This is a genomic window from Ornithinimicrobium cerasi (genome assembly GCF_003702705.1).
Taxonomy (GTDB): Bacteria; Actinomycetota; Actinomycetes; order Actinomycetales; family Dermatophilaceae; genus Ornithinicoccus; species Ornithinicoccus cerasi.
This window is the reverse complement of sequence record NZ_QZMN01000012.1, coordinates 56,638-113,349: the sequence shown is the minus strand read 5'-3', so window position 1 is coordinate 113,349 and position 56,712 is coordinate 56,638. Positions and strand designations below refer to the sequence as shown.

At 73.2% G+C, this 56,712-nt stretch carries 52 protein-coding genes and 1 pseudogene (2 of these 53 cut by a window edge); 29 read left to right on the top strand and 24 right to left on the bottom strand.

Going from position 1 to position 56,712, the window contains the following annotated elements; genetic code table 11:
* Together D4B81_RS14195 and nudC are read right to left on the bottom strand one after the other, a co-directional pair.
* A protein-coding gene (locus D4B81_RS14195) for an ATP-dependent DNA helicase UvrD2 (protein WP_272914073.1) crosses the window boundary here: on the bottom strand, positions 1-1,242 show its 5' portion. It extends 897 nt beyond the left edge of the window; 1,242 of the gene's 2,139 nt are visible here — the first part of the coding sequence; its start codon is at positions 1,240-1,242; its stop codon lies off the left edge, out of view.
* The gene (nudC, locus tag D4B81_RS14190) at positions 1,239-2,201 is read right to left on the bottom strand and encodes an NAD(+) diphosphatase (RefSeq protein WP_237566011.1); all 963 of its coding nucleotides are present in this window, start codon (positions 2,199-2,201) and stop codon (positions 1,239-1,241) included. Before nudC ends, D4B81_RS14195 begins: the two co-directional genes overlap by 4 nt.
* A 94-nt stretch (positions 2,202-2,295) precedes the next feature.
* Between nudC and D4B81_RS14185 the strand changes: the two genes are divergently transcribed.
* Positions 2,296-3,846 (top strand): phosphotransferase, encoded by a 1,551-nt coding sequence (locus D4B81_RS14185; RefSeq protein ID WP_237566016.1) that lies wholly within the window; start codon positions 2,296-2,298, stop codon positions 3,844-3,846.
* Here D4B81_RS14185 and D4B81_RS14180 read toward each other — a convergent pair.
* The gene (locus D4B81_RS14180) at positions 3,771-7,097 is read right to left on the bottom strand and encodes an ATP-dependent helicase (RefSeq protein ID WP_122263250.1); all 3,327 of its coding nucleotides are present in this window, start codon (positions 7,095-7,097) and stop codon (positions 3,771-3,773) included. The two genes, D4B81_RS14185 and D4B81_RS14180, sit on opposite strands and share 76 nt — an antisense overlap.
* A complete protein-coding gene (locus D4B81_RS14175) occupies positions 7,094-10,249 on the bottom strand; it encodes an ATP-dependent helicase (protein ID WP_122263249.1) in 3,156 nt (1,051 codons plus the stop codon). Before D4B81_RS14175 ends, D4B81_RS14180 begins: the two co-directional genes overlap by 4 nt.
* Positions 10,250-10,357: 108 nt before the next feature.
* On the opposite strand from D4B81_RS14175, the gene D4B81_RS14170 reads away from it, so the two are divergent.
* From D4B81_RS14170 to D4B81_RS14155, 4 genes are all read left to right on the top strand, one after another.
* Positions 10,358-11,029 carry a TetR/AcrR family transcriptional regulator gene (locus tag D4B81_RS14170; RefSeq protein WP_161965175.1) on the top strand — a complete coding sequence of 224 codons (672 nt, stop codon included), beginning with the start codon at positions 10,358-10,360 and terminating at the stop codon, positions 11,027-11,029.
* Between the two features lie 40 nt (positions 11,030-11,069).
* Positions 11,070-11,297, top strand: a complete 228-nt coding sequence (locus tag D4B81_RS14165) for a DUF3107 domain-containing protein (RefSeq protein ID WP_122263247.1) — start codon at positions 11,070-11,072, stop codon at positions 11,295-11,297.
* Between the two features lie 148 nt (positions 11,298-11,445).
* Positions 11,446-11,727 (top strand): GlsB/YeaQ/YmgE family stress response membrane protein, encoded by a 282-nt coding sequence (locus D4B81_RS14160; RefSeq protein WP_122263245.1) that lies wholly within the window; start codon positions 11,446-11,448, stop codon positions 11,725-11,727.
* A 269-nt stretch (positions 11,728-11,996) separates the two neighbouring features.
* Positions 11,997-13,499: a DEAD/DEAH box helicase gene (locus tag D4B81_RS14155; RefSeq protein ID WP_122263244.1), complete on the top strand. Its 1,503-nt coding sequence runs from the start codon at positions 11,997-11,999 to the stop codon at positions 13,497-13,499.
* Here D4B81_RS14155 and D4B81_RS14150 read toward each other — a convergent pair whose 3' ends face one another.
* Positions 13,500-14,384 (bottom strand): PHP domain-containing protein, encoded by an 885-nt coding sequence (locus D4B81_RS14150; protein WP_122263241.1) that lies wholly within the window; start codon positions 14,382-14,384, stop codon positions 13,500-13,502.
* An 85-nt stretch (positions 14,385-14,469) separates the two neighbouring features.
* Here D4B81_RS14150 and D4B81_RS14145 point away from each other — a divergent pair, with 85 nt between their 5' ends.
* On the top strand, positions 14,470-15,156 hold the full coding sequence (locus D4B81_RS14145) for a hypothetical protein (protein ID WP_122263240.1): 687 nt from the start codon (positions 14,470-14,472) through the stop codon (positions 15,154-15,156).
* Between the two features lie 21 nt (positions 15,157-15,177).
* On the opposite strand, the gene D4B81_RS14140 is transcribed toward D4B81_RS14145, so the two are convergent.
* A complete protein-coding gene (locus tag D4B81_RS14140) occupies positions 15,178-16,689 on the bottom strand; it encodes a threonine/serine exporter family protein (RefSeq protein ID WP_161965174.1) in 1,512 nt (503 codons plus the stop codon).
* Between the two features lie 74 nt (positions 16,690-16,763).
* Between D4B81_RS14140 and D4B81_RS14135 the strand changes: the two genes are divergently transcribed.
* Positions 16,764-18,287, top strand: a complete 1,524-nt coding sequence (locus D4B81_RS14135; protein WP_237566010.1) for an aminopeptidase P family protein — start codon at positions 16,764-16,766, stop codon at positions 18,285-18,287.
* On the opposite strand, the gene D4B81_RS14130 is transcribed toward D4B81_RS14135, so the two are convergent.
* On the bottom strand, positions 18,284-18,799 hold the full coding sequence (locus tag D4B81_RS14130) for a YflT domain-containing protein (RefSeq protein ID WP_122263327.1): 516 nt from the start codon (positions 18,797-18,799) through the stop codon (positions 18,284-18,286). The two genes, D4B81_RS14135 and D4B81_RS14130, sit on opposite strands and share 4 nt — an antisense overlap.
* A gap of 134 nt (positions 18,800-18,933) precedes the next feature.
* Between D4B81_RS14130 and D4B81_RS14125 the strand changes: the two genes are divergently transcribed.
* Genes D4B81_RS14125 through D4B81_RS14115 form a run of 3 tightly spaced genes read left to right on the top strand, consistent with a single transcriptional unit; the run spans position 18,934 to position 22,022 of the window.
* Complete coding sequence (locus D4B81_RS14125) at positions 18,934-20,232, top strand: magnesium transporter MgtE N-terminal domain-containing protein (RefSeq protein WP_097188090.1); 1,299 nt, start codon at positions 18,934-18,936, stop codon at positions 20,230-20,232.
* On the top strand, positions 20,225-20,851 hold the full coding sequence (locus D4B81_RS14120) for a DUF1003 domain-containing protein (RefSeq protein WP_122263234.1): 627 nt from the start codon (positions 20,225-20,227) through the stop codon (positions 20,849-20,851). Before D4B81_RS14125 ends, D4B81_RS14120 begins: the two co-directional genes overlap by 8 nt.
* Before the next feature lie 31 nt (positions 20,852-20,882).
* Complete coding sequence (locus tag D4B81_RS14115) at positions 20,883-22,022, top strand: Mrp/NBP35 family ATP-binding protein (RefSeq protein ID WP_097188163.1); 1,140 nt, start codon at positions 20,883-20,885, stop codon at positions 22,020-22,022.
* A 21-nt stretch (positions 22,023-22,043) separates the two neighbouring features.
* Here D4B81_RS14115 and D4B81_RS18920 read toward each other — a convergent pair whose 3' ends face one another.
* From D4B81_RS18920 to sigE, 3 genes are all read right to left on the bottom strand, one after another.
* The gene (locus tag D4B81_RS18920) at positions 22,044-22,280 is read right to left on the bottom strand and encodes a Sec-independent protein translocase family protein (RefSeq protein WP_237566009.1); all 237 of its coding nucleotides are present in this window, start codon (positions 22,278-22,280) and stop codon (positions 22,044-22,046) included.
* Positions 22,281-22,493: 213 nt separating this feature from the next.
* Positions 22,494-23,654, bottom strand: a complete 1,161-nt coding sequence (locus D4B81_RS14105; RefSeq protein ID WP_122263231.1) for a S1C family serine protease — start codon at positions 23,652-23,654, stop codon at positions 22,494-22,496.
* A 42-nt stretch (positions 23,655-23,696) separates the two neighbouring features.
* Positions 23,697-24,314: an RNA polymerase sigma factor SigE gene (gene sigE / locus D4B81_RS14100; protein WP_097188094.1), complete on the bottom strand. Its 618-nt coding sequence runs from the start codon at positions 24,312-24,314 to the stop codon at positions 23,697-23,699.
* A 60-nt stretch (positions 24,315-24,374) separates the two neighbouring features.
* Between sigE and D4B81_RS14095 the strand changes: the two genes are divergently transcribed.
* Entirely contained in the window at positions 24,375-25,007 is a 633-nt protein-coding gene (locus tag D4B81_RS14095; RefSeq protein WP_122263229.1) for an O-methyltransferase, read from the top strand.
* A gap of 61 nt (positions 25,008-25,068) precedes the next feature.
* On the opposite strand, the gene D4B81_RS14090 is transcribed toward D4B81_RS14095, so the two are convergent.
* Positions 25,069-25,236 (bottom strand): DUF3117 domain-containing protein, encoded by a 168-nt coding sequence (locus D4B81_RS14090; RefSeq protein WP_097188095.1) that lies wholly within the window; start codon positions 25,234-25,236, stop codon positions 25,069-25,071.
* Between the two features lie 139 nt (positions 25,237-25,375).
* Here D4B81_RS14090 and D4B81_RS14085 point away from each other — a divergent pair, with 139 nt between their 5' ends.
* Together D4B81_RS14085 and D4B81_RS14080 are read left to right on the top strand one after the other, a co-directional pair.
* On the top strand, positions 25,376-26,176 hold the full coding sequence (locus tag D4B81_RS14085; protein WP_161965173.1) for a PaaX family transcriptional regulator: 801 nt from the start codon (positions 25,376-25,378) through the stop codon (positions 26,174-26,176).
* Between the two features lie 10 nt (positions 26,177-26,186).
* Positions 26,187-26,993, top strand: coding sequence for an enoyl-CoA hydratase/isomerase family protein (locus D4B81_RS14080; RefSeq protein WP_122263226.1), 807 nt, complete (start codon positions 26,187-26,189; stop codon positions 26,991-26,993).
* A 28-nt stretch (positions 26,994-27,021) separates the two neighbouring features.
* Here the strand turns inward: D4B81_RS14080 and D4B81_RS14075 are convergent, their stop codons facing one another.
* From D4B81_RS14075 to D4B81_RS14060, 4 genes are read right to left on the bottom strand one after another with little or no spacing between them, the layout of a single operon-like run.
* Positions 27,022-28,245: a hypothetical protein gene (locus D4B81_RS14075; RefSeq protein WP_237566008.1), complete on the bottom strand. Its 1,224-nt coding sequence runs from the start codon at positions 28,243-28,245 to the stop codon at positions 27,022-27,024.
* Entirely contained in the window at positions 28,242-28,883 is a 642-nt protein-coding gene (locus D4B81_RS14070) for a DNA-3-methyladenine glycosylase I (protein WP_097188098.1), read from the bottom strand. The genes D4B81_RS14075 and D4B81_RS14070 overlap by 4 nt, the downstream gene beginning before the upstream one ends.
* Positions 28,880-29,218, bottom strand: a complete 339-nt coding sequence (locus D4B81_RS14065) for a DivIVA domain-containing protein (protein ID WP_097188099.1) — start codon at positions 29,216-29,218, stop codon at positions 28,880-28,882. The genes D4B81_RS14070 and D4B81_RS14065 overlap by 4 nt, the downstream gene beginning before the upstream one ends.
* A 17-nt stretch (positions 29,219-29,235) precedes the next feature.
* Positions 29,236-29,997 carry an LOG family protein gene (locus D4B81_RS14060; protein WP_122263224.1) on the bottom strand — a complete coding sequence of 254 codons (762 nt, stop codon included), beginning with the start codon at positions 29,995-29,997 and terminating at the stop codon, positions 29,236-29,238.
* Between the two features lie 53 nt (positions 29,998-30,050).
* Here D4B81_RS14060 and D4B81_RS14055 point away from each other — a divergent pair, with 53 nt between their 5' ends.
* Complete coding sequence (locus D4B81_RS14055; RefSeq protein WP_122263222.1) at positions 30,051-30,899, top strand: hypothetical protein; 849 nt, start codon at positions 30,051-30,053, stop codon at positions 30,897-30,899.
* Positions 30,900-30,962: 63 nt separating this feature from the next.
* Here the strand turns inward: D4B81_RS14055 and D4B81_RS14050 are convergent, their stop codons facing one another.
* Genes D4B81_RS14050 through D4B81_RS14020 form a run of 7 tightly spaced genes read right to left on the bottom strand, consistent with a single transcriptional unit; the run spans position 30,963 to position 38,290 of the window.
* Positions 30,963-32,261 (bottom strand): citrate synthase, encoded by a 1,299-nt coding sequence (locus tag D4B81_RS14050; RefSeq protein ID WP_122263220.1) that lies wholly within the window; start codon positions 32,259-32,261, stop codon positions 30,963-30,965.
* Between the two features lie 43 nt (positions 32,262-32,304).
* A complete protein-coding gene (gene fdxA / locus D4B81_RS14045) occupies positions 32,305-32,631 on the bottom strand; it encodes a ferredoxin (RefSeq protein WP_097188103.1) in 327 nt (108 codons plus the stop codon).
* A 43-nt stretch (positions 32,632-32,674) separates the two neighbouring features.
* Positions 32,675-34,474 carry a VanW family protein gene (locus tag D4B81_RS14040; RefSeq protein WP_122263218.1) on the bottom strand — a complete coding sequence of 600 codons (1,800 nt, stop codon included), beginning with the start codon at positions 34,472-34,474 and terminating at the stop codon, positions 32,675-32,677.
* 46 nt (positions 34,475-34,520) lie between these two features.
* On the bottom strand, positions 34,521-35,042 hold the full coding sequence (locus D4B81_RS14035) for a flavin reductase family protein (RefSeq protein ID WP_237566007.1): 522 nt from the start codon (positions 35,040-35,042) through the stop codon (positions 34,521-34,523).
* Positions 35,021-35,899 (bottom strand): N-acetyl-1-D-myo-inositol-2-amino-2-deoxy-alpha-D-glucopyranoside deacetylase, encoded by an 879-nt coding sequence (mshB, locus tag D4B81_RS14030; RefSeq protein WP_122263216.1) that lies wholly within the window; start codon positions 35,897-35,899, stop codon positions 35,021-35,023. Before mshB ends, D4B81_RS14035 begins: the two co-directional genes overlap by 22 nt.
* Positions 35,900-35,902: 3 nt before the next feature.
* Entirely contained in the window at positions 35,903-37,825 is a 1,923-nt protein-coding gene (gene typA / locus D4B81_RS14025; protein WP_122263323.1) for a translational GTPase TypA, read from the bottom strand.
* Between the two features lie 27 nt (positions 37,826-37,852).
* The gene (locus tag D4B81_RS14020) at positions 37,853-38,290 is read right to left on the bottom strand and encodes a (deoxy)nucleoside triphosphate pyrophosphohydrolase (RefSeq protein WP_122263214.1); all 438 of its coding nucleotides are present in this window, start codon (positions 38,288-38,290) and stop codon (positions 37,853-37,855) included.
* Positions 38,291-38,458: 168 nt separating this feature from the next.
* Here D4B81_RS14020 and D4B81_RS14015 point away from each other — a divergent pair, with 168 nt between their 5' ends.
* The 7 genes from D4B81_RS14015 (at position 38,459) to D4B81_RS13985 (ending at position 46,940) form a co-directional block, all read left to right on the top strand.
* Complete coding sequence (locus D4B81_RS14015; RefSeq protein ID WP_122263212.1) at positions 38,459-40,174, top strand: ABC transporter substrate-binding protein; 1,716 nt, start codon at positions 38,459-38,461, stop codon at positions 40,172-40,174.
* A 109-nt stretch (positions 40,175-40,283) separates the two neighbouring features.
* A complete protein-coding gene (locus D4B81_RS14010) occupies positions 40,284-41,294 on the top strand; it encodes an ABC transporter permease (protein WP_097188107.1) in 1,011 nt (336 codons plus the stop codon).
* Between the two features lie 88 nt (positions 41,295-41,382).
* Positions 41,383-42,315, top strand: coding sequence for an ABC transporter permease (locus D4B81_RS14005; protein ID WP_122263321.1), 933 nt, complete (start codon positions 41,383-41,385; stop codon positions 42,313-42,315).
* Positions 42,316-42,325: 10 nt separating this feature from the next.
* Complete coding sequence (locus D4B81_RS14000) at positions 42,326-43,393, top strand: ABC transporter ATP-binding protein (protein ID WP_122263210.1); 1,068 nt, start codon at positions 42,326-42,328, stop codon at positions 43,391-43,393.
* Positions 43,390-44,553, top strand: coding sequence for an ABC transporter ATP-binding protein (locus D4B81_RS13995; protein ID WP_122263209.1), 1,164 nt, complete (start codon positions 43,390-43,392; stop codon positions 44,551-44,553). The genes D4B81_RS14000 and D4B81_RS13995 overlap by 4 nt, the downstream gene beginning before the upstream one ends.
* 24 nt (positions 44,554-44,577) lie before the next feature.
* A complete protein-coding gene (locus tag D4B81_RS13990) occupies positions 44,578-45,282 on the top strand; it encodes a type 1 glutamine amidotransferase (protein WP_122263208.1) in 705 nt (234 codons plus the stop codon).
* Between the two features lie 68 nt (positions 45,283-45,350).
* Complete coding sequence (locus D4B81_RS13985; RefSeq protein ID WP_237566006.1) at positions 45,351-46,940, top strand: cation:proton antiporter domain-containing protein; 1,590 nt, start codon at positions 45,351-45,353, stop codon at positions 46,938-46,940.
* Between the two features lie 10 nt (positions 46,941-46,950).
* Here D4B81_RS13985 and D4B81_RS13980 read toward each other — a convergent pair whose 3' ends face one another.
* A complete protein-coding gene (locus D4B81_RS13980; protein WP_161965171.1) occupies positions 46,951-47,856 on the bottom strand; it encodes a universal stress protein in 906 nt (301 codons plus the stop codon).
* A 133-nt stretch (positions 47,857-47,989) separates the two neighbouring features.
* On the opposite strand from D4B81_RS13980, the gene D4B81_RS13975 reads away from it, so the two are divergent.
* The 3 genes from D4B81_RS13975 to D4B81_RS13965 all read left to right on the top strand — a co-directional run bounded on the left by D4B81_RS13975 (position 47,990) and on the right by D4B81_RS13965 (position 52,843).
* The gene (locus D4B81_RS13975) at positions 47,990-50,209 is read left to right on the top strand and encodes an NADP-dependent isocitrate dehydrogenase (RefSeq protein ID WP_122263206.1); all 2,220 of its coding nucleotides are present in this window, start codon (positions 47,990-47,992) and stop codon (positions 50,207-50,209) included.
* Positions 50,210-50,256: 47 nt separating this feature from the next.
* Entirely contained in the window at positions 50,257-51,423 is a 1,167-nt protein-coding gene (locus D4B81_RS13970; protein ID WP_237566005.1) for an MFS transporter, read from the top strand.
* A 112-nt stretch (positions 51,424-51,535) separates the two neighbouring features.
* Positions 51,536-52,843, top strand: a complete 1,308-nt coding sequence (locus D4B81_RS13965; protein WP_122263205.1) for a DUF2786 domain-containing protein — start codon at positions 51,536-51,538, stop codon at positions 52,841-52,843.
* Positions 52,844-52,941: 98 nt separating this feature from the next.
* Here D4B81_RS13965 and D4B81_RS13960 read toward each other — a convergent pair whose 3' ends face one another.
* On the bottom strand, positions 52,942-53,826 hold the full coding sequence (locus tag D4B81_RS13960; protein WP_237566004.1) for an alpha/beta fold hydrolase: 885 nt from the start codon (positions 53,824-53,826) through the stop codon (positions 52,942-52,944).
* A 200-nt stretch (positions 53,827-54,026) separates the two neighbouring features.
* On the opposite strand from D4B81_RS13960, the gene D4B81_RS13955 reads away from it, so the two are divergent.
* The 5 genes and pseudogenes from D4B81_RS13955 to D4B81_RS13935 form a co-directional block, all read left to right on the top strand.
* Positions 54,027-54,374, top strand: a complete 348-nt coding sequence (locus D4B81_RS13955; RefSeq protein ID WP_122263204.1) for a PadR family transcriptional regulator — start codon at positions 54,027-54,029, stop codon at positions 54,372-54,374.
* A gap of 2 nt (positions 54,375-54,376) precedes the next feature.
* Complete coding sequence (locus tag D4B81_RS13950) at positions 54,377-54,739, top strand: DUF1048 domain-containing protein (protein WP_122263203.1); 363 nt, start codon at positions 54,377-54,379, stop codon at positions 54,737-54,739.
* 7 nt (positions 54,740-54,746) lie between these two features.
* Positions 54,747-55,582, top strand: a pseudogene (locus tag D4B81_RS13945) (ABC transporter ATP-binding protein).
* Complete coding sequence (locus D4B81_RS13940) at positions 55,579-56,346, top strand: ABC transporter permease (protein WP_122263202.1); 768 nt, start codon at positions 55,579-55,581, stop codon at positions 56,344-56,346. The pseudogene D4B81_RS13945 and the gene D4B81_RS13940 overlap by 4 nt, the downstream one beginning before the upstream one ends.
* Before the next feature lie 62 nt (positions 56,347-56,408).
* Positions 56,409-56,712, top strand: partial view of a mycothiol transferase gene (locus D4B81_RS13935; RefSeq protein WP_122263313.1) — the 5' portion only. The gene runs 200 nt beyond the window's last position; only the first 304 of its 504 coding nucleotides appear in the window; its start codon is at positions 56,409-56,411; its stop codon lies off the right edge, out of view.

Here is a 56,712-nt window from a genome sequence, read left to right as displayed (position 1 = left end):
CACGGCGGAACGCACCTCGGGCCTGGAGAAGAACCTCTCCCCGCCGCGCACGAGGTAGGGCACGTCAGCCCGCGCGAGGGCCGACTCGAGGACCTCCGACTGGCTGTTGGTCCGGTAGAGGACGGCGATCTCGCTCGCGCGCGTGCCGGCGTCCAGCAGCTCTCTCACCTGGGCGGCGACGCCGTTGGCCTCCACGACGTCGTCGGGGTGCTGGGTGAGGGTCGGCACCGGCCCGCCGTCCCGCTGCGCCGTGAGCTGGATCGCCTCCCGCGTCCCCCCAGCCCCTTCCCCCCGGTCGCGGCCCCCGTCGAGGACCAGGTTGGCGAGCTGGACCACCTGCGGGGTGCTGCGGTAGTTGCGCACCAGGCGGACGGTGCGCGCGTCGGGATGCCGTCGGGGGAACCCCAGCAGGTGCTCCGCCGACGCCCCCGTGAAGGAGTAGATCGACTGCGCCGGATCACCCACCACGCAGACGTCGGAGCGGTCGCCGAGCCACTGGTCGAGCAGCGTCTGCTGCAGGAGGTTCACGTCCTGGTACTCGTCGACGACGAAGTGCCGGTACTGGTCCTGCACCTGGGTCCGCACCCGCGGGTGCTCGTCCAGAAGCGCGACGGTCAGGAGGAGCACGTCCTCGAAGTCGATGACGTGACGCTCGTCGCAGACCTCGCCGTAGACCTCGAGCAGACGGGCCATCGCGGTGGCGTCCAGGCCGGCCGGCGACCGCCCCAGCGACCGGGCCGTCGCGGCGTAGGTGTCGGCGGAGAGCATGCTCACCTTCGACCACTCGATCTCGCTGGCGACGTCGCGCAGACCTGCACGGTCCAGCCGCAGGCGCAGCCGCCCCGCGGCCTCGGCGACGGCCGGCACCTTCTGGGCCAGGATCTCCGGCGGAGCCCCTCCCACCGCCTGCGGCCAGAAGAACTGGAGCTGGCGGAGGGCGGCTGCGTGGAAGGTTCTGGCCTGGACCCCGGGGACACCGAGCCCACGCAACCGCGTCCGCATCTCCCCGGCGGCGCGAGCCGTGAACGTGACGGCCAGCACCCGGGAGGGGTGGTAGGCACCGGACGCCACGCCGTAGGCGATGCGGTGCGTGATGGCGCGGGTCTTGCCCGTGCCCGCCCCCGCCAGGACCACCATGGGGCCGTTCGGATGGGCCGCCACCTCCCGCTGCTCGGGGTCGAGCGCGGCAAGGACGGCGTCCGGGTCGAGGGGTTGCTGGGCGCCCGTCGCGGGAAGGGTCAAGGCTGAGGCTCCCGGCCGGCGGGATGCGGAAGGGGGCCCCCGAACCAGTCCTCGATCAGACGTCTGGCGATGGACGCGGGCGTCGGCAGGGTGAGCGTGCCCGAGCGCACCCCGTCGGCGAGCTCCTCGCGGCTGAACCACCCGGCGTAGCGCAGCTCCCCCGGGTCCGGCACGAGGTCGGTGGTCACGGCGCGAGCCCGGAAGCCCAGCATGAGCGACCCCGGGTAGGGCCAGGGCTGGTTGCCCCGGTAGACCAGCTCGGAGACCTCGATGCCGACCTCCTCGCGCACCTCGCGGACGACGGCCGCCTCCATCGTCTCCCCGGCCTCCACGAAACCGGCCAGCACCGAGACCCGGCCCTCCTGCCACGCGACCCCCGTGCCGAGGACGATCCTGTCCGCGTCGTCGACGACCGACATGATGACGGCAGGATCGGTGCGGGGATGGTGCTCCGACCCGTCCTGGGGGCAGCGCCGCACCCACCCACCGAGCACCACCAGGGTGCGGGCCCCGCACCGGGGGCAGTGCCGATGGCCGCGGTGCCACCCGGCCAGCGCCGTAGCCGTGGTGAGCAGGCCGGCGTCGGTGTCGTCGAGGTCCGCACCGACCTCGCGAAGGTCCACCCAGTCCGCATCGTCCGGGATCGGCACGGGCTGATCCTCCTCGGGAGGCAGCTGGACGGCCAGGTAGGCCACCCCCTCACGGCGTCCCAGGAACCACGGCGCCAGCCCCGCGTCCGCCTCGACCGGGCCTCGCAGCACCAGGCCCCTGGTGGCTCCGCCCGCGCGACCGAGCGCCGGGCCGACGGCAGCCGTGCCACCCCGGAGGCTGACCACCCTCGTCGCGGGGTCCGTGAGCGCGCGCGGCACGGTGCCGTCGTCCGTCCGCTCCTGGGCCGACCGGTCCACCGTCGATCTCGACAGGGCCAGGTCGAGCAACGTCTCGTCCGAACGGGTCACGCACGCCACTGTAGGTGCAGGCACCGACGCCTCCATGACCTGCCGGGGCGGCTTCCCCGACCACGGGCGGCGCACCGCATACGGTGGACCGGTGATGCGCAGCGATCTGGCCATGGCCGCCCTCGCCAGCGCCGCCGTCCCGGGCATGAAGCCGGTCGCGGTGGCCGGGATGGCGTCGGCTGACCCCGAGGACGACACGGAGGTCCAGAGGGCTCTGGTCACGGACGCCACAGGTCGCAGCTGGGTCGTGCACGCCCCGCTGCACCCGGTGGCCGGGGCCCGCATGCGACGCAACGACGAGCTGGTGCGTCAGCTCGCCCGCCACGTCCCCTTCAAGGTGCCGACCCCGGCCGGGTATGCATCGCTCGGTACCGACGGTGACGCCGCCGTGTACCCCCACGTCGAGGGTTCGCCCCTCGACCTGGGCAGGCTCCCGGGCGGTCCGGGGCTGGCCAGCGCCCTCGGGAGGGCCCTCGCCTCGGTCCACAACATCCCCCGTGGGGTCCTCGAGGAGCAGGACGTGCCCGTGTTCGACGCCGCCGGGTGCAGGCAGCGCGCCACCGCGGAGGTCGACCGCGCCTCGGAGACGGGGCGGGTGCCCACGGGCCTCCTGGCACGCTGGGAGGAGGCGTTCGACGCGCCGGCCCTCTGGCAGTTCGCCACCACCCCCGTGCACGGCTCGTTCTCCGGGCGGACCGTCCTGGTGGCCTTCGCCGACCCCGCCGACGCGGGCAGCGGCCGGGTCGTGGCGGTGACCGACTGGGGAGAGGCCATGGTGGGAGACCCCGCCACGGACCTGGCGGCGCTCTACGCGAGCGCCTCGCCGCAGGCGTGGGAGGCCGTCCTTGACGCCTACACCCTCGCGAGGGCGCAGCGACCCGACCCCTACCTGCACGCCCGTGCCCGCCTCGTCGCCGAGACCCGCGCGCTCCGCGGCCTCGCCGCGGCCGTCGCCGAGGGCCAGGAGCAGCAGGTGCGCAGGATCGTCGAGGTCCTACGCCGGATGGACCGCCTCACCGAGGACGACGACTCCCTCGTCCCCGCGACCGCCCGACCTCGCGAGGGCGCCGGGGCGGCGCCCGGACCCGGCACGGGGCCCGTGGACCGGTCGGCGCAGGACGTCGAGGTGTTCCCGGTGAGCCTGACCGAGCCTGACCACCCGGCTCCCGGGACGCCGGGTGACGAGCCGTCGACGGACGCCGACGACGTGGTCGCGGAGGCGTACGACCCGGACCAGTCGCCCGACGACGACCCGAGCGAGGCCGACGCCCTCGACGTGAGCGGCGACCCGGGCGACGCCGACGCCCTCGACCTCGCCGACGACCGGGGCGGGGCGGCCGAGGGGCGAGAGGCGGACCCGACGGTCGAGGTCCCCAGGGTCACGATCGCCCCCGACGAGATCACCGGCCCCACCGCCACGGAGGTGCCCGAGGAGACTCCCGGCCCCACCGCCACCGAGGCGCCCGGCGCCGACGAGGAGGTGCCCGACCCCTCGACCGCGGGCGCGACGCACGGGGTCGACCCGCAGGACGACGAGGGGCTCGACGACGCCCAGCGGCTGCACGAGCTCTACGGCATGCCGGACGTCCGGCCCGAACCGGGGGCCGGTGGGCCGGGCTCGAGGGACGACTCCCCCGACCGCTGAGCCGCACCGCCGTCCGCGAGCGTGAGCCGGGACAGCAGCTGCTCCAGCTCGGCCTCCCCGGGCAACGGCGGCCGCACCGTCTGGCCCGTGGCGGCGAAGAAGAACGCGGCTCGCACGAGCTGCGGCGGGAGGCCGGTGAGGCGGGCGTAGCCCAGGCGGTAGACCGCCAGCTGCAGGGCACGGCGTCGCTGGTCCTCCACCGACCCGGGTCGGCCCGTCTTCCAGTCCACGATCGTCACGCCACCGTCCTGGTCCGCGAAGACTGCGTCGATCCGGCCACGGACAGCACGTCCGGCGACGCTCGTCTCCAGGGAGACCTCGACGTCCGTGGGTGAGCGGTCGGCCCACTCGCTGGCCAGGAAGTGGCGTTGCAGGACCTCGAGGTCCTCCTCCGGATCCAGCTCGAGGTCGCCGGTGACGAGCTCGTCGAGATCGACCAGGACCGGCGTGGAGTAGTGCTGCTCCACCCAGGCGTGGAAGGCCGTGCCCAGGCGCGCGTGGGGTGCGGGCGGGGAGGGCAGGGGTCTGCGCAGCCGGGTGAGGTAGGCCTGCGGGTCCCCGGCGAGCTCCACGACGGCCGATGTCGAGAGGGAGTCGGGGGCCGCGGGCAGCCCTGCCGCGCCTCTCGCCTCGGCCCGCTCGGTGAGCAGGAGCTCCACGAGGTCGTCCCAGGGACCGGTGCCCGGCGCGGAGGCCTCCGTGCCCGCGGAGCGGGCCGCCACGAGCGCGGCCGCCACGTCCCGCACCACCTGCCGACGCGCCTGCGGCTGCACCGGCCAGGGTGCGGTGCTCTCCTCCAGCAGGCGAGGGTTCTGGTTCTGCTCCGGGTCGCCGGGGTCGGGCATCGGCGCCCAGGCACGCCGACGCACCTCGTCGCTCAGGCGCACCTCCTCGAGGAAGCGCGACGTCACCCGGGGAGTCTTACCCGTGGACCACACCGGCGCCGTCAGCAGCATCCGGCTCCGGGCGCGGGTGAGGGCGACGTAGGCCAGTCGACGCTCCTCGGACACCGCGAACTGCCCACCCTCGTCGGCCAGGCGTTCGACGGCGGAGTGCAGCTCGTGGGTGTCCGCGACGGAGAGCCACCCCAGGGTGGGGCGCCCCTCCCGGTCGCCCCGGAGCGGGGTGGGCAGCCGGCCGATGCCGGTCAGCCACCCCCGGTCCTTCGGCTCGCCGGTGCGCCACCCGGACCCGTCGTGGCTGGCACGGACCGACGTGGACGGGAAGGTGCCCTCGACCAGCCCGGGGACCGCGACCAGGTCCCACTCCAGGCCCTTGGCGGCGTGGACCGTCAGCACCTGGACCCGGGAGGCGTCGACGCTCACCTCGGCCAGCTCGGGCACCTCCACCCCCTCCAGGCCGCGCTCGTGCTCCCTCGCGGCGTCCAGCCAGTCCAGGAAGCCGCCCAGGCTCACCCGGTCGGCACCCGCCGCGTAGCCCGCCGCGACGTCGACCAGGGCGTCGAGCTGGGCGCGCCCCCAGGTGGGGTGCAGGTCCGGGTCTGCCGCCACCTCCAGGTCCAGGCCCAGCAGCCGCTCAGCCTCCATGAGCAGGTCGGGCAGAGGCAGGCCGACGAGTCGACGCACCCGTCGCACGACCCCCGCCAACCACGCCAGGCGCGCCCCCGCCTCCGGGCTCAGGCGCCGTCCGGCGGCGTCGGCCCACGAGGAGGGTGGCGGAGACTCCAGCGCCTCCGCCAGCACCGCGGCGTGCTCGCGGGGGATGGCGCGCACGACCTCCCGACCGGGTTCCCGGACCCACGCCCAGAGAGCGTCGACGTCAGCGGCGCCCAGTCGGCATACCGGACCCGTGATGAGCCGCATCACCTGGTCACCCCTCGTCGGCTCCTGGGCCACCCACAGCAGGGCCACGAGATCCAGCACCTCGGGGGTGTCGAGCAGACCACCGAGCCCGACGACCTCCACCGGAAGACCCTGGCGTCGCAGCGCGTCCACCACGGTGGGGAACTGCGCGCGGGCTCGGCACAGCACCGCCGCGGACCGTGCCCCGGGTCTGCCCCACTGCTCGCCGACCCAGGCTGCGACGTGCTCGGCCTCCGTGACGTGGTCGACCAACCGGGCGACCTCCACCTGACCCGGACCCGCACCGTCCCGCGACCGCAGCGTCCGGACGGGGATCGGCGCACCGCTCCGGAGCGGCTCGGCGACGGCGTTGGCCGCGGCGAGGACCGCGTCGTCGTTGCGCCACGAGGTGCTCAGGTGCAGCACCGGGGTAGCCCGGCCCCCCACGGCGAACTCGTGCGGGAACCGGGTCAGGGTGGTGGCGCTGGCGCCGCGCCAGCCGTAGATCGACTGGTGGGGGTCGCCGACTGCGGTGACCGGCAGGTCCTCGCCCGCGAAGAGCGCCGACATCAGCACCATCTGTGCCTCGGAGGTGTCCTGGAACTCGTCCAGGAGCACTGCCCGGTAGCGGATCCGCTCGGACTGGGCGACGTCGGGGACGTCCCGGGCGAGGCGGGCGGCGAGGGCCATCTGGTCACCGAAGTCGAGGGCCCCCCTCTCCGCCTTGGCAGCGCGGTAGGCCTGGACAAGGGGGTAGACCAGCGACTGACGGCGCAGGGTGTCCGCGAGCTGCTGACCGACGACCTTCGGCTTCCGGCCGTCGGCGCCGGGGAGGGACCGCAGGTGGCCCTCCACCCGGCCGAGCCAGTCGAGGACGTCCGCCGGGTCCACGAGGTGCTCCCCGAGCTCGCCGGCGAGGGAGACCACGGCGCGGACGACGGTGGACGGTTGGAGGTCCATCGCGCTCATGTCGCCCGGGTAGGCGGCCACCACCTCGTGGGCCAGCTGCCAGCAGGCGGCCTCCGACAGCAAGCGGGCGTCGGGCTCCACGCCCAGGCGCAGTCCGTGCTCGCTGACCAGTCGACCGGCGTAGGCGTGATAGGTCGACACGGTCGGGAGGTCGAAGGCCTCGAGGCCAGGACCGGCGTCGGCGACCGGGACCCCCGCCCGCCCGAGCCGGGCGAGCTTGTCGGCCAGCCGCGCTGACAGCTCCAACGCGGCCTTGCGCGTGAAGGTCAGGCCGAGAACCTCCTGGGGCCGGACGACCCCGTTGGCGATCAGCCAGATCACCCTGGAAGCCATGGTCTCGGTCTTGCCCGAGCCCGCCCCCGCCACGACGACCACCGGGGTCAGTGGTGCCTCGATGACGGCGCGCTGCTCCGGTGTCGGGCGGTGCGTGCCGAGCAGGTCGGCGAGCTCGTCCGCTCCGTAGCGCAGGCCGGGCGTCATCGCTGCTGCCCCTCGGGCTGGAGGGGACAGCAGAAGCGTGCGGGGCAGCGCCGGCACCGCTGCCCGAGATCCTGGGCGGGGAAGTGCTGACCCGCCATCCCCGCCGCGGCACGGCGCAGCATCGCGTGCGCCCAGCCCGGATCGTCAGCCTCCTCCACTGCGGGTTGTACCTGGGTGAGCTGCCGCTCGGGGGTGCCGAGGTTGACGAGCTGGGCGCCCCCGCTCCGCCCGGCCGCGGTCCCGTGGAAAGCCCCCTCCTCCACCGCCACCTGGTAGGCGCCGAGCTGGGCGTGGGTGCGGATCTCGTCCTTGGAGGGTTTGGTCCCGCTGGTCTTCAGGTCGAGGACCACGAGACGCCCCTCGGCGTCCTGCTCCAGCCGGTCGACCTGACCGGTGATGAGGACGTCCCGCTCCCCCTCGCCGGCGGCCGGGACCCGCACGCGCAGGTCGAGCTCGGTCCCCAGCAGGACCCGCCCCTCGCCCGCCGCCTCGGCGACGTAGGCGGCGAAGCGCTCCACCATCCGCCGTGCCCCCTGGAGCTGCTTGTCGCCGATCCAGCCCGCCGGCAGTCCCAGCTCGGGCCAGCGGCGCTCAAGCTCGGCGACCAGGGTGACCGCATCCCCCTCCGGCCGGGTCGCGACCACGTCGTGGACCAGCGTTCCGATCTCCGCCCGCGTCGCCTCACCGGTGTCCGCGCCCCGCGTGGTGAGGAACCACCTCAGCGCGCAGTCCAGGTAGGTCTGGACCTGCGAGGGAGAGACCCTGACCGGGCCGCGCGGGACGAGGTCACGATCCGCCGACACCTCCAGGGTGTCCCACCACCGCTGGGGGTCCGCCCCGGGGACCCCCGCGTCGGCCAGCCGGAGGAGGGCGTCGACGGCGGCGTCCCGCTCGGCCCGCCGTCCCTCTCGATGGGCGAGGACCGCCTCGCGACGCACCTGGCCGACCAGGCCCCGGAGAGTCAGCGCAGGAGGGACGTCCACCGGAGGACGCTCGCGGTGGCCGGGGTCGACCAGGTCGAGGAACGCCGACGGCTGGTCCTCGGTGCTGGCCACGGCCGTGACGAGCAGCTGCCGGTCGGCCCGGGTGACGGCGACGTGGAACTGACGCAGCTCGTCCGCACGCACCTGGGACTGGGACGCCCGGACCGCCTCGGGTCCACCCGTCGGTCCGCCGGCCAGCGCCGCCACCAGAGCCTCGGCACCGAGCAGCGTGTCGCGGAGGCGCAGATCCGGCCAGACCCCGTCCTGCACCCCGACGACGGCCACGTGACTCCACTCACGGCCCGCCGCTCCCTGGGGGGTCAGCACCTCGACCGCCTCTCCCGTCCGGGCGCCGACGACGAGAGTGTCCGCGGCGACCTCGGCGCTGCGGACGTGGTCGAGGAAGCCGCGCGCCCTGCTTCCGGGCAGCCGTTCGACGTACGACGCGGCCGCGCCGAACAGGACGAGCACCGCGTCGAGGTCCCGGTCGGCGCGCGCGCCGAGAGCGCCCCCCGCGAGCGCCTGGGCGGCCCAGGTGCCCGCCAGGCCGGTGGCGTCCCACAGGGCCCAGAGGATGTCCTCGGCCGACCCGGACGGGTCCGTGCCCGCCGCGGCGCGACCGGCCTCGATGACGGCGCCGACACGGACCACCGGGGCCAGGTCGGGATGGATGTCGGCGGGGGTGGTGATGCGCAGCCCGGGGTCGGAGAGCAGCTCCGCGAGGACGTCGTCGGCGGCCCGGTCTCCCCCGGCCGCCAGCTCGGAGGCGCGGAGGCGGCGGCGCAGACGCCGCAGGTGCACCGGGTCCACCTGCCCCCAGGGCCCCGTGAGGAGAGAGACCGTCTCCTCCGGGGTGGCCCGCCACGGCTGCCCCGGTCCTCTGGTCACGACGTCGAAGGCCGTGAGGAGGGGGGCCACTGCGGGGTCGTGCCCGAGCGGCGTCCCCGACCGGTCGACGCGGACGGGCACCCCGCCGTTGGCGAGTGCCCGACGGACAGCCTCCTGCTGCGCCCCCGAGCGCGCCAGGACGGCCATCCTGCCCCAGGGCACGCCGTCGCGCAGGTGCGCCGTCCGCAGCCACCGGGCGACGTAGGCGCTCTCCTGCGGGCCGCTGCGGGCGACCGCCACCTCGACAGCCTCGCCGGTGCACCCGACCGGCGACGGACGGCGGTGGCCGGTTCCGCCGGTCACCCCGATCCTCTCGGCGACGGAGGCCTGCACGACGGCCAGCGCCGGCCCGCCACGGTGCCGGGTGCGCAACGCGACGGTGACGGGTGCGTGCGGGGCGGCGAGGTGGGCGGCCAGCTCGACGAACCGACCTGCCACGGCTCCCCGGAAACCGAGCACCGAGGAGTCCGGGTCACCCACGAGCAGGGTGTCCGTCCCGGGCGCGTGGATGACCCGCAGCAGCCGGGCGGCCGAGGCGGTGAGCTCCTGGGCGTCGTCCACGACGATCACCCGGACCCGGGCACGGACGTCGGCCAGCAGCCGGGAGTCCTCCTCCAGCGCGTCCGCGGCGGCGGTGCAGATCCACGCCGGGTCGTAGCTGCCCGGCTCCGAGAGCGCGGTCACCTCGTCGTACTCCGCCAGGACCGCGGCAGCCGCCTCCCACTCCGGGCGGCCGTGCTCCACCCCGAACCGGGAGAGGTCGGCGGGTTCCAGCCCGTGCTCGACCGCGCGCATGAGGAGGTCGCGCAGCTGGGCCCGGAACCCCGCGGTCGGCAGTGCGGCGGTGAGCTGCTGCGGCCACCCCGGGCCGCCGCCGTCCTGTGCGTGCCCCGCCAGCAGCTCACGCAGGATGACGTCCTGCTCGGCGCCGGACAGGAGGCGCGGGAGCGGTTCGCCGGTCCCGGCGGCCGCCAGGCGCAGCACCGCGAACGCCAGGGAGGAGGGGGTGCGCGCGAGGGGCTGGGAGAAGGTCAGCCCGAGGCCACGCCCGATCCTGGCGCGCAGCAGCGCCGCGGCCTGACGGGTCGGACCCAGGACCAGACAGGAGTCCGGTGGCAGACCGTCCTGGAGCACCCGCGCCTGGACGTGCCGGACCACCGTGGACGTCTTGCCGCTGCCCGGCGACCCGAGGACCAGCAGCGTCCCTCCCCGATGGGTCAGGACGCGCTCCTGCGCAGGGTCGTCCGGGCGGAGCTGCTGCGCGGAGCCGGCCGAGGACATACCCCCATCTCATCACCGCGCACCGACAGGGCAGCCGCGCGGCCCGTCCCACGGGCCCCGCCGCACGCCGCGGCCTATCATTCCTCCCAGCCGAGCCTAGGAGGAGCAGTGGCCACATCGGCCGACGCGGACGTCCCGACGCCCCCGCGGGTGCGCCTGCCACGGGACGAGCGACGCGCACTCCTCCTGGAGGCCGCGCTCGCCGCCTTCTCCGAGCATGGCTACCACGCCACGGCCATGGACGACATCGCCGATCGCGCCGGCGTCTCCAAGCCGGTGCTGTACCAGCACTTCGACAGCAAGCTCGACCTCTACGTCGCCCTCGCCGAGCGGGTCCGGGACGACGTCGTCGACACCGTGCGGGTGGCCCTGGCCTCCACCACCGAGAACGAGCTGCGCATCGCCGCCAGCCTGCAGTCGTTCTTCGAGTTCGTCGACCGACCCGGCTCCGGCTACCCCCTCATCATGGCCTCCGACATGGGTGGAGAGCCCTCGGTGGCGCGGATCCTCGAGCAGGCGCAGCGGGGGTGCGCCGAGGCGATCGGTCGCGTGATCCAGGACGAGACCGACCTGGGGTGGGAGGAGGCGGCGCTGCTCGGATGGGCCATCAGCAGCCAGGTGCAGACGGTCGCGCGGCACTGGTACGAGTCGCGCTCGCCCGTGTCCCGCCGGCAGGCCATCGACCTGCTGCGCACGCTGGTCTGGCGCGGCATCGGTCACGTCCCGCAGACGGGCGGCGCGGCGGACGCGGTGTCCGGAGGCGACGACGGGGCGGGATAACCTCGGGGCGACAACCGTCCCCACCAGCCCAGGAGGAACAGTGGAGGTCCGCATCGGCGTCCGGAACGTCGCCCGCGAGGTCGCGTTCGAGTCTGACAGCACCCCGCAGCAGGTCCGCTCGGCCGTCACCGAGGCCATGAGCAACGGCAGCCCCCTCATCGAGCTCGAGGACGACAAGGGGCGCACCGTGCTCGTGCCGACCGCGGCCCTCGCGTATGTCGAGATCGGCGCCCAGGAGAAGGGCCGGGTCGGCTTCGGCACCCGCTGACGAGACCCGCCCGGGGTGGGTTGGCTTGGCGCAACTCCCCTGTTGGCACTAGCGTGACTCCTGTTGCACAACGTGGTGCCTGCGCTTCAGCGTGGGCGCCCGCCGGAGGAAACGCCCTCCGTCATCGAATACGTGAAAGGTCACGCACATGCTTTGGACCATCATTGTCGCCCTCATCGTGGGCTGCATCGTCGGCCCGCTCGCTCGTCTCATCCTGCCGGGTGACCAGAACCTGTCGATCCCCGTGACCATCCTCCTGGGTGCCGTGGGCTCGCTCGTCGGCGCCTGGGTGGGTGCCCAGTTCCTCGGCACCGAGGGGGAGCAGTTCAGCTTCTGGGGCCTCATCCTCGGCACCATCTTCGCGATCGTGGCCGTCGCGGCCTACATCGCGGTGACCCGTCGCGGCGGGAACCGCGCCGTCAACCGCTGACGCGCACCGACGCCTGACCGACGGCGCGGACTCCCTGACGGGAGGCCGCGCCGTCGTGCTGTCCTGGGCCGGGCCTGTCTCGGGCGGGGCGCGGGACCGGACTCCGGTACGCTGGAGGGGTTCACCGGTGACCGGTCGGCCGCTTTCGCTGCGGTTGCACAGGTCGGGCGCGTCGCCCGGCCACTCCACAAGGACGTTCCCGATCGGCCCGCGAGCCCGGCGCAGCCCTGACGCGCGCCCGGACCCTTCGACCCGATCGTGAGAACCCCGTGCAGGAGACCCGCACCTTCGCCGACTTCGGCATCCACCCCGACCTCGTGCGCGCCATCGCCGAGCAGGGGATCACCCACCCCTTCCCCATCCAGGCGATGACCCTCCCGGTCGCCCTGGCCCGCCACGACATCATCGGCCAGGCCAAGACCGGCACCGGCAAGACCCTCGGCTTCGGCCTCCCGCTCCTGCACAACGTGCTCGCGCCCGCGGACCCGGGGTATGCCGCACTGGAACGCCCGGGTGCTCCGCAGGCCCTGGTCGTGGCCCCCACCCGTGAGCTCGCCGTCCAGGTCTCCTCGGACCTGCAGAAGGCGGGGTCACACCGGGGCGTGCGCGTCCTGACCGTCTACGGCGGCCGCGCCTACGAGCCCCAGATCGAGACGCTGCTGCGCGGCGTCGAGGTCGTGGTCGGCACCCCGGGACGGCTCCTGGACCTCGCCGGGAAGGGGCACCTGTCCCTCGCCCACGCCCGCACGGTCGTGCTCGACGAGGCCGACGAGATGCTCGACCTCGGGTTCCTCCCGGACGTCGAGAAGCTGCTGGCACTGACCCCCGCCGGGCGTCACACCATGCTGTTCAGCGCCACGATGCCCGGCGCCGTCGTCTCGCTCGCCCGTCAGTACATGACGCAGCCGACGCACATCCGGGCGATGACGGAGGACGGCGAGGGTCACACGGTCGCCGCCGTCGAGCAGTTCGTCTACCGGGCCCACGCGATGGACAAGGTCGAGATGGTGGCCCGCCTGCTGCAGGCCGAGGGACGGGGCCGCACCATCGTCTTCACGCGGACCAAGCGCACCGCCTCCAAGGTCGCCGACGAGCTCGCCGACCGCGGCTTCGCTGCGGCCGCGATCCACGGCGACCTGGGACAGGGGGCGCGGGAACAGGCGCTCCGGGCGTTCCGCAGCGACAAGGTCGACGTCCTGGTGGCCACCGACGTCGCGGCCCGCGGCATCGACGTCGAGGCCGTGACCCACGTCGTCAACTACCAGTGCCCCGAGGACGAGAAGACCTACCTGCACCGGATCGGACGGACCGGGCGGGCCGGTGCCACCGGCGTCGCCGTCACCTTCGTCGACTGGGACGACATGCCGAGGTGGGGCCTGATCAACAAGGCGCTCGACCTGGGCTACCCCGAGCCGGAGGAGACCTACTCCTCCAGTGCGCACTTCTTCGAGCAGCTGACCATCCCGGCCGGCACCAGCGGCACGTTGCCGCGCTCCGCGCGCACGCACCAGGGCCTGGCCGCCGAGGAGCTCGAGGACCTCGGCGGTCCGCAGCGGGCCCGTGGCGACCGCGCCGGAGGTCGCGGTGGCCGTGACGGAGCGCGGGGTGACGCCAGGGGCGGTCGTCGCGCAGCAGCACCGAGGGGTGAGCGCGACCGCCCGCGAGTCGCCGACGAGGGCGCGGGATCGCCGGCCGCCGGCGAGCGTCGTCAGGCCAAGCCGCGCCGTCGTCGTCGCACCACGCGGACGGGTGACGCCTCGACCTCCGAGTGATCAGCCCGGGCGGAGCCCGGCCCCCAGGAGCCGATGTCCCGTCCCTGCGGCGATGATCTGCTCCAGCACCTGCGGCCGCGTCGTGTTCTCCGCCAACCGGTTCGGCTTGCCCGACCCGTGGTAGTCGCTCGACCCGGTGCGCAGCAGCCCGAGCCGGGACGCGAGCCGCGCGGCGTGCTCCCGCTCGTGGGGCCCGTGGTCGCGGTGGTCCACCTCCAGGCCCGCCAGACCGGCGTCAGCCATCTCCTCGACGACCCCGTCCGGCACCACCCGGCCACGGGCGCTGGCGAACGGGTGGGCCATCACCGGCACCCCGCCGGCCGCGAGCACCAGCTCGGTGGCCCGGACGGGGGACGGTGCGTAGTGCGAGACGTAGTAGGGGCCGTCCGCCGCCAGGACGCTCTCGAACGCGCGGTCCCGGACCGGGAAGACGCCGTTGCGCACCAGCACGTCTGCGATGTGCGGGCGCCCCAGGGTGGCGCCGGGGCCGGCGAGCTCGAGCACCTCCTCGGCGCTCACCGGGTACCCGTCCGCGGCGAGCAGGTCCACCATGCGCAGCAACCGCGTCTCCCGGCTCGCGCGGCTCGCCTCGAGCTCCCCCCGCAGGGCCTGGTCCTGGGGGTCGGGGAGGTAGGCCAGGAGGTGCACCGAGACCCCGCGCCAGCTGCAGGAGACCTCGACCCCGGGGACCACGCACACGCCGAGCTCCCGGCCGGCCGCGTCCGCCTCCGCCCACCCCGTGACGACGTCGTGGTCGGTGAGGGCCATGACGTCCACCCCCGCGCGGGCGGCCTCCCGCACGACGGTGGCCGGCGGCTCGCGTCCGTCGCTGCACAGCGAGTGCGTGTGCAGGTCGATGACGCTGTCGGGGCGCACCGCTGTCATGGGAGCCACCTTAGGCGGGCCCGCGAGACCGCATACTGGAGGTGAGAGCCCCGGACCATCCGGCGCCCCCGACCGGAGGAGACCCATGTCGCGCACGTCCCGCCGCCCGCTCGCCCGCGCCGGCGCCGTCGTCCTGCTGGCCGCGAGCCTGCTGGCCGGTTGCGCCCAGGAGGAGCCGACCGGTGACGCGGATCTCCCGAGCAGCGCGGCCCCCACGTCGGAGGAGGTCCAGACCACCACCGAGGCCGCCGTGACGTCGGAGCCCCCCGTCGCCGACGACGGGTCGGTCACCTCCTCGGCCCCGCCGGAGGAGGCGGAGGAGGAGGCGCCGGTCGCCGTCACCTCCGCCGACCAGAGCTTCACGGCGGACCTGCCCGCGGGGTGGGTGGACGCGATGGACCTCGTCGACGACGAGAACGTCCAGCTCGCCGGGCGGGCGCCGGAGCAGGTGGACGGGTTCTTCCCCAACATCCTGGTGACCCAGGAGGAGTACGTCAGCAACCTCACCTCAGCCGTCGAGGAGACCGCGGAGCAGCTGGCCGGCGAGGACGGCGAGTACGAGCTGCTGGAGCCGGCGGAGGTGGACGGCAACCGCGCCCCCGGCTACACCATCGTCCGCGAGGTCCAGGGCCGTTCGCTCGCCCAGACCCAGCGCTGGATCAGCCACGACGGCACGCTGTACGTCGTCACCCTCTCGGCTCCCGAGGCGGACGCGCAGGAGGCGGCCCCGTTGCTGGACTCCCTGCTGGCCTCCTGGACCTGGCAGGACTGAGCGCTCCCCGCCCGACCCCGGTCAGGCGTGCCCCGGCGCGCGGCGTCGCGCGCGCTGGGCGGCCCGGTCCAGGCTGAAACGCCGCCGGGCGAGGAACCCACCGATCGACAGTCCACCCGCGAGGGCCAGACCGGTCGCCACCGCGCTGACGAACTGGATCGTCGCGGTGCCGACCACGGCCGGGTTGTCGGACAGGATGAGGTTGATGGCGCGGTACACCGCCAGCCCGGGGAGGAGCGCCACGATGCTCGCCGTCGCGACGGCCAGCTCGGGGACGCGCAGGCGACGGTGCGCGGCATACGCCAGCGCACCGACCGGCACGGCGGCCACGGCGGTGGCGGCCGCACCGCCCAGCCCGAGCAGGAGGCCGGCCGCGAACACCAGCCATCCCAGCGCGGCGATCAGCATCGCCATGACCGTGGTCCGCAGCCCGGCGTAGGTGGTGAGGCAGAAGCCGAGCGCGATGAGCAGCGCCCCGGCGCCGTCCACGAGGGGGTTCCCTCCGAGCAGGAGCGTGTCGTCCACCTCCATGGAGATGCCCAGGGCGTTGCCGAGGGCCATGACGGTGCCGACCCCTACCGCGATGCCCAGCGTCATCATCAGCACCTCCAGGCCGCGGGCGCCGGCGGTCACGTAGTAGCCGTCGAGGGCGTCCTGGGTGGCGCCCAGCAGCCCCAGCCCGGCGAGCAGGACGACGATGCCGGAGACGACCACCAGGGACGGGTAGCGCACCCCGAGCACCGAGACGCCCTGGCTGTCGCCCCAGAAGATGAGCAGGGCGATCGAGGCGGGCACGGCCGCGCTGACCGCCTGCGTGAAGAAGGCCGCGACCCCCGCGAGCGAGAGCAGGCGCTGCGCCCGGTCGACCAGCGTGGCCGACAGCGCGGCGACGAGCCACATCAGCGGTCCCGCCCCGAAGAGCATCACCACGCCGACCCCCATGAGACCGGCTCCGAGGGTGGCGACCCAGCGCCGGTAGGGATGCGGCGCGGACAGCACCCGGACGAGCCGCACCCTCGCGGTGTCGACGTCCGGCGGCCGCCGTCCGTGCCCGGCCGCCCTCACGACGTCGTCCACCAGGTGCTGGACCGCCTCGAGGCGGGTGTAGTCGAGCGACCGGCCCGGTACGACGCGCATCACCGACAGGGGGTCCTCGAGGAGCCCGCGGTGGATGGAGACGGTGATCGAGGTGAAGGTGACGTCCACGTGCGCCGACCGGACCCCGTAGGCCTCCACGAGGCGTAGGACCGTCTCGACGCAGTCGGCTGCCGAGGCGCCCGTGGACAGCATCGCCTCGCCCACCCGCAGGGCCAGGTCGATGACGGCGCGGGCCTGCCGCTGGGAGATCTCCTCGTCCCCGCCCGTCCGCGTCCCCATGGTGACGGTCGGCGGCGCCACCCCCCTGACCACGTGGGTGGCCCGGTCGCGCCATACCCGGGCCACGCGCGGGGCGGCGCTGACCTGCGGTCCGCTGACCCGCTGCGGTCCGGTGACCTCCCCCTGGTCGGGCTGGGTGGAGATGGAGTCGCTCACCCGCACCAGGGTAGGGGCAGCGCAGCACGGACTGCCCCGCGGTGTGCATCGGGAGCGCCGCCTACGATGACCCGGTGAACGCGAGCGAGAAGCAGCACCAGGCCGAGCACCGCGAGCGCCCGAGCAACGAGGCGTTCCGCTCATTCATGGGAGGCGGGTGGGCGCCGCGGGCGACCGGGCTGCCCGAGCTGACCGAGGCGGCGAGGTATGCCGCCGCGCGCCGGGAGGCGCTCTCGACCGCCTTCCCGGGCGAGCGGCTGGTGGTCCCGGCGGGCGGGCTGAAGATCCGCAGCAACGACACCGACTACGTCTTCCGCCCGCACAGCGCGTTCGCCTACCTCACGGGGCTCGGCGCGGACCGCGAGCCCGATGCCGTGCTCGTCCTCGAGCCGCTCCGCGACGGCGGGGCCGGTGGTCACGAGGCGGTCCTCTACTTCCTGCCCCTCGCCGACCGTGACAGCGAGGAGTTCTTCGCCGACTCCCGCGTCGGGGAGTTCTGGGTGGGCGCACGACCCACGCTCCGGTCTGCTGCCGCCGAGCTCGGCCTGACGACGCGCCACCTCGGCGAGCTCGCGGACGCCGTCGGCAAGGACCTCGGAGCGGGCGGCCTCGTCGCCCGGGTCGTCCGCGACGCCGACCGGGAGGTGGCGCAGCAGGTCGACCTGGCCCGGGCCCAGGCCGGGCTGACGAGCGAGGCGCAGGTGGCCTCCGCGCTGGAGGGCGACGCGGTCCTGGCCCGGTGGCTGTCCACGCAGCGACTCGTCAAGGACACGTGGGAGGTGCGGCAGATGGAGCAGGCCGTCACCGCCACGGCGGACGCCTTCGACGCCGTCGTCGCCGAGCTGCCGGAGGCGGTCCGGCGTGGCCGCGGCGAGCGCTGGGTGGAGGGGGTCTTCGGGCTGCATGCTCGCCATGCCGGCAACGGCGTAGGGTACGACTCCATCTGCGCCGCCGGCGAGCACGCCACGACCCTGCACTGGATCCGCAACACCGGCGACGTCCGCGAGGGCGACCTGCTCCTGCTCGACGCGGGCGTCGAGACGGACACGCTCTACACCGCCGACGTCACGCGGACCGTCCCCGTCGACGGCACCTTCTCCCCCGCCCAGCGCAAGGTGTATGACGCGGTGCTGGCCGCGCAGGAGGCCGGGCTGGCCGCGGCCCGCCCGGGCAACACGTTCAAGGACGTCCACGCCGCGGCGATCCGGGTGATCGCCCAGCACCTCCTGGAGTGGGGGCTGCTCCCGGAGGGAGTCACCCTGGAGCAGACGCTCGACGCCCAGGAGGGTCAGTTCCACCGCCGCTGGATGGTGCACGGCACCAGCCACCACCTCGGGCTGGACGTCCACGACTGCGCGCTCGCGCTGCGCGAGGACTACGTCGACGGGGAGCTGCGCGAGGGGATGGTGCTCACGGTCGAGCCCGGCCTGTACTTCAAGTCCGACGACCTCCTGGTCCCGGAGGAGCTGCGGGGCATCGGCGTGCGGATCGAGGACGACGTCGTCATCACCTCCGACGGCTGCCGCAACCTCTCACGGATGCTGCCCAGGAGCGCCGCCGACGTCGAGGCCTGGGTCCGCTCCGGCGGTGCCCGCTAGCCGAGCTGGTGACCGGGACGCTCGTCGAGCAGGTCCCGCGCCCGCTGCGCGTGCTTGTGCTCGGTGAGGACCTCGTAGCGGGTGGCGACGACCTGGCTCACCGAGACGAAGTCGCGCCGCCCGCGCGTGAGGGCGTAGCCGAGCAGGGCCCAGACCAGACCGAAGAACGCCCCGAAGAGCACCGCACCCACGATCATCATCAGCGCGTCGGTGGGCTGGGCGAAGAGGGAGACGATGAGGCCGACGAACAGGCCAAGCCAGACGCCGGAGAGCAGCCCCCCGAGGGCCACGCGGCCCGCGGTCAGGCGACCGGTGACCCGTTCGATCTGCTTGAGGTCGGTGCCCACGATCATGCACTGCTCGACCGGGAAGTCGTGGTCGGAGAGGTAGTCGACGGTGGCCTGCGCCTCCTCGTAGTTGTCGAAGACCCCGATGCTCATCGGGTAGGCGAGGGTCAGGACCGGGCCGGGTCCGATGCCCGCCGGGCGGCGTGCGGCTGCGGAGGACGTCACGGGTGCCATTGTGCCGCCACCGCCCGCCCGGGGCGAGCCCCGGCCCGGTGCGCCGTCGAGGACGCGCGGTCCGACCGGCCGGGTGGCACCGCGATCGGGCCCCGGCGCACCGCCCGTGGCCTATTCTGCCCACCGTGAGCTCTCCCCGCGTGTTCGTCGCCCGCCTCAACGGCCTGAGCGTCTTCGACCCGCTGGGCGACGAGGTCGGCCGGGTGCGCGACGTCGTGGTCACCCTCACCGGCCGCGCCGCCTCCCACGGCCCCCGGGTGATCGGGCTGGCGGTCGAGGTGCCGGGCCGCCGCCGCGTCTTCGTGCCCATCACCCGGGTGACCTCCATCGACACCGGGCAGGTCATCACCACCGGTCTGGTCAACCTGCGTCGCTTCCAGCAACGCCCCGGCGAGACCCTCGTCGTCGGTGAGCTCTTCGACCGCCAGGTCACGGTGGCCGAGGAGGGGCAGCGGGTCCCGGCCGTCATCGAGGACATCGCCATGGACCAGGAACGGGGCGGCGACTGGCGCCTCACCAAGCTCTTCGTGCGCAAGGGCGTCCCCGCCGCCCGGGCCGGCTCGGGTCTGCGCCTGCGCCGGCGGCGCGGTGAGACGATGCTCGTGGACGCCGAGGCGGTCGAGGGCCTGCAGGAGGCCGGTCCCGCCCAGGCGGCCACGGCCCTGCTGGAGGCCTACGAGGACCTCAAGCCCCAGGACCTCGCCGAGGCTATCCACGACCTCAGCCCCAAGCGCCGTGCCGAGGTCGCCGACGCGCTCGACGACGAGACGCTCGCGGACGTCCTGGAGGAGCTCCCGGACGACGACCGGCTGGAGATCCTCACCCACCTCCCGTCGGACCGGGCGGCGGACATCCTGGAGGTCATGCAGCCGGACGACGCGACGGACCTCCTCGCCGACCTGCCCGTCGCGACCCAGGAGGAGCTGCTCCAGCTCATGGAGCCGGACGAGGCCGCCGACATCCGGCGCCTGCTCACCTACGACGAGGACACCGCGGGCGGTCTGATGACGACGGAGCCGGTCATCCTCGGGCCGGAGGCGACCATCGCCGAGGCCCTGGCGCTGGTGCGCCGCGAGGAGCTCCACCCGGCCACCGCCTCCCTCGTCTACGTGACCCGCCCTCCCCACGAGACACCGACCGGCCGGCTCCTGGGCAGCGTCCACATCCAGCGTCTGCTGCGCGAGCCGCCGCACCAGTCGGTCGGCTCGATCCTCGACGCCGACATCGACCCGGTGCCCCCCGACGCGACGCTCGGCGAGGTGACCCGGTCGCTGGCCACCTACAACCTCGTGGCGCTGCCCGTCACCGACCCGGAGGGCCGGCTCCTCGGCGCGGTCACCGTCGACGACGTGCTCGACCACATCCTGCCGCCGGACTGGCGCGAGGACGACGACGACACCCTGAGGGAGGTCCGCGATGCCTGAGCGTCGCCCCAGGGTGCCGGGCCCGACCCCACCCAGCACGTCCGCCGCGGCCGCAGCCGCGGCGAGCTCCTCGCGGAACCGCCTCGACCAGCCGCTGGCCAAGGCGCGCCGGTGGGTGCCGCACACCACGATGGACCCCGAGAGCTTCGGCGCCTTCGCCGAGCGCTTCGCCCGGTTCATGGGCACCGCGCGGTTCCTCGTCTACATGACCGCCTTCGTGATCCTGTGGCTCCTGTGGAACACCGTCGCCCCCGGGCCGGTGCGTTTCGACCCCTACGCGTTCATCTTCCTCACCCTCATGCTCAGCCTGCAGGCCTCCTACGCGGCGCCCCTCATCCTGCTCGCGCAGAACCGGCAGGCGGACCGCGACAAGGTGCAGATGGAGCAGGACCGCGCCCGCAACGAGCGCACGCTGGCGGACACCGAGTTCCTCACCCGGGAGGTGGCGGCGCTGCGGCTCGCGCTGCGCGAGGTCGCCACCCGTGACTTCGTGCGCTCCGAGCTGCGCACGCTGCTCGAGGACCTCGAGGAGCGCGCGGAGGAACGCGGACGCCGGCAGACGCTGGTGGAGCGCGCCGACCCTCCCACCGCGACGCGGGGGGACCCCGCCGGGTCCTGAGCCGCCGCCGGCGCGACATACGATGGAGGGCATGCCCGCCCCCAGCACCGAAGCCCTGCAGGCCGCGCTCGCGACCGTCGACGACCCCGAGATCCGCAAGCCGATCACCGAGCTCGGCATGGTCGAGGCGGTGGACGTCGACGACGCGGGCCGCGTGCGGGTCACCGTCCTGCTCACCGTCCCCGGCTGCCCGATGAAGGACACCATCACCCGCGACGTCACCGCCGCGGTCGCCGCCGTCGCGGGCGTGACCGGGGTCGACGTGCAGCTGGGCGTGATGAGCGACGAGCAGCGGTCCGGGCTGCGGCAGCAGCTCCGGGGCGGCGCCCCGGAGAAGGAGATCCCGTTCGCCCGGCCGGACTCGCTGACCACCGTGTATGCCGTCGCCTCCGGCAAGGGGGGCGTGGGCAAGTCCTCGGTCACCGTGAACCTCGCTGCGGCCCTGGCCGAGGAGGGGCTGCGGGTGGGCGTGGTCGACGCCGACATCTACGGCTTCTCGGTGCCGCGGATGATGGGGGTGACCCAGCCGCCGACGCAGGTGGACGACATGATCCTGCCCCCGGTGACCGAGGCGGGCGTCAAGGTCATCTCCATCGGGATGTTCGTCCCCGGCAACCAGCCCGTCGTCTGGCGCGGCCCGATGCTGCACCGGGCGATGCAGCAGTTCCTCGGCGACGTCTACTGGGGAGACCTCGACGTCCTGCTGCTCGACCTTCCCCCCGGCACCGGCGACATCGCGATCACCGTGGCGCAGCTGCTGCCCGGGAGCGAGCTGATCGTGGTCACCACACCGCAGCAGGCTGCCGCCGAGGTGGCCGAGCGCGCGGGAGCCATCTCCCTGCAGACGCACCAGCGCCTCGTCGGCGTCATCGAGAACATGTCCTGGCTCGAGCTCCCCGACGGGTCCCGTCAGGAGATCTTCGGCAGCGGGGGCGGGCGTGCGGTCGCGGACTCGCTGTCCCGCTCGATCGGTGCCGAGGTCCCCCTGCTCGGGCAGATCCCCCTCGACGTCACCCTCCGCGAGGGTGGCGACAACGGCCGGCCCGTGGTGGTCAGCTCGCCCGACTCGCCCGCCGCCACCGCGCTGCGCGGCATCGCACGTCAGCTCGCGCGCCGCGGCCGCGGGCTCGCGGGGCGCAAGCTGGGCATCACCCCCACGCTGAGCCGGTAGCCGCCGGCCGGTGAACCCGGTTCAGGTGGCGTCGACGTCGAACGGGGTCGGCCGGGCGGGGTCGTGGGGCGGGACCGTCGGGGCACCCGCGCCGGTCCGCCCCGTGCCCTGCGGGTGCCTGGGCTTCTCGACGCCGCCCTCGGCGGGGGCCGCTGCGCCCTCGGACGGGGTGGCCAGGGCCTCCCTCACGATCCGCCGCGGGTCGTACTGCCGCGGGTCCAGCTGGCGCCAGTCCACGTCCTCGAACGCCGGACCCATCTCGTTCTTGATCTGGGACTTGGCCCCCTCGGCGAGGTCACGCAGCTGACGGACCGCCTGGGCCAGCTTGGCCGCGTAGTGCGGCAGCCGCGAGGGTCCGAGGACGATCAGCGCGAGCAGGACGAGGAGCAGGATCTCGCCCGAGTTGATGGTGATGGTCCTGCCTCCTCGACGGGCCGACGCCGGCTCCGTTCACCGACCAGGCCAGCCTACCTAGTCGCCCGACCCCGCCAGCACGATGCGCACGGTGCGCAGCCCGCCGTCCTCGTCGCGCAGCACCAGCTCCACCTCGTCACCGACGGCGCGCGAGCGCAGCTCGACCAGGAGGTGCTGGGCGTCGGTGATCCGCGTGCCGTCCACCTCCACGATGACCTCGCCGGGCAGCACGCCGGCCTCGGCGGCCGGGCCGCCCGGGATGACGGGTGCAGCCCCGTCCCGTTCCTCCCCGAGCACCCGCGCGCCGTCGCCGGTGTACTGGAGGTCGATGTGCACGCCCATCACGGGGTGCTCGCTGCTGCCGGTCTCGATGAGCTGCGTGGCGGTGCGCTCGGCCTGCTCCGCCGGGATCGCGAACCCCAGACCGATGCTGCCCCGGGGGCCGCCGAGCGCGCCGGTGGGCATCTGGGCGATGGCCGAGTTGACCCCGACCACCCGGCCGGCGAGGTCCAGGAGCGGCCCGCCGGAGTTGCCCGGGTTGATGGCGGCGTCGGTCTGGATCGCGTTGATGTAGCTGACCTCCTCGTCCCCGGCGACCACCGGCCGGTCGACGGCGGAGACGATGCCGCTCGTCACCGTGCTGTCGAGGCCGAGGGGCGCGCCGACCGCCACCACCGTCTGGCCCACCTGCACCGCCGCCGAGTCGGCGAAGGGGAGGGCGGCGAGGTCGTCGAGGTCGACCTTGAGGACGGCGATGTCGTAGACCGGGTCGGAGCCGACCACCTCGGCGGGCACCGGCTCCCGACCCGGCAGCTCGACGGTGACGCCGTCCCCGGTCGTGCTGGCCGCCACGACGTGGTGGTTCGTGAGCAGGTAGCCGTCGGCGCGCACGACGAACCCCGACCCCTGGCCGTCGCGGCCACCGGGCCCGACGGAGATCAGCGCCACGCTGGGCAGCACGGAGCGCGACAGGGCGGGGATGGAGCCGGCCGCCGGGGCCGCCGAGACCAGTTCCGCCGCCGCCCCCGACGCCGCGGGGGCGGGGGACGTCTCCTCCGAGCGAGCGGGTGGACGCTCGGTCAGGTTCTCGGCGAGCACCCCGCCGCCGAGCCCACCGACGAGCCCCGCGACCAGCGCGGCGAGCACGAGCGGGGCCGAGCTGCGTCGCCGGGGCGGCCGCGCCGGGGGCAGGTATGACGTGGCCGTCGGGTCGCTCATGGGCCCGATCCTCTCAACCCGGCGCCCGGCCCGCGCGGCCGGTCACCCGAGCACGGCCGCGGGGCGGGCCAGCCCCGGAGCGACGGACGCCGGCCGCGGCTCGGGGCGACGGTGGGCCAGCGACTGGCGCAGGAGCGCCCGGCCACGGTGGATCCGCGAGCGCACGGTCCCCATCTTCACCCCGAGCGTCTGCGCGACCTCCTCGTAGGAGTAGCCCTCGATGTCCGCCAGCACGACGGCCGCGCGGAACTGCGGCGGCAGCGCCCGGAGCGCCGCCAGGATGTCGGCGTCGAGATGGGTCATCTCGTAGACCTGCTCCGGGTCCGAGCCCGAGGCGCGCAGCGGCAGGCGCGCCGACAGCTCCTCGGTGAGGGCGTCGAAGCGGATCCGCTGACGGCGGCGCACCCGGTCGAGGAAGAGGTTGGTGGTGATCCGGTGCAGCCAGCCCTCGAAGGTGCCCGGCCGGTAGGAGTCGAGGGAGCGGAACACCCGCACGAACACGTCCTGGGTCAGGTCCTCGGCCTCGTGCGGGTCACCGGTCAGCCGGTAGGCCAGGCGGTAGACCCGGGCGGAGTGCTCGCGCACGATCTCCTCCCAGCTGGGCGGCTGCCACCCTGCCGGTGTCTCGGGAACGGAGCGGGTCGTCACGGACGAGCTCATGCGCCCAGCGTTCCAGCGCTGGCTGGGAGCAGGCTGGGCGGGCAGACTAGGGTGGTCAGCATGGCTGCCGCGAAGGTGTCCTCCCTCGCCTACGCGGAGGACTACATCACCCCCCACCCCGTCATCGAGAGCGCGCAGCGCCGCGGCGAGGAGCTCGGTGCGACACCGGTCTCCACCGGCACCGGCGCCGCCCTGCGGATGCTGGCCGCGACGGTGGCGGCCCGGCACGTGGTCGAGATCGGCACGGGCGCCGGCGCCTCGGGCCTGTGGCTCCTCCAGGGCATGCCGCGCGACGGCATACTCACCTCGATCGACAGGGAGGCCGAGCACCAGCGCGCCGCCCGGGAGTCGTTCGCCGAGGCGGGCATCCCCTCCCAGCGGACGCGGGTGATCACCGGGGACGCCGCCCAGGTGCTGGGTCGGCTCACCGACGGCGCCTACGACCTGGTCCTCGTCGACGCCGACGCCGAGAGCTACCCCACCTACGTCGAGGAGGCCGTCCGCCTGCTGCGTCCCGGTGGCGTCCTGGTCCTCGACGACATGCTGGGGCAGGACCGGGTGGCCGACCCGGCCGCCCGGGACGCGGTCACCACGCTCCTGAGGGACCTCGGCAAGAGCCTGCGCGACGACGACCGGCTGCTGCCGGCGCTGCTGCCCGTCGGTGACGGGCTGCTCGTGGCGGTCCGCCGCTGACCGACGACGAAGCCCCCGGCGACCAGGTCGCGGGGGGCTTTCTCACGTCGGGAGGAGGACCTCAGCCCACGCAGTCCTTGATGGCTTGGCCCAGGGCGGTCGCCTCGTCGGCGTTCATCTCGACCACCAGACGTCCACCACCCTCGAGCGGCATGCGCAGGACGATTCCGCGCCCTTCCTTGGTGACCTCGAGAGGCCCGTCTCCGGTGCGAGGCTTCATTGCTGCCATGGGTTGCCCTTCCGTGTCCGCCGCTGGTGACCGGCTCCGTGCGCGAGCGCGCCCGGAGCGGTGCTCCCTCCAGTATCCCATCCCCCGCGCGGGCCCGCCTAATCGGCACAACCCCCTGCGGGGCTGGGATACTCGGCTCGTGCACGCCCGATCCGCCGTCGTCGACGTCTACGGCGACCACCTGCGCGAGCACGGCTGGTGGGGCCCGGTCGCCGGCGTGGTGGCGCTCGCGCAGGCCTGCGGCGTGCAGGCGCCGGCCACCCGCACCGCGATCTCCCGGCTGGTCCGCGAGGGGTGGCTCGTCGCGGAGTCACGCGAGGGGACCCGGGGGTATGCGGCCACCTCCCTCGCTCGGGAGCGGCTCGTGAGCGCGCACGCCCGGATCTACGCCCCCGGCCCCCGCCCGTGGGCCGGGACGTGGCACCTCGTGGTCGTGGACCACGGCGGGGACCGACGACGGCGCGACCAGGTCTCCGCCTCCCTGGGCTACCTCGGCTACGGCCGGCTGGGGCCCGGCGCGTGGCTCAGCCCGTGGCCGAACCCGGAGCTGGCGACCGTGCTGCACCGGGCCGACGTGCGGTGGTCGGCGGTCACCGGCCCGCTCGACGGCGAGGTGCCGGGCTCCTCCCCCGAGCTCGCCGCCCGCGTGTGGGACCTGCACGCCCTCGACACGGCATACCGGAGGTTCCTCGCGCAGCTTCCCGCCCCGGACACCCTCGCGGACCTGGTCCCTGAGGAGGCGTACCCCCGGCGGGCCCGACTGGTCCACGAGTGGCGCAAGTTCCTCTTCAGCGACCCGGGCCTGCCGGCCCAGGTGCTGCCCGCCGGCTGGGTCGGTCTGGAGGCCCGGACGCGCTTCCTCCAGGTGGCCTCGACGCTGCGCCCGGCGGCCGACCGCTACGTCGAGCGGACGCTGACCGACAGCCGGACCGCCGCGTAGATTGGGCGCCATGACCGTGCAGCCCGAGCAGAACCTCCCCGTCGTGGTGACCAAAGAGCAGGGCGTCGCGACGGTGACGCTGAACCGCCCGGCCGCGATGAACTCCCTGGACGTGCAGACCAAGGAGGCGCTGCTCGCCGCGCTGCGGGCCGTCGCGGCCGACGACGCCGTGCGCTGCGTCGTGCTGACGGGGACCGGTCGGGCCTTCTGCGTCGGCCAGGACCTCAAGGAGCACGTCCGGCTGCTCGCCGAGGACCCGGAACAGCTGTGGACCACGGTGTCCCTCCACTACAACCCCGTCGTGGAGCTGCTGGCCACGATGGACAAGCCCGTCGTCGCCGCGGTCAACGGCGTCGCCGCCGGCGCGGGTGCGGCGTTCGCCTTCGCCGCGGACCTGCGCTATGTGGCGGCGTCGGCGGGCTTCAACCTCGCCTTCACCGGGATCGGGTTGTCCTGCGACTCGGGCACCTCGTGGGCGCTCCCCCGGCTGGTCGGGCCGGGCCGGGCCAAGGAGCTCCTCTTCTTCCCCCGGACCGTCGACGCCCGCGAGGCGCTCGACCTCGGTCTGGCCACCGAGGTCGTGCCGGACGAGGAGCTGGCCGCGCGGGTGGGTGAGGTGGCGGCTGCGCTGGCCGCGGGCCCGACCTGTGCCTACGGCGCCGTCCGCCGGGCCGTGGCCTTCTCCTCCTCGCACGGCCTGACCGACTCCCTCGACTTCGAGGACCAGATGATGACCCGGACCGGCACGAGCGAGGACCACCGGTCCGCGGTCGACGCCTTCCTCGCCAAGGAACGGCCGACCTTCTCCGGACGGTGAGACCTTGGCCTGACCGCCGGCGCGCCGGTCACGGCGGGTCGTCGCGGGGAGGCACGAACCGGAACAGCTCCCAGGTCCACCAGACCTGCCACCCCACCAGGACGGCGGCGATCAGCACCGTCCGCAGCACGAGCACCCAGGTCGGCTGCCACCGCCGGGAGGCCGGCCACCCGCCGCCGACCAGGAGGACGAAGAGCGGGAAGAGCAGCATGAGGTAGCGGTAGATGCTCGTCCAGGGGTCCAGGGCGGCGAAGAGGTAGAGCGTGTAGCCCAGGCACCAGGTGCGCAGCTCCGGGCCCAGCCCCTGCGCCCACGGCCCCAGGACCGCCAGGACCAGCAGCCCCAGCCCCAGGGCGAGCACGAGCAGCCCCGCCAGGTCGCCCCAGAGCCACTGCACCCGCTCCAGCGTCGGCTGGAACGCGACCACCCCCTCGCCGCCCCGCCAGGCGGACATCGTCACCGTGTAGGCGTCCGGGACCCCCGTGCCGTTCCAGGCGAGCGCCGGCCAGATCAGCCCGGCGAGCCCGCAGCCGATCAGGGCGGCAACCATCCCCGCGAGCTCACCGGCACCGAGCGGCTCGCTCCCCCGCCGGCGCCAGCGCAGCACCACGGCGACCAGGGCGACCAGACCCAGGGGCAGGGCCACGGGTCGGGCCAGACCGGTGAGCAGCGCCACGAACGCGGCGGCCCACCACGCCCTGCGCACCAGCATCCAGAGCACGGCCGCCAGCAGGAGCAGGGCCAGCGACTCGGTGTAGGCGACCTGGAAGGTCGGTGCGCTCGGGTAGCTCCCCAGCAGCGCCACGCCCCCCAGCGCCGGCCCTCGCCCCACCTTCTCCCGGAGCAGCCCCGCCACGACCAGCGCGGCGGCATACCCGAGGACCGTGGCGACCACGGTGCCGGTGACCGCGAACGGCCAGCCGGTCACCGCGCCCAGCGCGCGGGCGAGGGCGGGGAAGAGGGGGTAGAACGCCCAGGCGTTCTGGCGGACCTGCCCGTCCTCGCCCCGGGGCAGCTGCTCGGGGTAGCCCTCGGTCGCGATCCGCTCGTACCAGGCGCCGTCCCAGAGGGTCGCGAACTGGAAGTAGCGCGGCACCCCCGGCTGGTCGTAGATCGAGGGGTCCTGCCAGTGGTGGGCGACCTGCCACAGGATGACCGTCGTGACCACCCGGCAGAGCGTCCACACGCCGACCACCGCCAGCACGAAGCGCCGGTCCAGCAGTCGCCGCAGGGGAGCTGCGGCGAGGGTCATGAGGTCGCGCGCAACCCGCCCGTGACGCGTGACCCGGAGCGGGAGGCCCCCGCGCGGAAGCAGCCGACGAGGTGGTCGTCGACGAGGCCGCAGGCCTGCATCGCGGCGTAGACCGTGGTCGGGCCGAGCTGGACGAAGCCGGCCTTGCGCAGCCGCTTGGCCAGCAGCTCGGACTCGGCCGTCTGGGGCGGCACGTCGGCGAAGCCGCGCGGCCGCGGGGTGGGCTCGGGAGCATGCGTCCAGAGCAGCTCCTCCAGCCCCCCGGTCTCGCGCAGGGCGACCGTGGCGCGGGCGTTGGTGACGGTGGCCTCGATCTTGCGACGGTTGCGCACGATGGCCTCCTCCCCCATCAGGCGGTCCACGTCGTCGTCGGTGAACGCCGCCACCGTGTCGGCGTCGAAGCCGGCGAACGCGGTGCGGAACGCGGGGCGCTTGCGCAGGATCGTGAGCCAGGACAGGCCGCTCTGGAAGCCCTCCAGGCACAGCCGTTCCAGCAGGGCCGTCTCGCCGTGGACCGGCTTGCCCCACTCCCGGTCGTGGTAGTCGCGGTAGTCGGCGTGCGAGAGCCCGGGCCAGCCGCAGCGGATGACGCCGTCGGGGCCGACCAGGAGATCGGGGTGCGGTGCGGTGATGGTCATCGGCTGAGTCCTCCAGGCTGCGTCGCAGCGGTGTCGTCGCTGGGCCGTCCGGCAGGATGTTCCCCCCGCAGGCGGGTGATCTCGGCGTCCCGGTCGGCCAGCTCGTCGGCCAGCCGGGTCAGCGCCGCGTCGACCTGCCCCATGCGGTAGCCACGGGCGGCCTGGTCGAAACGCAGCTCCTGCACGGCCTCCGGACCCACAGGCCCCTGCGGCAGGGCACGGGCGCTCTGCGTGGACACCGGTGCGGGCACCCCGGGCACGTCGGCACGGCTGACGGCCCAGGCGGCGAGCGCGCCCAGGACCAGCACGGCGGCGACGAGCCCGACGATGATCACGGCACGATCCTTACACGTCAGGACGTCGCTGAGAACCCCGACCCGCGGCGTTCCTCCTGCGCGGCCACGATCCAGGCGACCGCCTCGGCCACGTCGTCGGTCACCCGGAGCAGGTCCAGGTCCCCCGGCGAGAGCATCCCCTCGGCCATGAGCGTGTGCCGCAACCAGTGCAGGAGGGGCCCCCAGAACGTGGCCCCCATGAGGATGATCGGGAAGTTGGTGATCTTGCCGGTCTGGATGAGGGTGAGCGCCTCGAACAGCTCGTCCAGCGTGCCGACGCCACCGGGGAGGACGACGAAACCCTCCGCATACTTGACGAACATCGTCTTGCGGACGAAGAAGTAGCGGAAGTTGATGCCGAGGTTGGCGTAGGCGTTGAGACCGCTCTCCATCGGCAGCTCGATACCCAGCCCGACCGACGTCCCCCCTGCCTCGGTCGCCCCCTTGTTCGCCCCTTCCATCGCGCCCGGTCCACCGCCGGTGATCACGGCGAACCCGGCCCCGACGAGGGCGGCACCCACCTCCTCGGCCAGCGCGTAGGTCGGGTGGCCGGGACGGGTGCGGGCGGACCCGAAGACCGAGATCGCCGGCCCCAGCTCGGCCAGGCCCCCGAAGCCCTCGACGAACTCGGCCTGGATGCGCATCACCCGCCACGGGTCGGAGTGCACCCAGCCCGCGGGCTCGCGCCCCTCGAGGAGGCGCTGGTCGGTGGTGCTCCGCGGAACCCGCGACCCCCTCAGGGTCACCGGTCCCTTGTGGTGCTCTGGTCGTGTGGCCACGTGGCGAATCTACGGGGTGAGGGGACGGCGCGGCGACCGCCTAGGATCGTCGGGTGCCCCTGACCCCCTCCGGACGACGGACCGCCGCCGTGCTCCTGGTGGGCGCCACCGCGGTGAGCGCGGTCGTGGGCGCGCGGTGGGTGGCCGAGCAGCTGGCCCCGGTGGAGTGCGTCTTCGTCGCGGCCGACCGGGAGGAGACCTTCACCCCGGAGCAGTCCGCCAACGCCGCGACGATCGCCGCCGTCGGGCTGCAGCGTGGGCTGCCGCCGCGCGCCGCCACCATCGCCCTGGCCACGGCCATCCAGGAGAGCAAGCTGCGCAACCTGCGCTACGGGGACGCCGACAGCCAGGGGCTGTTCCAGCAGCGACCCAGCCAGGGGTGGGGAACCGTCGAGCAGGTCACCGACCCGGTCTACGCCAGCAACGCGTTCTACGCCGCCCTGGAACAGGTCCCGGGGTGGCAGGACGGGGTGGTCACCGAGGTGGCTCAGGAGGTGCAGCGCAGCGCGTTCCCGGAGGCGTACGCCGATCACGAGCAGGAGGGGCGGGTGCTCGCCTCGGTCCTCACCGGCCAGGAGGGGGCGTCCACCCGGATGGGGTGCCGCCTCGACGAGCCCGCCGCACCGGGGTCCGCGCAGGCGCTGGCGGACAAGCTGGCCGAGCAGCTGGGGGTCACCGGCAGCGTCGACGCCGGGGCGGGGAGCCTCACCCTCGAGCTGGAGGACGAGGCCCTGGCATGGAGCGCCGGCACCTGGGCGGTGAGCCATGCCGAGGCCGAGGAGGTGGTCACGGTGACGGTCGGCTCCCGCAGCTGGGACCGCGGGGCGGACGACCCGCTCTCGTGGGCCGACGCCGGGTCCGCCCTGCCGTCCACCACGGTCCTCGTCGAGGTGGCGGGCTGACCGTCCGCGACGCCGACGCCCCCGCCCGCCGCGGCGGAGGGGGGCTGTCGGGTCGGCGTCGGTTCAGCGCTGCTCGGCGCTGACGTACCGACGCTCGGACTCTCCGACGTAGACCTGGCGCGGGCGCCCGATCTTGGTCGCGGGGTCGGTGATCATCTCGCGGTACTGCGCGATCCAGCCGGGCAGGCGGCCGATGGCGAAGAGCACGGTGAACATGTTGCTGGGGAAGCCCATCGACTCGTAGATGAGGCCCGTGTAGAAGTCGACGTTCGGGTAGAGCTTGCGCTCCACGAAGTAGTCGTCCTCGAGCGCGGTCTGCTCGAGCTCCATGGCGAGGTCGAGCAGCGGGTTCTGGCCGGCCTTGGCCAGCAGCTCGTGCGCCGTCTTCTTCACGATGGCGGCGCGCGGGTCGTAGTTCTTGTAGACCCGGTGGCCGAAGCCCATGAGCTTGACCCCGTCCTCCTTGTTCTTGACCTGCCGCACGAACTCGGCGACGTCCCCGCCGCTGCTCTGGATCTTGCCCAGCATCTCCAGCACGGCCGAGTTGGCACCGCCGTGCAGGGGCCCGGAGAGGGCGTGGATGCCCGCGGAGATGGAGGAGAAGAGGTTGGCCTCGGAGGAGCCCACCAGGCGCACGGTGGAGGTGGAGCAGTTCTGCTCGTGGTCCGCGTGCAGGATGAACAGCAGGTCCAACGCCTTGGCCAGGTCGGGGTCCAGGTCGTACTTCTCGGTGGGCTGCCCGAACGTCATCCAGAGGAAGTTCTCGACGAGGTTGAAGTCGTTGTCCGGGTAGAGAAGGGACTGCCCCTGGCTCTTGCGGAAGGCGTAGGAGGCGATCGTCGGCAGCTTGGCCATGAGCCGGATCGTGGAGATCTCGACGGCCTCGGGGTCGTGCGGGTCGTGGCTGTCCTGGTAGAAGGTGCCCAGGGCGGAGACGGCCGAGGACAGCACCGACATCGGGTGCGCGTCGCGCGGGAAGCCGTCGAAGAAGTTCTTCATGTCCTCCACGAGGAGGGTGTGGCGACGCAGCCGCTGGTCGAACTCCGCCAACTCCTGGGCGCTGGGCAGCTCGCCGTAGATGAGCAGGTAGGAGGTCTCGAGGAAGGAGGACTTCTCGGCCAGCTGGTCGATCGGGTAGCCCCGGTAGCGCAGGATCCCCGCGTCCCCGTCGATGTAGGTGATGGCGGACTGGCAGGAGGCGGTGTTGACGAAACCGACGTCGAGGGTGGTGTCGCCCGTGGTCTTCATCAGCGCGCTGATGTCGAGGCCGTTGTTGCCCTCCACCGCGGGCACCACCTTGAGGGGCAGCTCGTGCTCGCCGTGACGCAGGGTCACGGCGGTGTCGATGGTGGTCTCAGTCATGGGTGTCCTCCAGTCGGGGATGGGCCGGTCAGGGGGCGTGCGGTCACTCGTCGTGCGACTGCGGGGGCAGCACGGCCACGATCGGGTGATCCTTGGGGATCAGGCCCATCTTGGCCGCACCGCCGGGGCTGCCCAGATCGTCGAAGAACTCGACGTTGGCCTTGTAGTACTCCGCCCACTCCTCCGGGACGTCGTCCTCGTAGTAGATCGCCTCCACCGGGCACACCGGCTCGCAGGCCCCGCAGTCCACGCACTCGTCGGGGTGGATGTAGAGCGAACGCTCCCCCTCGTAGATGCAGTCGACCGGACACTCCTCGATGCAGGCCTTGTCCTTGAGGTCCACACACGGCTGAGCGATCACGTACGTCATGGGGAAAGAGTATGCCGTCTCCGCCGCCCGGAGCCGCACCGGGTCAGTAGCCCGCGTCCGGGTGGGTGCAGACGATCTCGTCGGCGGCCTGGTAGGTGGTGGTGAACTCGTCACGGCCCACCTCCGCCCCGCCGCTGCGCAGGATCCGGACGTTGGTGATGGTGAAACCCTCCGAGGGGTTCTGCGGCACGCACTCGGGGTCGTCGACCTCGATCCGCTCCCCCCGGGTGGGGTTGCGGCGGGGGCCGTCGACCGTCTCGACGTCGTGGGCGCGCTGCCCCAGGAACGACATGAAGATCGTGTCGCCGCCGATCCTGGCGCGGACCACGACGGGGTTGTCGGTGTCGTTGGTCCAGAGGTTGTCGAGGCCGGGCAGCGCGAGCGTGGCCTCGCGACCGGCCGGGTAGCGGGGGATGTAGTAGGAGTGCGGGGTGTGCGCGTCGAGCTGCACGCCGGAGAACCACGAGGTGTTGAAGACCACCGTGGAGATCTGGGACAGCCCGCCGCCCATGCCCTGGACCAGGCGGCCGTCGACGATGATCGGCGCCTCGCGGTAGCCGTTGGCCTCGGTGATGTCGCCGAGGGCGGTCGACAGCGCGAACTGCTCCCCGGGCATGACGACGTATCCGTCCAGGTTGCGCACCGCCGCGACCAGGTTGGCCGTGCGGGAGGAGTTGGCCTCCCCGGTCGGGAAGACCGAGCTGAAGGCCCCCATCTCGGAGAACGTCCAGTCCTCGGCGGCCGCCGTCCCGATGGCGGGCTCGACCGGCTGCAGCTCCGTCGTGACCTCGCGGGCCGGTCCCGTGGCGCCGAGCGCGGCCACCACGTCCGCGAGCAGGGTGTCCTCGTCCAGCACGGCGCCGGTGCGCGAGGGCACCACCTCCACCGAGCCCGACTCGAGACGGACCGTCGCGTCGACCGGGCCCTGCTCGAGCTGGCCGAGGTCCTCGCGCAGGCGGGCCAGGAGGCTCTCCTCGTCGACCTCGAGGGCCAGCGTCGCGCCTGCGCCGCTGTCGACGCTCAGCAGCGCCGCGATCTCACGCGGGGCGAGCTCAGCCGCAGCCGTCTGCGCGTCCTCGCCCGACCCGCGCGTCGCGGTGACCACCAGCGGGGCCGCCAGCACCGGCTCGACCTCCTCCCGGGTGAACCTCTCGATCTCGGCCTGGGTCAGCACCGGGGCCACGGTGACCGCCGCCCCGGTCACGTCGTGGGAGTCCGGCCAGGCACCGGCGACCGCGTCGACCGTCCTCTCGACGTCGAGCAGGCGCCCGTCCTGGGCGTCGACCACCTCGACGGCCTCCTCCGTCACCGCCACCTCCCCCTCCACGGGGTCGGTGTCGTAGTCCTGCGCCTGCTCCTGCACGGCCGCGGTGAGCGCGTCGCGGTCCACCGTCCCCAGGAGCGGCAGCTCACGCTCGCTGCGGACCACGTGCGTCCACAAGGCCCGCGGGTCGAGGGTGAAGCCCGTCACCTGGTCGAGGGTGGCCTCGAGGTCGTGGCCCAGGCCCGCGGTCCGCGGGTCGAGGTTGAGCTGCGTCTCCTCCTGCGGCGGCGCGCCCTCAGGGCGCACGGTGACGACGACCGGCTGGGCCAGCCGGTCCGCGAGCGACCGCTCGAGGTGGTCGCGGGCAGCCTCGCGGGACATCGTGCCGATGTCGACGCCGGCCACGCTCACCCCGGCCGGCGGCCGGTCCTTGAACCACAGCGCCACCCCGAGATAGGCCCCGCCCAGCACGAGCAGCGCGACGACGAGGCGCAGGGCGACCCCGGTCCACCCGCGCTCAGGTCGTTCCTCGGGCAGCCCGGCCTCCGGGGGGGACCCCAGCCGTGTCGCGTCGCTCATCCGCCGTCTCGTCCTTCCGTCGCTCCTGCGGCTCCCGTGCCCACCCTCACCGCAGCTCGCCCAGTCCTCCACGGTAATGGACCAGGGCCGCGTCGTCGGTCGGGCGCGCCTGCAGACTCAGCACCTCGCCCACCACCAGCACGTGGTCGCCGGCCGGGTGGAGGGCGTAGGTGCGGCACTCGAACGCGGCGAGCGCACCCTCGACGAGGGCGACACCCGTGGCGGAGCCCCGCTCGTGCGGGACCCGGACGAGCTGGTTGTGCAGGGGGCGGCCGGGTTCCCCGAGCCACTGCGCCATCCCGCGCAGGCGGGCCGGCAGGATGCTGACCCCGAAAGGCTCCCCGGACTCCACCCCCTCCAGGACGCGGGCCTCGGGGTGCAGGCTGACGAGCAGCAGGACCGGTGCCAGCGAGACGCTGGTGAGGGAGTCCACCGTGAGGGCCACGTCGTGCCCCCGGTGCCGCGAGGTCACCACCGCCACCCCGGTGGCGAACCGCCCCATCGCCTGGCGGTAGCGGGCCGGGTCCACCGCGGCGGCCGCGTCGGTCACGGCGCCGTCCGGTCCCACCGGGCGTAACCCTCGCGGGCGGGCAGCCGGGCGGCGACGTCGTTGCTCAGCGTGAACCACCCGTCGTGCACGGTGACCTGCGTGGGGTGCTCGCGCAGCGCCGCGACCTGGGCCGGCAGCGCGGCCCCGTCCACCACCGCGTGCGTCACCCTCCCGTCGTCCACCACCGAGGGCGGGTAGGGATCGTCCGCGTCGGGGACGGTGACCCGGCCGCCCTCCTCCGCCCTGGCTGCGGCCGGCACGTGCTCGGCGAGCCACCGGCGGTCCTCCTCGGCCCACGAGCGCGGGGTCAGGGAGACGTACAGACGCGGGGAGGGCACCTCGGGGTGCCGCTCCGCCAGCCGCGCCAGGGCCGCGACGGTCACCCGGTGCGTCTGGACGTGGTCGGGGTGGCGGTAGCCGCCCTCCGGGTCGTAGGTGAGGACCACGTCGGGGTGCAGGGCCGCGAGCTGCTCGGCCAGCACCGCCGCCACCTCCTCGACGTCGGCGCCGGCCAGGGCGCGCGGGTGGGCGGCCGCCGCCGACCCGACCATCCCGCTGTCCCGCCACCGCGGCAGGTCGCCCCCGAGCCAGTGGTGGGTGACGCCGAGCGCGGCGGTGGCCCTCGCGACCTCCCAGGAGCGGTGCGGTCCCAGAGCCTCGGAGCCCTCGAGGTGTGCCAGACCTGGGGGGATCACCTCCCCCTCCTCCCCCAGCGTGCAGGTGATGACGTGCACGTCGTCACCGGCCGCGGCGTGGTGGGCGAGCGCGACACCGGTGGCCAGCGTCTCGTCGTCCGGGTGGGCGTGCACCGCCACCACGCGCAGCGGGCGGTCCAGGTCGACAGGTATGCCGTCACGCAGGTCGGGACGCTCCACCGGTCAGCCCTGGTTGCGCGCCCGGGCGGCGGTCCGCGCCCGCAGGGTCTGGTCGAGGACCAGCTTGCGCACCCGGATGGCCTCCGGCGTCACCTCGACGCACTCGTCCTCCCGGCAGAACTCCAGCGACTGCTCCAGGGAGAGGAGTCGGGGCGGTACGAGCCGCTCCAGCACGTCGGCCCCCGCGGAGCGGACGTTCGTCAGCTTGCGCTCCTTGGTGATGTTGACGTCCATGTCGTCGGCGCGCGAGTTCTCGCCGATGATCATGCCCTCGTAGACCTCGGTCGTCGGCTCCACGAAGAGGGTGCCGCGCTCCTGCAGGTTGAACATGGCGTACGACGAGGCCACCCCGGCGCGGTCCGAGACGAGCGACCCCGACTGGCGGGTCCGGATCTCGCCGAACCACGGGACGTAGCCCTCGAAGACGTGGTGGGCGATGCCGGTGCCCCGCGTCTCGGTGAGGAACTCGGTGCGGAAGCCGATGAGCCCGCGGGAGGGCACGACATACTCCATCCGCACCCAGCCGGTGCCGTGGTTGGTCATCTGCTCCATCCGACCCTTGCGGGCGGCCATCAGCTGGGTGATCGTGCCGAGGTGCTCCTCGGGGCTGTCGATGGTGAGCCGCTCGACGGGCTCGTGCAGCTTGCCGTCGACCTCCTTGGTCACCACCTGCGGCTTGCCCACGGTCAGCTCGTAGCCCTCGCGGCGCATCTGCTCCACGAGGATCGCCAGCGCCAGCTCGCCACGGCCCTGGACCTCCCAGGTGTCCGGCCGCTCGGTCGGCAGGACCCGCAGCGACACGTTGCCGACGAGCTCCTTGTCGAGCCGGTCCTTGACCAGCCTTGCCGTGACCTTCGACCCCTTGACGCGACCGGCCAGCGGGCTGCTGTTGGTGCCGATGGTCATCGAGATCGCCGGCTCGTCGACGGTGATGAGCGGGAGCGGCACGGGGTTCTCGGCGTCCGCCAGCGTCTCCCCGATGGTGATCTCCGGGATGCCGGCGATCGCGATGATGTCGCCCTGGGACGCCTGCTCGCCGGGCTTGCGCTCCAGGCCGTCCGTCACCAGCAGCTCGGTGATCTTGACCTTGACGACCGAGCCGTCCCGACGGCACCAGGCCACCTGCTGGCCCTTGCGGATCGTCCCCTCGTGGACGCGGCACAGCGCGAGACGGCCGAGGAAGGGGCTGGAGTCGAGGTTCGTGACGTGCGCCTGCAGCGCGGCCCCCTCGGTGTAGGTGGGCGCCGGCACGGTGTTCAGGATCGTCTCGAAGAGCGGCTCGAGGTCGGGGCTGTCGGGCATGCCGCCGTCGGCGGGAGCCTCCATGGAGGCCCGGCCGGCCTTCGCCGAGGCGTAGACCACCGGGAAGTTCAGCGACCTCTCGACCACCTCGGGGTCGTGGTCGTCGAGCAGGTCCATGAAGAGCGAGTAGACCTCGTCGACGACGGCCGCGATCCGGCTGTCGGGGCGGTCCACCTTGTTGATGCACAGCACGACGGGCAGGTGCGCGGCCAGCGCCTTGCGCAGCACGAAGCGGGTCTGCGGCAGCGGTCCCTCGGACGCGTCCACGAGGAGCACCACCCCGTCGACCATCGACAGACCACGCTCCACCTCGCCGCCGAAGTCGGCGTGCCCCGGGGTGTCGATGATGTTGATCGTCATCCCGCCCGCGGGGGCGTGGGTGCCGGTGTAGCGGATCGCGGTGTTCTTGGCGAGGATCGTGATCCCCTTCTCCCGCTCCAGGTCCCCCGAGTCCATGACCCGGTCCATGTCCGCGTGGAACTCGGAGCCGTGGTGCGCGGCGAACGCCCCGCCCTGGGTGAGCATGGCGTCCACGAGGGTGGTCTTGCCGTGGTCGACGTGCGCGACGATGGCGACGTTGCGGATGTCGGCGCGCACGCCGGAGCCGGATGGGGTCTGAGGCATGTGCTCCATTCTCTCAGGTTCTGGCCACTACTCCTGACACGTGCGCACCCGGAGCCGGGTCTCCACGTACCGCACGATCGGCAGGTCGGCAGGCAGCCAGGCCACCTCGAAGAGCTCCGCCGCCCCCAGCCAGCGCACCGCGTCGTGGTCCTCGACCGGCTGCGGCTCGGGCTCACCCTCCAGGGCCACCCCCCAGAACAGGTGCATCTCGTAGGTGCTCCCGAGCGGCCAGGTCCTCCCGACCCGGCTCCCGAGGCGCACCCTGACCCCGAGCTCCTCGAGCACCTCCCGCACCGCGGCGTCCTCGGCGGACTCGGGCGGCTCGACCTTGCCTCCCGGGAACTCCCAGCCCCCCGCCAGCGAGGGAGGCTCGGTGCGGCGCGCGGCGAGCAGCCGGCTCGGGTGCTCGAGGTCGTCGACCAGGGCCACGGCGGCCACGGCCACCCGGGGCGAGGGGTTCGGCATACCGGCCATGCTCGCAGAGGGGACGTCACCGGAGCCTGACCCGGCGGACGGCGCAGGTCACGGTGCGGTCACGACTTGCCACCATCCCTAGCCATCCCCGAGGACATGTGATGAGGTCGCCAGAACCGGACGCATCCCTGGTCCGGCCCACCCTCATGAGGAGGCACGATGAGAAACCGCTCGGTAGGCGCCCTGGCTTCTGCCGCCGCGCTCGCCCTGCTGCTGACGTCCTGCGCGGAGTCGGATCGCGACACCGGCGACGACGGCGACGGGGCCCCAGCAGGCACTGACAACGCGACGGGCACCGAGCCCGCGGCCGGCGGCGACGACGGCGCCAGCGACGCGACGTTCGTCTTCGGGGCGGCCGGAGCCCCCACCACCTTCGACCCGTTCTACGCCAGCGACGGTGAGACGTTCCGCGTCACGCGCCAGATCTTCCAGAACCTCATCGGCATCGAGGAGGGCGGCAGCGAGGCCGTCCCGGAGCTGGCGACGAGCTGGGAGAGCGAGGACGGCCTGGTCTGGGACTTCGCCATCCAGGAGGGCGTGACCTTCCACGACGGCACCCCGCTCGACGCCGAGGCCGTCTGCGCCAACTTCGAGCGCTGGGCGGACCAGAACGAGGCCGGTCAGAGCCCGTCGGGCGCCTACTACTACGGCAACGACTTCGGCTTCGGCGAGGACTCGCTCTACGAGTCGTGCGAGGCCACCGACGAGCTCACCGCCCAGGTGACCGTCAGCCGGGTCACGGGCAAGTTCCCCATGGTCCTGTCGCAGTCCTCCTACGCCATCCAGTCGCCCACCGCGATGGAGGAGTACGACGCCAACGGCATCGCGCTCGAGGGTGAGGCGTTCGTCTTCCCCGAGTACGCCCAGGAGCACCCCACCGGCACCGGCCCGTTCATGTTCGAGTCCTACGACAACGCGGGCGGCAGCGTCACGCTGACGCGCAACGACGACTACTGGGGCGACCCGGCCGGCGTCTCCGAGATCGTCTTCCGGATCATCCCCGACGAGAACGCGCGTCGTCAGGAGCTCGAGGCCGGCACGATCAACGGCTACGACCTGCCCAACCCGGTCGACTGGCAGGCGCTGGAGGACGCGGGCAACCAGGTCCTCATCCGGGACCCGTTCAACATCCTCTACCTGGCCCTCAACCCGGTGGCCGACCCGCAGCTGGAGGACCCGCTGGTCCGCCAGGCGCTCTACCACGCGCTCAACCGTGAGCAGTTCGTCACCTCCCAGCTGCCCGCCGGTGCCGAGGTCGCGACCCAGTTCATGCCGAGCACGGTCTCGGGCTGGTCCTCGGGGATCGAGGCCTACGAGTACGACGTGGAGAAGGCCAGGGACCTGCTCGAGCAGGCCGGCAAGTCCGACCTCACCATCGAGCTGTGGTACCCCTCGGAGGTCACGCGTCCCTACATGCCGGACCCCACCCGCGTCTACGACGCGGTCAAGGCCGACTGGGAGGCCGCCGGCATCACCGTCGAGACAGTCACCAAGCCCTGGGCCGGTGGCTACATCGACGACACCCAGGCCAGCCGCGCGCCGGCGTTCTTCCTCGGGTGGACCGGTGACCTCAACTCGGCGGACAACTTCCTGTGCGCGTTCTTCTGCGGTGACGACAACCAGTTCGGCACCTCCGCCTACGACTGGCACGAGGACCTGCAGGAGCAGATCGCCGCGGCCGACGCCGAGGCGGACGAGGCGACCCGCATCGGGCTCTACGAGAGCCTCAACGAGGCCATCATGAGCCCCGAGTGGCTGCCCGGCCTGCCGATCTCGCACAGCCCGCCGGCGATCGTCGTCGGGGAGAACGTGCAGGGTCTGGTCGCCAGCCCGCTGACGGCCGAGGACTTCTCGACCGTCACGATCACCGAGTGACCGACTCCCTCGGTCGACGCTGAGGGACGGCGGGTCGGGTAGCCACCCGACCCGCCGTCCCCGCGTTACGCTGTCGCCCCCGCTCCACTCCCGCCCTGGAGGAACCCCGGTGCTGAGGTTCATCGTCCGCCGCCTGCTCCAGGCGGTGATCGCGCTGTTCGTGCTGAGCGTGCTGCTCTTCGCCTGGCTCCGCTCCCTCCCGGGAGGGGTCGTCAGCGCCCTGCTCGGCGAGCGGGGCACGCCCGAGAACGCCGCCCGCCTGCGCGCGCAGCTGGGCCTGGACGACCCGCTGCCCGTCCAGTACTGGCGCTTCCTGCAGCGCGCGCTGCAGGGTGACTTCGGCGTCTCCAACGGGGTCTACCGGGGTGAGCCCGCCCTGGACGTCTTCGTCCAGCGCTTCCCCGCCACGCTGGAGCTGAGCCTCTTCGCCCTCGCTCTGGCCCTGGTCCTCGCCATCCCGCTGGGGTATGTCGCAGCCCGCCGCCGCGGGGGCATGCTCGACACCGGGAGCGTCATCTTCTCCCTCGTCGGCGTGGCGGTGCCGGTCTTCTTCCTCGCCTACGTGCTCAAGTACCTCTTCGCCGTCCGGTGGGGGCTGCTCCCGCCCTCGGGCCGGCAGAGCGTGGGCATCGACGCCACCCACATCACCAACCTCTACGTCCTGGACGGGATCCTCACCCGGGAGTGGGACGCCGCCTGGGACGCCCTCAAGCACCTGATCCTCCCCGCGATCGCGCTGTCCTCCATCCCGTTCGCCATCATCTTCCGCATCACCCGCGCCGCCGTCATCGACGTCATGGACGAGGACTACGTGCGCACCGCCCGCGCCAAGGGGCTGACCAGCTCGGTCATCCGGGTCCGGCACATCATGCGCAACGCGCTGATCCCCGTCGTGACGATCGTCGGCCTCCAGGTCGGTGCGCTCCTCGGGGGTGCAGTCCTCACCGAGAAGGTCTTCGCCTTCCAGGGCATCGGCCAGGCCCTGGCGATCGGCTTCGAGCGACGCGACTACCCGGTGCTCCAGGTCCTCATCATGTTCGCCGCCCTGATCTACATCGTCGTGAACCTCGCCGTCGACGTCGCCTACGCGCTCATCGACCCACGGGTGCGGACCAAGTGAGGAGCCTCCCGTGACCGACCCCACCGCCGAGACCGGCACCTCCCCCGTCAGCCCCGAGGACCCCGACCACCGGTCCGCGTTCGCCCGCATGGGCGACCGGAGGAAGCGTCGTATCGACGAGCTCGCCGAGGCCGGCTCGCTCTCCGACGAGCGGGGCGTGAGCCTGTGGCAGAGCGCCTGGCGCCGGCTGCGACGCGACCCCGTCTTCCTCATCGGCGCGGTGATCATCCTGCTCTTCCTCATCGTCGCGCTCATCGCCCCGTGGCTGGCCCCGCACGACCCCCGCGCCCGCGACCTGATCGGGCAGGTCACGCCCGCCACGCCGATCCCCGACCCGCAGCCCGGCTACCCGCTGGGCGGTGACAACGCGGGGCGCGACCTGCTCTCGCGCCTCATCGTCGGGGCGCGCCAGACCCTCATCGTCGGCGTCCTCGCCACGCTGGGCGGGCTGTTCGGCGGACTCGTCCTGGGCACCCTGGCAGGCGGCATCGGCGGCTGGGTCGACAACATCGTGATGCGCGTCGTCGACGTCATGCTCTCCATCCCCAGCCTGCTCATGGCGTTCTCCATCGCGGCGATCTTTGCCCGGCCCAGCCAGTGGACGGTGATCCTGGCCATCGCCATCGTCCAGGTGCCCGTCTTCGCCCGCCTCCTGCGGGGGTCGATGATCTCCCAGCGGCACAGCGACCACGTGCTCGCCGCGCGGTCCCTCGGGGTGCGCGCCCCCGCGATCGTCTTCCGCCACATGCTGCCCAACTCCGTGGGGCCGGTCATCGTGCAGGGCACCCTCGTCCTCGCCGTCTCCATCATCGACGCCGCGGCGCTGTCCTTCCTCGGGCTGGGCAACCCCGACGACTCCGTCCCGGAGTGGGGTCAGATGCTCGGCCGGGCCCAGGTGTTCTTCAACACCTACCCGCACGTCGCCGTCTACCCGGCCCTGTGCATCATCGTCGTCGCGCTCGGCTTCACCCTCATGGGCGAGTCGCTGCGCGAGGCCCTCGACCCCAAGTCCCGGCGCTGAGGAGGCCATCGTGACCGACCGACCCGGCACCTCGACATACCCCTCCGGCGAGGGGGAACCGCTCCTGTCCGTGCGCGACCTGACGGTCACCTTCGGCCGCGGCGCCAAGGCCTTCCGCGCCGTCGACGCCGTCAGCTTCGACGTGCGACCCGGTCAGACCGTCGGGCTCGTCGGCGAGTCCGGCTGCGGCAAGTCGGTGACCTCGTTGGCGATCATGCGGCTGCTGCCCTCCCGCGGCAACGCCGTGACCGGCAGCGTGCACTTCGACGGCGAGGACCTGCTCACCCTCTCCGACACCCAGATGCGTGACCGCCGCGGACGCGACGTGGCGATGATCTTCCAGGACCCGCTGTCCTCCCTCAACCCCGTCGTACCCCTCGGCGTCCAGGTGGCGGAGGTGCTCGAGCGGCACCGTGGGATGAACCGGGGCGACGCGGGACGACGGGCGGCCGAGCTGCTCGACAAGGTCGGCATCCCGGACCCGACCCGTCGGCTCAAGGAGTACCCCCACCAGCTCTCCGGCGGCATGCGCCAGCGCGCCCTGATCGCGATGGCCCTGGCCTGCGAGCCGCGGCTGCTCATCGCGGACGAGCCGACGACCGCGCTCGACGTGACGATCCAGGCCCAGATCCTGGCCCTGCTCAAGGAGCTCGTGCAGGAGAGCGGCACCTCCCTCATCATGATCACCCACGACCTCGGCGTGGTGGCCGGGCTGTGCGACGAGGTCAACGTCCTCTACGGCGGCCGGATCGTGGAGCGGGCCCGCCGGCACGACCTCTTCGCCCGGCCGCGGCACCCCTACACCGGCGGCCTGCTCGCCTCCATCCCCCGCCTCACCGAGGGCAAGGGCCGCCGGCTGACCCCGGTGCCCGGGTCGGTCGCGGACAACATCCCGTGGGAGGGCGGGTGCGCCTTCGCGCCCCGGTGCTCCTCCGAGATCGAGGTATGCCGTGAGCGGACCCCCGAGCTCGTGCCGGACCACGAGGGTCTCGGTCCGGACCGGCTGCTGCGCTGCCACAACCCGCTCGAGTCGAACCCGCTCGACGACGCCCCGTCCGACGAGGAGGTCCGGGCATGACGACGACCGTCCAGCAGCCCGAGGGGGCGGGGACGCCCGAGGCCGACGTGCTCCTGGACGTGCGCGGTCTCAAGGTGCACTTCCCGATCAAGAAGGGCGTGATCTTCGACCGGACCATCGGTCACGTCTACGCCGTCGACGGCATCGACCTGCAGATCCGCCGCGGGGAGACCTACGGGCTCGTCGGCGAGTCCGGGTGCGGCAAGTCCACGCTGGGCCGGGCGATCCTGCAGCTTGAGTCGCCCACCGCCGGTGAGGTCGTCTTCGACGGCACGGACCTCGCCAGCCTCAAGGGCGAGCAGCTGCGCCGCCAGCGCCGCCACATGCAGATGGTCTTCCAGGACCCGCTGGGCAGCCTCGACCCACGACAGACCGTCGAGCAGCTGCTGCTCGAGGGGATGCGGGCCCACGGCCTGACCAAGGACGCCCAGGTCGCGCGGACCCGGCTCACCGAGCTGCTGAGCGCCGTGGGCCTGCCGAAGAACGCCCTGTCGAAGTACCCCCACGAGTTCTCGGGCGGGCAGCGGCAGCGGGTCGGCATCGCGCGGGCGCTCTCGGTGGACCCGCAGCTGATCGTGGCCGACGAGCCGGTGAGCGCCCTCGACGTGTCGGTGCAGGCCCAGGTCATCAACCTCCTGGAGGACCTCCAGGAGGAGTTCGGGCTCACCTACCTCGTCATCGCGCACGACCTGGCCGTGGTGCGCCACATCAGCGACCGCATCGGGGTGATGTACCTCGGCGGCCTCGTGGAGGAGGCCGAGGGCGAGGATCTCTACGACGAGCCGCTGCACCCCTACACCCGCGCGCTGCTGTCCGCCGTGCCCGTGCCCGACCCCGTCGTCGAGGACAGCCGCGAGCAGATCCTGCTCCCGGGCGACCTGCCCTCCCCCGCCAACCCGCCGTCCGGCTGCCGGTTCCACACCCGCTGCCCGTGGCGTCAGCCGACACGCTGCGAGGAGGAGCGGCCCGAGCTGCGCGTGGTGCAGGTCGACGGCGTGCCGGCGAGCCACCGGGTCGCCTGCCACTGGGCCGAGCAGATCGCCTCCGGCGAGCTGGGGCGCCATACCGTCGAGGTGGACGACGTGACCCACCCTGACGAGATCCACCCCGAGATCGACTCCTCGCTCGGCGCCAAAGGCGTGACCGACGCCAGCGCGTGAGCGTGCGGTCGGTAGCCTGCCGCCATGGCTGAGGTTCCGCGCGTGCTCGTCGTCCAGCACGAGGACGACTGCCCGGTCGGGATGATCGAGCCCTGGCTGCTGCGCGCGGGGCTGGACGTGGACGTCCTGCCGGCGCACGGCGGCCGCGCCCTGCCGGCTGCGCTGGGCGACCACCTCGGGCTGATCGTCCTCGGCGGGAAGATGGGGGCGCAGGACGACGCGGAGCACCGGTGGCTGCTGCCGACCCGCGCGCTCATCGGGGCCACCGTCGCCGCCGACCTCCCCTTCCTCGGGGTGTGCCTCGGGCACCAGCTCGGCGCGGTCGCGCTGGGTGGCGAGGTCCGGCGCAACGAGCGTGGCCCCCTGCACCGTCTGGTCCCCTTCGCGGCGACCCCCGACGGGCGGACCGACCCGCTGACCGGGGTCCTGGGCGCCGACTCCACGGTGCTGCACTGGAACAACGACGTCGTGACGGTCCTCCCGACCGGTGCGACGGAGATCGCCCGGGCCCCGGACGGCACGGTGCAGGCCGCGCGCTTCGGCCGCCGGGCCTGGGGGGTGCAGTTCCATCCCGAGGCGGACGCGTCGATCGTCGCGCGGTGGAGCGCGGGGCCGGACCCGGCCACCGACCGCGCCACCCTCGAGGAGCTCGAGCGTCGACGCGCCGAGCTGCACCGCAGCTGGGAGGCGCTGCTGCGCCGCTTCGCCCGGCTCGTCCTCAGCGGCTAGCCGTCACCCGCCCGGGTGGGACAATGCGAGGGCGGCACTCGCAACGTGCACCGGAGGAGGGCAGTCCCATGATGACCGACATCTCCTTCTTCCTCGCGGCCACGTTCCTGGCCGGGCTGCTCATGTCCCTCGTCCGGCTGCCGGCACTCCTCGGCTTCCTCGCGGCCGGCTTCGCGCTCAACAGCCTCGGGGTGGAGGAGCTGCCCTACCTGGACTTCATCGCCGAGCTGGGGGTGGCGCTGCTGCTCTTCGGCATCGGGCTCAAGCTCGACGTGCGCAGCCTGCTGGCCCGCGAGGTCTGGGTGACGACCGCCGGGCACCTCGCCCTGTCGGTGGCCGCGGGCACCGGGTTCCTGTGGCTGCTGGCGATCGTCGGCTTCCCGCTCCTGGGTGGGCTCGACGTCGGGACGCTCGCGCTCATCGCCTTCGCGCTGTCCTTCTCCTCCACGGTCTTCGTCGTGAAGGTGCTCGAGGAGCAGTCGGAGCTGCAGTCCTTCTACGGCCGCGTCGCGATCGGCATCCTCGTCATGCAGGACCTGGCTGCCGTCATCTTCATGACGGTCGCGGGCGGGCACGTGCCGCACGTGCTCGCCATCCCGCTGCTGGCCGCTCTCCTGCCGCTCGGGTGGGTGGCCCGCCGGGTCTGGGACCACGTCCCGCACGGCGACATGCAGGCGCTCTTCGGTCTCGCCATGGCGCTGGGACCGGGGTATGCCGCGTTCGAGGCGGTCGGTCTCAAGGGCGACCTCGGCGCGCTGCTCGTCGGCATGGTGCTGGCCGGCGACCGTGCCGCCACCCAGCTCTCCCACCACCTGTTCCTGCTCAAGGACCTCCTGCTGGTCGGGTTCTTCATCTCGATCGGGTTCGGGGGCGCGGTGACCGGCGAGGGGGTGTTGCTGGGCCTCACGCTGCTGCTGCTCCTGCCCGTCCAGGTGCTCCTCTACGTGTGGCTGCTGGACCGGCACAAGCTGCGCCGACGCACCTCCGTCAAGGCGGGGCTGGTCCTCGGCAACTACTCCGAGTTCGGCCTCATCGTGGTGTCGGTCGCGGTGGCGGGCGGCCTGCTCGAGGAGATCTGGCTCGTGGTGATGTCGGTGGCGGTGGCGGCCAGCTTCGTGATCGCCGCCGTCGTCAACAGCAGGTCCGACGCGCTGCTCCGCCAGGCGCGCCGGGTGATGCCGATGCACCCGCCGGACGACGTCCACCCCCACGAGACGCCGATCTCCTTCGGGTCGGCCCGGGCCGTGGTCATGGGGATGGGCCGCATCGGCACCTCCGCGTACGAGGAGCTGTCGAGCACCTACGGGCTGGAGGTGCTGGGGGTGGAGAACCTGCCCTCCCGCGTCCAGGACCTGCGCGGCCGCGGGTTGCGCATCGTGGAGGCGGACGCCGCCGACAGCGACTTCTGGTCGCGGCTGGAGTCGACGACGCAGGTCGAGATCGTCGTCCTGGCGATGCCCTTCCACGGTGCGAGCCGGCTGGCTCTGGCGGAGCTGGCCACGATCGGCTACACCGGGGTGGTCGCGGCGGTGGCGCAGTACGACGACGACGCGCGGGACTACGCCGAGCTCGGCGCCGAGGTGGTCGTCCACCTCTACGAGGGCGCCGGGCTCTCGATCGCCGAGCAGGCCGCCGAGCGGCTGGCCGACCGGTCCTGACCGGCGACGGTCAGCGGCGCGCGCCCGTGGCGACCAGGACCGGGCACGGGGAGAGCCGCATGAGCCGTTGGCTCACCGACCCCAGCAGGCGGCCCTGGACGCTGCCCAGCCCGCGGCTGCCGACGACGACGACGTCCCACGCGGAGGCGAGGTCGAGCACCGTGGAGACGGTCGGCCCGCGCCGCACCACCAGCTCGACGTCGACCTCGGGGTGGCGCCGGGTCGCCTCGGCCATCACCTCCTGCAGCATGGCGGTGCGCTCGGCCTCGATCCGCTGCCACTCCGGGCTGTCCGGCTCGGTGACCACGTACCCGCCCACGACCTCGAGGTACCAGGTGTTCACCGCCACCAGCGACGTCCCGATCGCGGCCGCGTAGGCGACGGCGAGCGCCGCGGCGGCCCGGCTGTCGACGCTGCCGTCCACCGCCACGCCGATGCGCTCGTTGATGAGGCCCCCGACCTCGACCTCGGGGTTGACGACCACGACGGGGCAGTGCGCGTGGGCGCTCACGCCGAGGCTGGTGGTGCCCAGCACCCACTCCCGCAGGGCGCTCTTGCGGCCGGTGCCCACGACGAGCAGCACCGCCTCGTCCTGGTGCTCCAGCAGCGCCCGGACCGGGGAGCCGTGGCGCAGCTCCAGCCGGGCGTCGATGCCGAGCTCGGCACCCAGCGCCTCGACCTGGACCGCGAGCTCGTCGGTCCGTTCCTTCTCGGCGTCCAGGAGGGCGGTGATCCCGGTGGCGCCGGCGCCGACCGCCTGGGCGGCGAGGGCCTCGGGCTCGCTGGCGTGGACGACGACGAGCGGTCGTCCGGTGCGCTGGGCGTGCCGGGCCGACCACCTCACTGCGGAGCCGTCGGTGCGTCCCCCGTCCGCACCCACCACGACCGGCCGCCTGGTCCGACTACCCTCGGTCACGCCCATCGCCGCCTCTCACGGGACGCCCCGCGCACCCCCGTCGGTGGCGGGAACCGTCGGTCCCATCCTATCGAGGGTCGAGTAGCCTCGTGCCCGGTACCCCCGTCCCGAGCGCACCAGGAGAACCAGCCAGATGTCCACGATCATCTACACCCGCACCGACGAGGCACCCCTCCTGGCGACCTACTCCCTCAAGCCGGTCCTGGAGGCCTTCGCGGGGGCGGCGGGCATCGAGGTGCAGACGCGGGACATCTCCCTGGCCGGCCGGATCCTGGCGCAGTTCCCCGAGCGCCTCACCGAGGAGCAGCGCGTCGGCGACGCCCTGGCCGAGCTGGGGCAGCTCGCGACGACGCCCGAGGCCAACATCATCAAGCTGCCCAACATCTCCGCGTCCACGCCGCAGCTGCGCGCCGCGATCACCGAGCTGCAGGGTCAGGGCTACGACCTGCCGGACTACCCGGAGGACCCGCAGACGGAGGAGGAGCGCGAGGTCCGCGCCCGCTACGACCGGGTCAAGGGCTCGGCCGTCAACCCCGTCCTGCGCGAGGGCAACTCCGACCGGCGGGCCCCCGAGGCCGTCAAGAACTACGCCCGCTCCCGCCCCCACTCGATGGGTGCGTGGTCGGCGGACTCCCGGACCCGCGTCGCCACCATGGGCGCCCGCGACTTCGCCGCCAACGAGCAGTCGGTCGTCCTGCCCGCCGCCGACACCCTGACCATCGAGCACGTGGCGGCGGACGGCACGAGGACGGTCCTCAAGGACGGCCTGCAGGTGGAGGAGGGCGAGGTCGTCGACGCGACGTTCATGGACGTCGCGGCGCTGCGCGCCTTCCTCGCCGAGCAGGTGGGCACGGCCGCCGACGAGGACGTCCTGCTCAGCCTGCACCTCAAGGCGACGATGATGAAGGTCTCGGACCCGATCATCTTCGGCCACGCCGTGGAGACCTTCTTCGCCGACGTCTTCTCCCGGTATGGCGAGCAGCTCGCCTCCGCGGGTCTGTCGGCCCGGGACGGCCTCGCCGGGATCCTCGCCGGCCTCGACGCCCTCGGGGACCAGGCGGAGGAGGTGCGCGCCGCCGTCGACGCGCGTCTCGCCGAGCTCCCCCGGCTGTCGATGGTCAACTCGGACAAGGGGATCACCAACCTGCACGTGCCGAGCGACGTCATCGTCGACGCCTCGATGCCCGCGATGATCCGCAACGGCGGCAAGCTGTGGGGGCCGCAGGGCGAGGAGGACGACACCCTGGCGGTCATCCCGGACTCCTCCTACGCCGGGGTCTACCAGGCCGTGATCGAGGACTGCAAGGCGCACGGGGCCTACGACCCGACCACGATGGGCTCGGTGCCGAACGTGGGCCTGATGGCGAGGAAGGCCGAGGAGTACGGCTCCCACGACAAGACCTTCGAGATCGCCGCCGACGGCGTGGTGCGGGTGGTCGGCTCCGCCGGCGACACCCTCATGGAGCACGAGGTCAGCGCCGGTGACGTCTGGCGGGCCTGCCAGACCAAGGACGAGCCGGTCCGCGACTGGGTCAAGCTCGCGGTCACCCGCGCCCGGGCCTCCGGTGACCCCGCCATCTTCTGGCTCGACGCGGAACGCGCCCACGACGCCAACCTCATCACCAAGGTGCGCACCTACCTGCAGGACCACGACACCGACGGCCTGGACCTGCAGGTCATGTCCCCGGTGGAGGCGACGCGGGTCTCGGTGGAGCGCATCCGGCAGGGGCTGAACACCATCTCGGTGACCGGCAACGTGCTCCGCGACTACAACACCGACCTCTTCCCGATCCTCGAGGTCGGCACCAGCGCCAAGATGCTCTCGGTGGTGCCGCTGATGAACGGCGGGGGGCTCTTCGAGACCGGCGCCGGCGGTTCGGCGCCCAAGCACGTCCAGCAGCTGCAGTCCGAGAACTACCTGCGGTGGGACAGCCTGGGAGAGTTCCTCGCGATCGCCGAGTCCCTGCGCCACCTCGCCGACCGCGAGGGCAACGCCCGGGCCGGGGTGCTCGGGGACGCGCTGGACCGCGCCACCGAGCGGGTGCTGACCGAGGGACGCTCCCCCGCCCGTCGGCTGGGTCAGATCGACAACCGGGGCAGCCACTTCTATCTCGCCCTCTACTGGGCCGAGGCCCTCGCCGGGCAGACCGCGGACGCCGAGCTCGCGGCTACCTTCGCCCCCGTCGCCCAGCAGCTGGGCGACCAGGAGCAGAAGATCGCCCAGGAGCTGCTCGACGCCCAGGGCACGCCCGTCGACCTCGGGGGCTACTTTCACCCCGACGACGCCAAGGCCACGGCGGCGATGCGCCCGTCCCCCACCTTCAACGCCGTGATCGACGGACTGCGCGGCTGACGGCATACCCAGAGCGTCCCCGCCCCGGGGTCGGCACCGCCCTGGCGGTGACGGCCGTCGTCCTCATCTCGGTGAACCTGCGGCCGGGCGCCTCGTCCGTCGGGCCGGTCCTCGCGGAGGTGCGGGACGGCGTCGGGATGAGCCCGGCCGTCGCCGGGCTGATGACGGCGCTGCCCGGGCTGTGCTTCGGGGCAGTGGGTCTGCTGGCCGTGGGGCTGGCCCGGCGACTGGGGATGACCCTCGGGATCAGCCTCGGCCTCCTCGCGGTGGTCGTCGGCCTCGCGGGCCGGGCGGTGACCGGCTCAGTCGCGGTGTTCCTGCTGCTCACCGCACTCGCCCTGGCGGGGATGGCCGTCGGCAACGTCCTGGTGCCGGCCTGGATCAAGCGGCACGCGCGCGACGGCGGGGTCCTGCTGATGACCCTCTACTCGGCCGGGCTCACGGCCGGTGGCGCGCTCGCGGCGGCGCTGGCGGCCCCCGTGGCCGGGCTGACCGAGGGGGGCTGGCGCCCCGCGATCGGGGTATGGGGCCTGGTCGCCGTCGGCGCGCTCGTCCCCTGGGTGCTCATCGCCCGGCGCGAGCACACCGACCCGGCGGACCACCGCGCCGACGCGATCGCGGGTGCGGGCCGGCTGCGGCACTCCCCCACCGCGGTCGCCCTCACCCTGCTCTTCGGCGTCCAGGCGATGAACGCCTACGTGCAGTTCGGCTGGCTCCCCCAGATCTACCGGGACGCGGGACTGTCCGCCACGCAGGCGGGTGCGCTGGTGTCTCTGCTGACGGCCTTGGGCATCGTCGGCGGCCTGACGATGCCCACCGTCATCGCGCGGTCGCGGACGCTGGCGCCGTGGATGGTGACCTTCGGGGTGCTGCTCGTGGGGGGCTACCTTGGCCTGCTGCTGGCCCCGGCGACGCTGCCGTGGCTGTGGGCCTCGCTGCTCGGCCTGTCCGGGTTCGCCTTCCCGACCTCGATCGCGCTCATCACGGCGCGGTCGCGCGACCCCCGGGTGACCGCGCGGCTCTCCGGCTTCGTGCAACCGGTGGGCTACGGCCTCGCCGCCGTCGGGCCGTTCGCCGTCGGTCTGGTCCACGAGCTGACCGGCGGGTGGACGCTGGTGCTGCTCCTGCTCATGGGCAGCGGTGTTGTGATGGCGCTGGCCGGGCTGAGGGTCAGCCGGCCCACCCTCGTCGATGAGGAGCTCGCACGGACCTGAGGGAGTGCGTCCTGTCCCGCCTGTGGACGACGGGCCGAGCGTGACGGCCGTCCGTGCGAGGGTGGCGTCGTCGAGGTCGAGAGTCACGTCGTCGAGGTCGAGGGAGCGGACCATGGGACATCGGGAGCAGGGGTCTGGGCCGCGGTCAGGGGCGGTCGCGGAGCAGGCCAGGGCGACGGTCGAGGCGTTGCTCGGCAGGGCGCGCCGGGTCCCGGCACCGCTGCCGGTCCGGGCGCTCCTCGTGCGGGAGGAGAACCCCGCCCTGCGCGCGGCGGTGGCCGGCCTGCTGGAGGCGACGCTCACGGCTGCCGTCGGGCAGGCCTGGGTGCGGGGGTGGCAGCCGGCCGACCTCGAGCGGGCGGCCCGTCGTGAGCACGGGGACGAGGTGGTCCTGGCGGTGGCCGAGGCCGTCCGCACGCAGCTGCGGACCTACGCCCGCAGCACCGTCGACCCGCGCTGGTGGCAGCAGGTGGAGGAACTGCCTGCGCGCGGCCGGGGCCGGCCCGGACGTCGGTCGAGCCCACCCGCAGACCCGGCCGCCGCCTGGGTCAGCGCGTGCGCGGTCACGCTCGAGGCCGCCGTCCTCGTGGAGAGGCTGCCGGTGATCCCGGTCATCGGCCCGCTGCCCGGGCAGCACAGGCACGCTGACGGCGAGGCCGCCCCGGTCGACGACAAGCTGCTGACGAGGGTGCGGCGCCTCCTCGCCCAGGCCGAGGGGACGCCCTACGAGGCGGAGGCCGAGACCTTCACCGCGGCGGCGCAGTCCCTCATGGCGCGCTACCGCATCGACCGCGCCATGCTGGAGAGCACCGACCCGGAACGGGCCGGTCATCACCCGGACGCGGTGCGTCTGGCCGTCGACCGCCCCTACGAGGCTCCCAAGATGCAGCTCCTGCACCAGATCTGCCTCGCCAACCGGTGCCGGACGGTGTGGAGCCAGGCGGCCGGCTTTGCCACGGTGATCGGCTTCGAGGGTGACCGACGCGCCGTCGAGCTGCTCTACACCTCGCTCCTCGTCCAGGCGACCACGGCCATGCGGCGCGAGGGCGAGTCGACGGGCCAGGCCGCCCGCAGTCGTGGCTTCCGGTCCTCCTTCCTGCTCGGCTTCGCCACCCGCGTCGGGCAGCGTCTGCAGGACGCGAGCCGGGAGGAGGAGTCGCGTGCGTCGGTCCGGCTGGAGGAGGGCTCGACGAACGGTGCAGGGATCCCTGCCGCGCACCTGGCCCGCACGGACGCCCTCGCCGTGGTCCTCGGTCGCCGCGACCAGGAGGTGACGGCCCGGACGCGGGAGCTGTTCCCCCGGGTGCAGACGGGCCGGGCCCGCCAGGTGAGCGACTACGCGGGGTTCATGCAGGGGCGTGCGGCGGCGGACCGCGCCGACCTCGGCGCGGGCGGCCGCCTCACCGGCAGGGCGTCGTGAGGATCTGGCGACCCTTGCCCGCCGAGGCCCTGGGGCCCCGGGAGGTCCGGACCGCTCCCCCCGGCGGCACGGTCCGCTGCCCGCAGCTGCTCCCGGTCCTAGGGCACCTGCCCGTCGAGGACCGAACGCAGCCGGGCGGCGAAGGCCTCGGGCTGGCCCGGCCAACCGAGCTCAGGACCCAGGAACCCTCCGTGGTGGCTCGGGAACATCGTCAGCGGCAGACCCAGGCGCTCCGCCAGGGCCTGCGCCGACCGTCCGGTGACCTGACGCGCTGACTCCTCCCCCGCCGCGACGACGAGCCGTACCCCCGAAGCGACGAGGGCGTCGACGTCCGGCGTCCACGCGGTCACGCTCTCCGAGGCGCCCGAGAGGAGCGGGTCGCCGCGCGAACCGTCGTCCTCGGAAGGCAGTCCGAAGGCCGCCGGATCCGGGGCCGGACGGTCGAAGAACTCTGCCGTCAGCTCACCCTCCCAGGAGGTGTAGGCGATGAACCGGGCCATGCCGTGGCCGAAACCTGCGTCCTGGTACGTGCTGCTGATGTCCTGCTCGGCGCGCCGCACCGCGTCGGCGTCCGGCAGCAGGTGCGTCAGGGGCGGCTCGTGAGCCACGAGCACGCGGACGTCCTCCGGATACGCCTCCACCAGGGCCAGTCCGTCCACCGCTCCCCCGCTGCTGCCGAAGACCTCCACGGGTCCGACGTCCAGGGCCGCCACCAGGCGGTGCAGGTCGTCGGCGTGCTGACGAGGGTCGTTGTCGTCGCGACCGTCGCTGCGGGTGCTGCGCCCCAGACCGCGGGGATCGTAGGTGACCACCGTCCGGTCGGGGAAGAACGACGCCAGGGTCCTGAAGCCGCTCGCATCCATGGGCTGCCCGATCATGAGCAGCGGTGGGCGGTCGTCGGCCGGAGGCAGCGGCCCCCGTACGTCGTACACGATCGTGGCGCCTGGTGTCTCGACGGCGCGGCTGATGGCCTCGGTCATCATGCTCGGTCCTCCCCGTCCATGGTGTCGTCCACATCGTTCCACCCACGCGCCGACCCGCGCCAGCCCCGTGACCCGCCTGGCGGTCGGATCCAGCGCGTCCAGGTGCCAAGATCTCGAAGTCAGTGCTCGGTCTTGCGAGGTACTGGTACTCAGTGTTACTGTGTACCAGTAGTCATCAACACTGAGTAGTCGGAGGGTGGATGGGCAGGCAGACGACGGAGATGCTCAAGGGCACGCTGGAGGGCATCGTCCTGATGATCCTGGCGGAGAGGCCGGCCCACGGCTACGAGATCACGACGCAGCTGCGCGCGGCGGGCTTCACCGACATCGCCGAGGGCACCGTCTACGCCCTCCTGGTCCGGATCGAGCAGCGTGGGCTCGTCGACGTGACAAAGGTGCCGTCCGAGAAGGGCCCGCCGCGCAAGGTCTTCACGCTCAACGCCTCGGGTGACCGGCATCTCCAGGACTTCTGGCAGAACTGGCGGTTCCTCGCCGACCGCATCGAGCGGCTACATCGCGACATCACCCCGCAGCACGAAGGAGAGTAGTCATGCCCCCAGGATGGATGGAGCGCGTCACCGGCTCGTTGGAGGACAAGAGGCGGTGGCGCCGTTACAAGGCCCGCAAGGCACAGCTGCCGGCCCAGTACCGCATCGCCATCGAGGGGATCGAGCGGTACTTGACGTACGCCGGCGGGATCGGCCGGGGGGACGTCCTCATGCAGATGCTCGAGGACCTGGCCGACCTCATCGAACGGGCGGCCGTCGACGGCACCCCGATCCGCGACGTCGTCGGAGAGGATCCGGTGGAGTTCGCGGACACCTTCCTGGAGAACTATGCGGACGGCCAGTGGATCAACAGGGAGCGCAAGCGCCTGAGCGATGCCATCGCCCGGGCCGACGGCGAGGCGTGAGCCTGCCATGAGCGCGACGACGCAGGCGACCACCGACCCGGCACACCGGGTGCCGATCCGGGTCCGAGGACTCCGGAAGTCCTTCAGGTCGGTGCAGGTGCTGACGGGTGTCGACTTCGAGGTGCAGGCGGGCACGATCTTCGCTCTCCTCGGCTCGAACGGTGCGGGCAAGACCACCGTCGTGCGGATCCTCTCGACGCTTCTGAGGGCGGACGCGGGCACTGTCGTGGTGAACGGGTTCGATGTCGCCGCCCATGCCGCCGACGTGCGCGAGTCGATCAGCCTGACCGGCCAGTTCGCCGCCGTCGACGACGTGCTCACCGGGAGAACCTGGTGCTCATCGCCAGGCTCCGCCACCTGGAGCGACCCGGCGCGATCGCCGACGACCTCCTGGGGCGGTTCTCGCTCACCGAGGCTGGCCGGCGCCCGGTGTCGACCTACTCAGGTGGCATGCGCCGACGGCTGGACATCGCCATGAGCCTCATCGGCTCGCCCCCGGTCGTCGTCCTCGACGAACCGACGACAGGACTGGACCCCCAGGCCCCCCTCGAGGTGTGGCGCACGGTCAAGGAGATGTCGAGAACCGGGACCACGGTGCTGCTCACCACCCAGCACCTCGAGGAGGCGGAGCACCTGGCCGATCGCATCGCCGTCCTGCACGAGGGCACGATCGTCCAGGACGGCACTCTCGAGGAGCTCAAACAGCTCCTCCCGCCGGCGAAGGTCGCGTATGTGCGAAAGCAACCCTCCCTGGAGGACGTCTTCCTCAGCCTCGTCGGCCAGACCGCCACCTCCGGCACCGCGGCTGAACCCGCTGCCCACACTCACCAGGACACCCCATGACCACGACCCGGATGCTGAGGGACACCGGCGTCCTGACCGGCCGGTCGCTGCGGCACATCCTGCGCAGCCCCGACACCGTCATCACCACGGCCGTCACGCCGATCGTGCTCCTCCTCCTGTTCGTGTACGTGCTGGGCGGCGCGATCAGCATCGGGTCGGACGAGCCCTACGTGAACTACATGCTCCCGGGCATCCTGCCCATCACGATCGCCTCCGGCATCGCCTACACCGCCTACCGGCTGTTCCTGGACCTGCAGAGCGGCATCTTCGAGCGGTTCCGGTCGATGCCGATCGCGCGCTCGAGCGTGCTCTGGGCCCACGTCCTCACCTCGCTGGCCGCCAACCTCGTCTCTGTCGCCCTGGTCATCGCCGTCGCGCTGCTCATGGGCTTCCGCAGCGGGGCCTCCGTGGTCGCCTGGCTCGGCGTCGTCGGCATCCTGGTCCTCTTCACCCTGGCCCTCACGTGGGTCGCGGTGATCGCCGGGCTCTCGGCCAGGAGCGTCGACGGCGCGAGCGCCTTCAGCTACCCCCTCATCTTCCTGCCCTTCATCAGCTCGGCCTTCGTCCCCACCGACTCGATGCCCGGCCCGGTGGCATGGTTCGCCCGGAACCAGCCGGTCACCTCCATCGTGGACACCCTCCGGGCGCTGCTTGCCCAGGATCCTCTGGACGATCAGATCTGGGTCAGCCTCTTCTGGCTGGGCGCCATCCTCGTGCTGGCCTACGCCCTCGCGTCCCTCGTCTACCGCCGCAAGGTCACCTGAGCCGGGTCCCATGACGACGGGTATGACGACGGGTATACGGTCGGAGGAAGAGAGTGGAGGTCATGGGTGCAGCAGATCGGGCTCAGCAGCCCCCGGACGGTGACGAGCGCGGCATACTCACCGGCTGGCTAGCCTTCCACCGCGATGCCCTCGCGGCGAAGTCCGAGGGCCTCACCGACGACCAACCGGTAGAGCGAGCGGTCACGCCGTCGGCCCTCTCGCTGCTCGGCCTCGTGCGTCACCTGGCTGAGATGGAGCGCGCCTACGGGGTGTGGGCGCTCGGACCCAGGTCGGAGCTGGAGTGGGTGTGGGGCAGTGACACGGACGACGCCGAGGACGACATCGACTGCGACGTCACGATGGTCG

Bases quoted from the DNA above. Each gene is read 5' to 3' on its own strand.
- D4B81_RS14185 (WP_237566016.1), top strand. From the start codon at position 2,296: ATGCGCAGCGATCTGGCCATGGCCGCCCTCGCCAGCGCCGCCGTCCCG.
- D4B81_RS14180 (WP_122263250.1), bottom strand. From the start codon at position 7,097: ATGACGCCCGGCCTGCGCTACGGAGCGGACGAGCTCGCCGACCTGCTC.
- D4B81_RS14175 (WP_122263249.1), bottom strand. From the start codon at position 10,249: ATGTCCTCGGCCGGCTCCGCGCAGCAGCTCCGCCCGGACGACCCTGCG.
- D4B81_RS14160 (WP_122263245.1), top strand. From the start codon at position 11,446: ATGCTTTGGACCATCATTGTCGCCCTCATCGTGGGCTGCATCGTCGGC.
- D4B81_RS14150 (WP_122263241.1), bottom strand. From the start codon at position 14,384: ATGACAGCGGTGCGCCCCGACAGCGTCATCGACCTGCACACGCACTCG.
- D4B81_RS14145 (WP_122263240.1), top strand. From the start codon at position 14,470: ATGTCGCGCACGTCCCGCCGCCCGCTCGCCCGCGCCGGCGCCGTCGTC.
- D4B81_RS14120 (WP_122263234.1), top strand. From the start codon at position 20,225: ATGCCTGAGCGTCGCCCCAGGGTGCCGGGCCCGACCCCACCCAGCACG.
- D4B81_RS14115 (WP_097188163.1), top strand. From the start codon at position 20,883: ATGCCCGCCCCCAGCACCGAAGCCCTGCAGGCCGCGCTCGCGACCGTC.
- D4B81_RS18920 (WP_237566009.1), bottom strand. From the start codon at position 22,280: ATGGGTCCGGCGTTCGAGGACGTGGACTGGCGCCAGCTGGACCCGCGG.
- D4B81_RS14105 (WP_122263231.1), bottom strand. From the start codon at position 23,654: ATGAGCGACCCGACGGCCACGTCATACCTGCCCCCGGCGCGGCCGCCC.
- sigE (WP_097188094.1), bottom strand. From the start codon at position 24,314: ATGAGCTCGTCCGTGACGACCCGCTCCGTTCCCGAGACACCGGCAGGG.
- D4B81_RS14095 (WP_122263229.1), top strand. From the start codon at position 24,375: ATGGCTGCCGCGAAGGTGTCCTCCCTCGCCTACGCGGAGGACTACATC.
- D4B81_RS14090 (WP_097188095.1), bottom strand. From the start codon at position 25,236: ATGGCAGCAATGAAGCCTCGCACCGGAGACGGGCCTCTCGAGGTCACC.
- D4B81_RS14080 (WP_122263226.1), top strand. From the start codon at position 26,187: ATGACCGTGCAGCCCGAGCAGAACCTCCCCGTCGTGGTGACCAAAGAG.
- D4B81_RS14075 (WP_237566008.1), bottom strand. From the start codon at position 28,245: ATGACCCTCGCCGCAGCTCCCCTGCGGCGACTGCTGGACCGGCGCTTC.
- D4B81_RS14070 (WP_097188098.1), bottom strand. From the start codon at position 28,883: ATGACCATCACCGCACCGCACCCCGATCTCCTGGTCGGCCCCGACGGC.
- D4B81_RS14050 (WP_122263220.1), bottom strand. From the start codon at position 32,261: ATGACTGAGACCACCATCGACACCGCCGTGACCCTGCGTCACGGCGAG.
- fdxA (WP_097188103.1), bottom strand. From the start codon at position 32,631: ATGACGTACGTGATCGCTCAGCCGTGTGTGGACCTCAAGGACAAGGCC.
- D4B81_RS14040 (WP_122263218.1), bottom strand. From the start codon at position 34,474: ATGAGCGACGCGACACGGCTGGGGTCCCCCCCGGAGGCCGGGCTGCCC.
- typA (WP_122263323.1), bottom strand. From the start codon at position 37,825: ATGCCTCAGACCCCATCCGGCTCCGGCGTGCGCGCCGACATCCGCAAC.
- D4B81_RS14020 (WP_122263214.1), bottom strand. From the start codon at position 38,290: ATGCCGAACCCCTCGCCCCGGGTGGCCGTGGCCGCCGTGGCCCTGGTC.
- D4B81_RS14015 (WP_122263212.1), top strand. From the start codon at position 38,459: ATGAGAAACCGCTCGGTAGGCGCCCTGGCTTCTGCCGCCGCGCTCGCC.
- D4B81_RS14005 (WP_122263321.1), top strand. From the start codon at position 41,383: ATGGGCGACCGGAGGAAGCGTCGTATCGACGAGCTCGCCGAGGCCGGC.
- D4B81_RS13995 (WP_122263209.1), top strand. From the start codon at position 43,390: ATGACGACGACCGTCCAGCAGCCCGAGGGGGCGGGGACGCCCGAGGCC.
- D4B81_RS13990 (WP_122263208.1), top strand. From the start codon at position 44,578: ATGGCTGAGGTTCCGCGCGTGCTCGTCGTCCAGCACGAGGACGACTGC.
- D4B81_RS13985 (WP_237566006.1), top strand. From the start codon at position 45,351: ATGATGACCGACATCTCCTTCTTCCTCGCGGCCACGTTCCTGGCCGGG.
- D4B81_RS13975 (WP_122263206.1), top strand. From the start codon at position 47,990: ATGTCCACGATCATCTACACCCGCACCGACGAGGCACCCCTCCTGGCG.
- D4B81_RS13965 (WP_122263205.1), top strand. From the start codon at position 51,536: ATGGGACATCGGGAGCAGGGGTCTGGGCCGCGGTCAGGGGCGGTCGCG.
- D4B81_RS13960 (WP_237566004.1), bottom strand. From the start codon at position 53,826: ATGATGACCGAGGCCATCAGCCGCGCCGTCGAGACACCAGGCGCCACG.
- D4B81_RS13955 (WP_122263204.1), top strand. From the start codon at position 54,027: ATGGGCAGGCAGACGACGGAGATGCTCAAGGGCACGCTGGAGGGCATC.
- D4B81_RS13950 (WP_122263203.1), top strand. From the start codon at position 54,377: ATGCCCCCAGGATGGATGGAGCGCGTCACCGGCTCGTTGGAGGACAAG.
- D4B81_RS13940 (WP_122263202.1), top strand. From the start codon at position 55,579: ATGACCACGACCCGGATGCTGAGGGACACCGGCGTCCTGACCGGCCGG.